The following is a 57,113-nucleotide window of genomic DNA, read 5'->3' on the forward strand; positions in this document are numbered from 1 at the left end:
TTCCAGCGAGCACCATTACGCGGTGTTCATGAAAGGCAGCACCCACCTCACCTCGCACCTGCTCACGCCAGTGCTGATCGACGCCAGCACCCTGGCCGTCACCGCCATCGCCGAACGGCCGTGGTACATGGACGCCATGGGCATGTCCCAGCCGCTGCACTTTGGCGACTATGGCGGCATGCCGATGAAGATTCTGTGGGCGGTGCTGGATGTGCTGACCATCATCGTGCTGGGCAGCGGGGTCTACCTGTGGATCGTGCGGCGCAAGGCGGCCAAGCCATGAAGCCGCGGCAGTCGAGTTTCTGGAAGGTGTTTGGCATTCCCCTCGGGATTGGTGTGCTCAGTGCGGCGGGGTTGTTTGCGGCGTTGCTGGGGGATGGGCTGTGGGATTCGCTCAGCTGGGTGGGGTTGGGGATTCCCACTGGCATTGGCGTATGGGGGTTAGTTAAGCGGCGCGGCTGAGGGCGCTTTCGCGAGCAAGCCCGCTCCCACATTCGAGCGCATTTCATCTGAAAATACGCGGTCGAATGTGGGAGCGGGCTTGCTCGCGAAGAGGCCTTCAAAAACACCCGCAATATCTCTAGGCTAGCCACTGCCCAACGTGAGGTGTACCCATGTCCGCTCCCAGCATGACCTTGTTCCACAACCCCGCTTCACCCTTTGTCCGCAAAGTGCGCGTGCTGTTGATCGAAACCGGCCAGCAGGACCGTGTGGCCCTGCAGGCCTGCATGCCGACACCAGTCGCCCCGGACGCCCAGGTGGTGCAAGGCAACCCCGTGGGCAAGATCCCGGCCCTGCGCCTGGCCGACGGGTCGGCACTGCACGACAGCCGGGTGATCCTCGACTACCTGGACCACCAGCACGTCGGCAACCCGCTGATCCCTCGTGACGGCTCCGCCCGCTGGCGCCGCCTGACCCTGGCGTCGATGGCCGACGGCATCATGGATGCCGCCGTGCTGGTGCGTTACGAGACCGCCATGCGCCCGGTGGAAAAACACTGGGACCAATGGCTCGACGAGCAGCGCAACAAGATCCGCCGCACCCTCGCCGAGCTGGAGCAGGACGCGATTGCCGAGCTGAGCAGCCATTTCGACATCGCGGCGATCAGCGTGGCATGCGCCTTGGGTTACCTGGACTTCCGTCACCCCGACCTGCAATGGCGCCAGGACAACCCCAAGCTTGCCGCCTGGTACGCCGAGGTCAGCCAGCGCCCTTCGATGCTGGAAACTCAACCGCCAGCCTAACGCTCACCACTGATCCCTTGTGGGAGCGGGCTTGCTCGCGAATGCGGTTTTTCAGTAACGGATGCGTTGACTGGCACACCGCTTTCGCGAGCAAGCCCGCTCCCACATTGGGCAGTAGCGTGGTTGAGGTAGTCGACCATCCGCGCCTTCATCTGCTGATCCTCACGCAACCCGATCATTGCACCGCCTCCAGGTCAAACTGCAACGGCTCAACCGCCTTGCGCTTGCCCACGCCATACCAATCCAGCTTGCGCGTCAGCACCATCACCGTACCCAACAGGCCGAACAGCAGCAGCGAGCCCATCAGCAGTGCGTAATCCTCGGCACTCAGCAACCCGTACAACAAGCCATACAACGTCGCCAACCCCACCGAAAAGCCCAGGCCGTGGCTGACGCTGCGCAGCACATGGCACACGTAGAAACCAATCAACAACACACAGGCACTGGCCGAGATGAAGTAGGCCATGGCAAAGCCGATGTGCTCAGACAACGACAACAACAGCAGGTAGAAAAACGCCAGCGCAAACCCCACCAACGCGTATTGCACCGGGTGCACGGCCAGGCTCTTGAGTACCTCGAACAGGAAGAAGCCGGCAAAGGTCAGGGCGATGAACAGCAGCGCGTATTTGATCGCACGGTCGCTCTTGAGGTACTGGTCCACCGGGTCGATGAAATTGACGCCAAAGCCACGGTTGCTGAAGTCTTTGCAGCCCTGCCCGTCGAGACAGCTTTGCAGCGCCTGCTCAAGGTTGGTGGAGAAGAACGAGGTTTGCCAGGTGGCGCTGAAGCCCTGGTCACTGACCTCACGCTGGGCCGGCAGGAAGTTGCCGATAAAGCTGGGGTGCGGCCAGTTGGACGCCAGGGTCACCTGGCTGGTCTTGCCCACCGGCACCACTTGCAGCTGTTCGGTGCCTTGCAGGCGCAGGTCGAAAGCGAACTCCACCACGTAGGGCTTCTTGCTGTCTTGCTGCGGCAGCGCCACGTGCACGCCTTCACCCAGCCAATCCACCTGGGAGCCCGGTTCGAACGCCAGGCGCTGGTTGCCCAGTTCCAGCTTCAGCGCGTTTTCGATGCCGCGAATATCGCTGATGCCCACCGCCAGAAACGCCGGTTCGAAGCGGTAATCCGTGAAATCTTCCGTGATGCCCAATTGCGCAGGGACTTCAAAACGTCCGCCGATGCGGGTGTCGGCATGGAACAGCCGCGCCTGGTAGATGCCCCGTGCGCGCAGTTCGGTCTGCACTTTGCCGTCGAGCTCAAATCGATCCGGCAGGAAATACAGACGACCGCGCTCTTCACGGGTTTCTTCGTAGCGTTTGTTGAGCTTTTCATTGAGTTTCCACTCACGCACGGTCTTGCGATAAGGCACCACCATCACCGGGCCGGTGAGGCGCTGGCTGTAGCTGGAGCTGCGGGCGATGTCCATCAATACGCCGTCGCGCAGCTGCTGGCGGTCGCTGATGATGCCGTTGATCATCAGCAACGGAATCAGCAACAGCAGGATCAGCAGCGCAATGGCGCCAAGTTTGAAAAGCAGACTGCGGTTCATGGGTCTCTCCCTGTTTTGATGGGGAGAGTCTGGGCAGACTGTGTGGGCGATTTATGTGGGCAATGTGGAGACTGTGTGGAGATGCAGCACCACTTGCACACCGCCGTCGACATTACCGATCTGCAACGCGCCGCCGTGCAGCTTCATCACTTCCTCGACAAAGTTGAGGCCAAGCCCCGTGCTTTTGCGCCCGCTGGCCGGGCGTGGCAGCGAGTAAAAGCGCTCGCTCAGGCGTGGCAAGGCGTAGTCGGGGATCGGCACAGCCTCATTGAATAGCGTGACATGCACTTCATGCGCGTGGGTTTGAGCGCTGAACTTCAACACCCCTCCAGATGGCGTAAAGTCCAGCGCGTTGTCCAGCAGATTGCCGAATGCCTGGCGAAGCAGGAAGGGTTCGCCATACACCTTCACATCCGCGCTGATCGCCTGCTCGACCTGCAAGCCGGCGCCTTCGATCCGCGCACATTGGGCCTTGAGCACGTCGTCGACCATGGCGGCCAGCGGGATACTCGCCTGCTCCTCAAGACCCTGGCGCTGCTCCACCTGCGCCAGGTTCAACAGCCGCTCGATCAACTGCTGCAGGCGCGCACTTTCGCTGTCGATATTGCCGACAAACCGCTGCTGCTGCTCGCGATTCATATCGCCCTGCAACAGCTCCGCCGCCCCCCGAATGGCCGCCAGCGGGCTTTTCAATTCATGGGTCAGGGTGTGCACGTAATGCTCGACGTAGGCCTTGCCCTCCAGCTGCGTGCGCATGTGCTCAACGGCGGTGGACAGTTGCTTCAACTCGCCGCCCCGGTAATGCGGCAACTCGGCGCGCCGGCCTTCGCTGACGGCCTCTGCGTAAGCCGTGAGCCGGCGCAGCGCCACGCTCAGCCACCACGACAGCACTGCACCCAGCAACAGACCGAGGACCACCAACCCGGCGCCGTACCACAACAGGCGACGTTCAGTGCGATCAACATAGGGCTGCAACGAGCTGTTGGGCTTGGCCACGGTGACCACGCCGATGATCTGCCCGTTGTCGCGGATCGGCGCGCCCACGTGCATCACCGACGACGCCGGGTCATCCAGTTCGCTGCGGGTGGAGCGGGCGCCGTACTCGCCGCGCAGGGTCAGGTACACGTCGTTCCACTTGGAATAGTCCTGGCCCACCGCCTCGCCCGTGGAGTCGAGCAACACGGTGCCCTGGGCGTCGGTCACGTAGATGCGATGGTTGACCTGGTTCTTCGGCAAGCCCCAGATGGTCGCGCCCGGCTGGCGGTTGCCGTAGGCCTTGAGCAGTTCGGGCCAGTGACTCTGGCCGAGGGTGCCGTTCTTCACGTCATCGCGCAGGATCTCGGCCAGCAGGTTGGCGGTGTCCACCAGGGTTTCTTCGGTGGACTGGCGCACGCCCGGGCGGATTTCCTTCATCACCGTGCTGAGCACAAAGTAACCGGTGAGGCCGATAAACAGCGCGTACACCAGGAAGATCCGCAGCCCCAGGCGCATCAGCTGTTGCTCGGGCTGTAGCTGTAACCGAGGCCGCGGTGGGTCTGGATCGGCTCGGCATCGGCCGCCACGGTCCGCAGTTTGCTGCGCAGGCTCTTGATATGGCTGTCGATATTGCGCTCATAACCCGCATCCGCCGCCACGCCCACCGCATCGAGCAATTGCTCGCGGCTGAACACCCGCTCGGGTTGCTCCAGCAGGCTCTGCAACAGACGGAACTCATGGCGCGTCAGGCTCAACGGCTGGCCGCGATAGGCGATCTGCATGCGCTCCAGATCCACCTGGAACACCGTGGGCGCAGTGCCCGGGCCGATGCGCTTGAGGATCGCCCTGACCCGCGCCGTCACCTCCCGTGGGCTGAACGGCTTGACCACATAGTCGTCGGCGCCGATCTCCAGCCCCACCACCCGGTCGATCTCACCATCCCGCGCGCTGAGGAACATCACCGGCACTTCACTGAACCGGCGCAGTTGCTTGCAGGTTTCAAAGCCCGTGATGTCCGGCAGCCCGATGTCGAGGATGATCAGGTCGGCCGGCGTCTGGCGCTGATGGGCCAGCGCTTCCTGGCCGAGGCTCAGCCAGGTAGTGGTGAAGCCCTCGCCTTGCAGGGCGAATATCAGCGTGTCGGCGATGGCCGCTTCGTCTTCGACAATCAGGATATGCGCCATGGTGGTCCGTCAGCAGTCCGGTTTGTCAGCAGTGTAACGACGTGCCGGGTTTACCGCTGCGCCGAATTCACGCAGGGCCTTGGCACCGATCAGCAGCGGGTAGTTGAAGCTGCTGCGGTCGGTGAGGTTGACCTCGACGGTGCGCTTGACGTTGCCCAGGCACATTTCCAGGTCGATCACCGGGCGCTTGGCCACAGTGGCCTCGTCCTTGTCGTCGTCTTCATCGGCGCGGCTCTTGATCTTGCTGATGCGCGACACCTTGTGTTCGTAGACCTTGTCACTCGCATCCTTGCCGCCGAGGCGGAAGCGCACCCAGTCGTCACCGTCACGCTGGAAGGTTTCGATGTTGCGCGCAGAGAGCGAGGCGGTCAGGGCGCCGGTGTCCATCTTGGCCTTGAAGGTCTGGCCGATCTCCGGCAATTGGATGTATTCGTAGCGACCGTAGAGGGTCGGTTCGGCGGCCATGACGGGCAAGGCAACCAGGGCAAAGGCGGCAAGGAGCAGTTTCACGAAGTGATTTCCTCGGAAAGAAGTAGGCGGATTCTAGACCGCAAAAGCGCCGGTTAGTTAGCTCGCTGGCAGCATACCCGGCACATTGTGAAACATTCGCCGGGCGATTTGCGATTTGGCCTCTAGACTCACCTCTCTTATGATGGCCCGCCCACCGGACTCCAAGAGTTGCTTATGCGCCGCCTGCTCACCGGCTGTTTCGTCACCCTGCTGCTATTGCTCAACACCCTGGTCTTGTTCGGCCCGTTGATGGTGTTTGCCCTGCTCAAGCTGGTTGCCCCCGGCCGCTTGCGCGACTACATGTCCTGGGCGGTGATGTGGATCGCCGAGACCTGGGCCGAAATCGACAAGCTGATCTTCTCGCTGTGCATCCCCACCCAATGGGACATTCGCGGCGGCGACGACCTGCGCGGTGACACCTCCTACCTGGTGATCAGCAACCACCAATCCTGGGTGGACATCCCGGCGCTGATCCAGACGCTCAACCGACGCACGCCTTTCTTCAAATTCTTCCTGAAAAAAGAGCTGATCTGGGTGCCCTTCCTGGGCCTGGCATGGTGGGCTCTGGACTACCCCTTCATGAAGCGATACACCAAAGCCTTCCTGGCCAAGCACCCGGAACTGGCGGGGCAGGACCTGAAAATCACCAAAGAAGCCTGCGAGTTGTTCAAGCGCCAGCCGGTGACGGTGGTCAATTACCTGGAAGGCACGCGGTTCAGTGAAGCCAAGCGCAAACAGCAGGACTCACCGTTTGCCCGGTTGCTCAAGCCCAAGGCGGGCGGCGTGGCGTTCGTACTGGCGGCGATGGGTGAGCAGTTGGACGCGATCCTTGACGTCACCGTGGTGTATCCACAGGAGAAGATCCCGGGTTTCTGGGACTTGATCAGTGGCGCGGTGCCGAAGGTGATCATCGACATCCGCACCCGCGAGCTGGACCCGGCGTTGTGGCAGGGGGATTACGAGAATGATCCGGCATTTCGCCAGACCGTCCAGAACTGGGTGAACCAGCTCTGGATGGAAAAGGACGCGCGCATCGAACAACTGCGCGCGCAAGGGCGTTAACCGCCAGTGCCCCAAGCCTGCGCCAGCTTGCCCAGCACCGACTCGCTGGCACCCTGGCCGCCCAGGTATTGCAGGATCACCGGGGCAAACTGACCGATCATCCCACTGTCCATGCCCAGCGCGCTGAACGCGGTGTTCAGGTCGCTGGTGTTTTTCACGTTGCCCAGCAGGCCATCCAGGCCGCTGGTCTTGCTGCCGCCGCTCTGGCCGAGCATTCCGCTCAAGGCACCGAGGCTGCCCAGGGAATTGCTCCCCGAGAGTTGATCCAGGCCCGGCACGCTTTTGCCCAGTTGTGAATAATCGGTGCTGCTCAGTTGGTTCTTGGCCAGGCCCAGCATGGCGCCGGTGCCGCCTACCGCCTGTTCCGGGGTGACGTTCAGTTGCGAGGTCAGGGCACTCAGCAGGCCGGCGGTCTGTGAGCTGGGCGCCGCTGCCGCCGCCTTGTTGTTGCCCTGGGCGCCGGAGACGGCGTTGGCCACGTCACCGAGGCTGAAACCTGCGGCAAACACCGGGCCAGCGGCCACGCTCAGCAGGCAGGACAGGGCAAAACCGCGTGAAATCTTCATCAAGACAACCTCTGAAAGTAAGAGCTAAAAAGCAGGCGTTTGACTGACAGTTCCAAAGGAATGTTCCCACTCCGAGATGAGTTCAGAAAAAGCTGCATCCGGATTACGTACTCGCGCGTATATCAGGCATGCACCGCCCGGAGTCGGATGGAATGAATGCAAGCGCTGAACTACCCTCTGCCTACCGTGCGCAGTCCCGTCGCTCTCGTTCGAGTGCTTGGAGAAGCCCTATTTCCATCAACGATGCTGATCCGCTGCGGCCCTTGCTGGCCCAATGTGCCCTGGGCAACCGCCAGGCGTTCGAAACCCTTTACCGCAGTGTCTCACCGCGCCTGCACGGCGTGGCCTTGCGTTTCATGGGGCGCCCTGACCTGGCCGAAGAAGTGCTGCAGGAAGCCTTTGTGCGCATCTGGTACAACGCCTCGCGCTACGAAGCCCACCTGGCCGCGCCGATGACCTGGATGGTCAACATCACCCGCAACCTGGCTATCGACCAGTTGCGCAAACGCCGTGAACAACCCCTGGCCGACGGCCAACAGGACGCCCTGCTCGACGACAGCCCCAGCGCCCACGACCACCTCCACAGCGAGCGCGAGGCACGCGCCCTCAACCGCTGCCTCGACACCCTGGACGGCATGCAACGCCAGTCGATCACCGTGGCCTACTTCCAGGGCTTGTCATGCTCGGAGTTGGCCGAACACCTGGCCGCGCCCCTGGGTTCGGTCAAATCCTGGATCCGTCGCGGCATGGAGCGCCTGCGCAGGTGCCTTGAATCATGAACTACCAGACCACCGCCCTGCGCCGCGCCCTCGCCGCCGACTACGCCATCGGGTTGATGCCCGCCACGGCACGCCGGCGTTTTGATGCCCTGCTGCTGGAGGATGCCGCGCTACGCGTCGAGCTTGGCCATTGGCAGGACGCGCTTGCCAGCCTGACCGGCGCGTTGCCCGAACGGCCGGTGCCGGAACATGTGTGGGCAGGCATCAAGGCGCGCATCGAACCGCAGGTGCTGCATATGCCGGCGAAGAAGCCGTTCTGGATGAGTGTTCGCGTACTGGTCGCCGCCTGTGCGGTGGGGATGACGCTGTTGGTGGGCGTGCTGTACCAACGCGACATCGGCCCCGAGTACAGCGCCACACTGGCCAGTGCCAACCAGCAACCGGCGCTGCAGATCCAGGCGTTTGGCGATCATTTACAAGTGGAGGCGCTGTCACTGGCCGCCGTGGAACCGACGCGCGTCTTGGAACTGTGGGCTATCCCGGCTGGCGGTAAGCCGGTGTCCCTGGGCCTAGTGCCTGTTGCCGGCAAAGGTCGAATTCAGTTGAGCAAGGAGCAGCAGGCATTGCTCGCCGCCCCGCTAACCCTCGCCGTCAGCCTGGAACCAAAAGGTGGCTCGCCAACCGGCCAACCAACCGGCCCCGTGCTGTACCAGGGCGCGCTGGCGACTCGCTGACACCACTAAACCCCTGTGGGAGCGGGCTTGCTCGCGAATGCGGTGGATCAGTCATGTAAGTGTCGACTGACACAGCACCTTCGCGAGCAAGCCCGCTCCCACATTGGATCTTCTCCGGCTGGGCGACTTGCTCCCGGCGTAGAATGGCGCTTGCAGGCGTAAACAGCAGAAACAAACAGGGCGACGGCGTGTCGCTCTTTCCCCTCCCGGAAGTAGCCAATTCCCCGGAACCCTAGCGCCGTTACAGCCCACCCAGGGCCGCCTATATCTGGCAACCCTACTCAGGAGCTGTAACCCACATGATCGGATTGATCCCCAACTTTTTTGCTGTATTCAGTGCCATCAGCAGCCAGCAACCGCGCAATCAGGTCATCGACTTGGGCCAATGCCCTGCCATCCGCGACATTCAATCAAAACCTTACACGGACCCCGACCTGCCCCCTCCATATGGCGAGGGTTATCAATACTCCGCCACGGCCAACGGCAAGACGTGGACCGGGCAAACCGCCGCAACAGAGGACGACTACCTGAGCCCGGAGTACCAACTTAAGGCCGAAGAAATCAATGAGCGCAACGGCAAAGTTCATTGTGACTATGGCGGCAAGCGCTTGATTAAAAACGGTGAGGTGGCTAATCCCTATCTGCGACTCTCAACCCTCAAGTAACCCATAAAAAATGGCGACCTCCAGGGTCGCCATTTTTTCAGCCTTGCACGTTACGCCGCACTGAACAGTTTGTGCGGATCGATCACAAACTTCTTCGGCACACCCGCATCGAACTCGCCATAACCGCGCGGCGCGTCATCCAGGCTGATCACCTGCACGCCCACGATCTCGGCGATGTTGATACGGTCCCACATGATCGCCTGCATCAACTGACGGTTGTACTTCATCACCGGAGTTTGCCCAGTGTGGAAGCTGTGGGACTTGGCCCAACCGAGGCCAAAGCGAATGCTCAGGCTGCCCATTTTCGCGGCGGCATCCACGGCACCCGGGTCTTCGGTCACGTACAGGCCAGGAATACCGATCTTGCCTGCCACGCGCACCACGCCCATCAGCGAGTTCAGCACAGTGGCCGGCGCTTCGGCCTTCACGCCTTCATGGCCATGGCCACGGGCTTCGAAGCCCACGGCGTCGACGGCGCAATCCACTTCCGGCTCGCCCAGCAGGGCGGCGATCTGTTCGTGCAGCGGGGTGTCCTTGGACAGGTCGGCAATTTCAAACCCTTGCGCCTTGGCGTGGGCCAGGCGGATCGGGTTGACGTCACCGATGATCACTACCGCCGCGCCCAGCAGGCGGGCCGAAGCGGCAGCGGCCAGGCCAACCGGGCCGGCACCGGCGATGTACACGGTGCTGCCAGGGCCAACGCCAGCAGTTACAGCGCCGTGGTAGCCGGTCGGCAGGATGTCGGAGAGGCAGGTCAGGTCGCGGATTTTTTCCATGGCCTTGTCGCGGTCCGGCAGTTTGAGCAAGTTGAAGTCAGCGTACGGCACCAGCACGTACTCGGCTTGGCCACCGGTCCAATCGCCCATGTCAACGTAGCCGTAGGCCCCCCCGGCACGGGCAGGGTTAACGGTCAGGCACACGCCGGTGTGCTGTTCCTTGCAGGAGCGGCAGCGGCCGCAGGCCACGTTGAACGGCACGGACACCAGGTCGCCGATTTTCAGGTTCTCGACGTCGCTGCCCTTCTCGATCACTTCGCCGGTGATCTCGTGACCGAGCACCAGGCCGGTCTGGGCGGTGGTACGGCCGCGCACCATGTGTTGGTCGGAGCCGCAGATGTTGGTGGAGACCACGCGCAGGATGACGCCGTGCTCGATCTTCCTGCCACGGGGGTCCTGCATTTTGGGATAGTCGATTTTCTGTACTTCGACCTTGCCGTTGCCGAGATACACGACACCACGATTACCAGACATGCTTTCACCTCGCTGTTGTTTTTATGGAACCGCGTTGCCCAGGCAGGCAGCGCGTTTAAGTGCTCGGGTACAGATGCTGTTTTTGCTTTGTTAGTGAAGGCCTCTTCGCGAGCAAGCCCGCTCCCACATTCGACGGGGTTCCAAACTTGGAATGCGGTCGAATGTGGGAGCGGACTTGCTCGCGAAGGCGCCCATCAGAGCACCACTGTTCTATTGGCGTTGAGAAACACCCGCCGCTCAATGTGATACCCAACCGCCCGAGCCAACGTCAGCCCTTCGATATCGCGCCCCTTGGCGATCAAGTCCTCGGGATAGTGGCTGTGATCCACCACCTCCACGCCCTGGGCGATGATCGGGCCTTCATCCAGGTCGTTGTTGATGTAATGCGCCGTGGCGCCCACCAGTTTCACCCCTTTGTTGTAAGCCTGGTGGTAAGGCTTGGCGCCCTTGAACCCCGGCAGCAACGAGTGGTGAATGTTGATGGCCTTGCCATCGAGCTTGCGGCACAGCTCCGGCGACAGCACTTGCATGTAGCGCGCAAGGATCACCAGCTCGGCGCCGGTGTCTTCCACCACCTGCCACACCTGACGCTCCTGGGACGGCTTGTCGTTGGGGTCGAGGGGGAAATGGTAGTAGGGAATCTGGTGCCAGTCGGCCAACGGCTTCAAATCGGGGTGGTTGGACACCACCGCGACCACGTCCATCGACAGTTGGCCGATGCGTTGGCGGTACAGCAGGTCGTTCAGGCAGTGATCGGCCTTGGAGACCATGATCACCACTTTTGGCCGATAGTTCGGCGCCGTCAGCTCGAAGATCATGCCAAAGGCTTCACCGCGCGTGGCCAGGCCATCGCGGAAGGCCTGCTCGTCAAACCCGTCGGGCTGGCGGAATTCCACGCGGATGAAGAACCGGCCCGAAAGGCGGTCATCGAACGAGTGGTGCTCGGTGACGTAGCAGCCCTGCTCGAACAGGTAGCGGGTGACCGCATCCACCGTGCCGAGCACGCTGGGGCAGTCGGCGGTCAAGATCCATGTGTCGGGTGCGCGGCTCATTGCAGGTAACTCCTCAAGCAACTCCAGGCAACACACGCCCTGTAGGCGCCCGGCTTGCCGGCGATGGCGTCGGTGAGATCGCCATCGCCGGCAAGCCGGGCGTCTACGGGGTGAGCGTCATGTCAGGCTTCAACGCTCAGACCGAACTCGGCCGACGCATCCTGCAGCCACAGCCACCAGTAGTCCGAGAAGCTGCGACGGATCAGCAGCTCCCAGGTGTCTTCGGCCGTGTGGCGGATCACCAATTGCGACTTGGCGAACACCGTGCCCACCGCCTTGCCCACCGGGAAGTTGTTGGGGTGCACGTCGTAGCTGGTGGACTTCATCAACACATCACGTACGTTCGGGCCGCGCAGTTCGAGGATCTGCTGGCCGCCGCTGACGTTGACGACTTGGATATGCAAATCACCCAGGGCGGCACGCAGGTTTTGCTCGGCGGCGAATTCTTCGCCGCTTGGCACAACGAGTAGCCACTCATCCGGGCCAAGCCATTGCAGGCTGGTTTCACCCTTGACGATGACTTGCAAGGCGCCTGGCAATTCGATGCCCAGGGCCTTGTGTACGCCGGCTGCGAAGGCGGCGTCATGGCCGTCGCCACGAATCGTCAGGTGGCCCAGGAGTTTCTTTTCACGCACGGTCACGCCGGCGTTCTTGCGGCCCTTGCCGACCAGGCTGGCGAGGTCGGTATGGTGCAGCGACGACTCGGCCTTGGCACCGGAGGTGGGGCGTTGTTGGTAAACATTGGCTGCTGTCATAGAGCACCTGTTCTGAATGCTGTGGTGTCTGTTCGGCCCTCATCGCGAGCAAGCCCGGCTCCCACAGGGGAATGCATTCCAAATGTGGGAGCTGGCTTGCCTGCGATGCAGGCGACTCGGTCTGTCAGATGTTCTGGCGATCGCCTTTCGGGTCGAAGAACACCGAGGAAACAATCTCCGCCTCGATCACGCTGCCATCTGCCTGCGGTGAGAACACCCGCTCGCCCATGCGCTTCAAGCCGCCCTTCACCACCGCCATCGCGAACGAATAGCCGAGGGAGTTGTGGGCATAGCTTGAGGTGACGTGACCGACCATCTTCATCGGGATCGTCTGCTTCGGATCGAACACCAGTTGGGCGCCTTCCGGCAGCCACACTTTTGGATCGACCGGCTTCAAGCCCACCAGTTGCTTACGCTCTTCGCGCACGCAGTCTTCACGGTTCATGCCGCGCCAGCCGATCCACGAGAACGGTTTGGTACGCCCCACGCACCAGCCCATGTTCAGGTCGTCCGGGGTCATCGAGCCGTCAGTGTCCTGGCCGACGATGATGAAGCCCTTCTCGGCCCGCAGCACGTGCATGGTTTCAGTGCCGTACGGGGTCAGGTTGTACTTCTTGCCCGCCTCGACGATTTTTTCCAACACGCCCATGGCGTAGTCGGCCTGCACGTTGACTTCGTACGACAGCTCACCGGTAAACGAGATCCGGAACACCCGAGCCGGTACGCCGCCGACCAAGCCTTCCTTCCAGGTCATGAACGGGAAGCCGTCCTTGTCCAGGTCGATGTCGGTCACTTCGCTCAACAGCTTGCGGCTGTTAGGCCCGGACAGGGTCATGGTCGCCCAGTGGTCAGTGACCGACGTGAAGTACACCTTCAGGTCTGGCCATTCGGTCTGCTGGTAGATTTCCAGCCACTGCAACACGCGCGCCGCGCCGCCGGTGGTGGTGGTCATCAGGAAGTGGTTGTCGGCGAGACAGGCGGTGACGCCGTCGTCGAAGACCATGCCGTCTTCCTTGCACATCAGACCGTAGCGCGCCTTGCCCACGTCGAGCTTGGTCCAGGCGTTGGAGTAAATGCGGTTGAGGAACTCACGCGCATCCGGGCCCTGGATATCGATTTTGCCGAGGGTGGACGCATCCAGCAGGCCGACGCTGTCGCGCACGGCCAGGCATTCGCGTTTCACCGCCGCATGCAGGTCTTCACCGTTGCGCGGGAAATACCAAGGGCGTTTCCACTGGCCGACGTCTTCAAACTCGGCGCCGTTCTTCACGTGCCAGGCTTGCAGCGCGGTATAGCGTACCGGCTCGAAGATGTGCCCACAGTGACGGCCTGCTACCGCACCGAAAGTCACCGGTGTGTAGTTCGGGCGGAACATGGTGGTGCCCATCTGCGGGATGGTCACGTTCAGGGAGCGGGCGGCAATGGCCAGGCCGTTGACGTTGCCCAGCTTGCCCTGGTCGGTGCCGAAGCCCAGCGCGGTGTAGCGTTTGACGTGCTCGACCGACTCGAAACCCTCGCGGGTCGCCAGTTCGATAGCGGCGGCGGTCACGTCGTTTTGCAGGTCGACAAATTGCTTCGGCGCCCGTGCAGTCGGTTTGTCATGCGGCACCTGGTACACGGCCAGGGTCGGTTCTTCCAGACGGCTCAAAGCCTTTGGCAGGGTGCCTTCCACCGGCGCAAAACCGGCTTCGCTGGCCGCGCGCACGCCGCCTTCAAAACCGTCCGCCAGGGAATCACCGAGGCCGTAGACGCCGTTGATGCCACCCACGCACACGCGCTTCTGCGGGGCTTCGCCCGGTACAAAACCGAGGATGTCTTCACGCCAGGTCGGCTTGCCGCCCAGGTGCGAAGCCAAGTGAACCACCGGGCTGTAACCGCCGGAGCTGGCCACCAGGTCGCACTCCAGCCACTCGCCGGGGCTGGTGACTTTGTGTGCTTTCACATCAATCGCGGCCACACGGGCGGCGGTGACGTGCTTGCTGCCACGGGCCTCGATCACGGCGCTGCCGGTGAGGATACGAATGCCTTTGGCGCGGGCTTCTTCCACCAGGGCGCCGCGTGGGTTGTGGCGCACATCGGCGACAGCCACCACGTGCAGGCCGGCATCCAACCAATCCAACGCAACACGGTAGGCGTGGTCGTTGTTGGTCGACAGCACCAGTTTCTTGCCCGGTGCCACGCCGTAACGGCGCACGTAGGTAGAGACCGCACCGGCCAGCATGTTGCCCGGCACATCGTTGTTGCCGTACACCAGCGGACGCTCGCACGCGCCGGTGGCCAGCACCACACGCTTGGCCCGTACACGGTGGATGCGCTGGCGCACCACACCAATCGGCGCACGGTCACCGAGGTGATCGGTGAGACGTTCGTGAATGGTCAGGAAGTTATGGTCGTGGTAGCCGTTGACAGTGGCGCGGGGCAGCAGCACCACGTCAGGCAGGGCTTTCAATTCAGCAATCACGCTGGCGACCCATTCGGCGGCCGGCTTGCCGTCGAGGCTTTCGCGGGAATCGAGCAGCGAGCCGCCGAACTCTTCCTGCTCATCGGCGAGGATCACGCGGGCACCGCTGCGCGCCGCTGCCAGTGCAGCAGCAAGGCCTGCAGGGCCGGCGCCGACGACCAGCACGTCGCAGTGACGGTTCATGTTGTCGTAGGTGTCCGGGTCGTTCTCGGTCGGCGAACGGCCCAAGCCAGCAGCCTTACGAATGTACTTCTCGTACGTCATCCAGAACGATTGCGGGTACATGAAGGTTTTGTAGTAGAAACCCGGCGGCATCAGCTTGCCGCCGACCTTGCCGAGAATGCCCATCACGTCATTATTGACGTTCGGCCAGCCGTTGGTGCTGGTGGCAACCAGGCCTTGGTACAGCGCCTGTTGCGTGGCGCGCACGTTAGGAATCTGAGTGGCTTCGGTGGCGCCGATCTGCAGCACCGCGTTCGGCTCTTCGGCTCCGGCCGCAAAGATGCCGCGAGGGCGCGAGTACTTGAAGCTGCGGCCGATGATGTCGACGCCGTTGGCCAGCAGGGCGGCGGCCAGGGTGTCGCCTTCAAAGCCTTTATAGGTCTGGCCGTTGAAGCTGAAGGTCAGGACTTTATTACGGTCGATCCGGCCACCGTTGGACAGGCGATTGGTCTGGCTCATACCTTCTCTCCAGAGGCCTTGGCGGTGAATTGTGGCTTCTCACCGATCTTGTAGGTTTCAAGAATTTCGTAGGTCAGGGTGTCACGCGTGGCGTTGAAGTACTGGCGGCAACCGGCAGCGTGAATCCACAGCTCGTGGTGCAGGCCACGGGGGTTATCGCGGAAGAACATGTAGTCGCCCCACTCTTCATCGGTGCAGGCATTCGGGTCCAGCGGGCGCGGGATGTGCGCTTGGCCGGACGCGTGGAATTCCTCCTCGGAGCGCAGTTCGCCACAGTGAGGACAGAAGATATGCAACATAGGAAATTTCTCCTGTTAGTGGGCGACGGCCGCAGCGCCGTGTTCGTCGATCAACGCACCGTTGTGGAAACGGTCGATGGAGAAAGGTGCCGCCAACGGGTGCATTTCACCCTTGGCCAGGCTGGCGGCAAACACGTTGCCTGAGCCTGGGGTGGCCTTGAAGCCACCGGTGCCCCAACCGCAGTTGAAGAACATGTTGGGTACCGGCGTCTTGGAGATGATCGGGCACGCATCCGGCGTGGTGTCGACGATGCCGCCCCACTGACGGTTCATGCGCACACGGGACAGCACCGGGAACATCTCGACGATGGCCTGGATGGTGTGTTCGATCACCGGGTACGAGCCACGCTGGCCGTAGCCGTTGTAGCCGTCGATACCGGCGCCGATCACCAGGTCGCCCTTGTCGGACTGGCTGATGTAGCCGTGCACGGCGTTGGACATGATCACGCTGTCGATAATCGGCTTGATCGGCTCCGACACCAACGCTTGCAGCGGGTGGGATTCGATCGGCAGACGGAAGCCCGCCAGCGAAGCCATGTGCCCGGAGTTACCGGCCGTGACCACACCGACGCGCTTGGCGCCGATGAAGCCCTTGTTGGTTTCCACGCCGATGCACACGCCGTTTTCCTTGCGGAAGCCGATCACTTCGGTCTGCTGGATCAGGTCCACGCCCAGCGCGTCAGCCGCACGGGCAAAGCCCCAGGCCACGGCATCGTGACGGGCCACGCCGCCGCGACGTTGCACGGTGGCGCCGAGTACCGGGTAACGGGTGTTCCTGGAGCAGTCGAGGTACGGGATCTCGTCGGCCACTTGTTTGGCGTTGAGCAGTTCGCCGTCCACGCCGTTGAGGCGGTTGGCACTCACGCGGCGCTCGGAATCGCGGATGTCTTGCAGGGTGTGGCACAGGTTGTACACGCCACGCTGGGAGAACATCACGTTGTAGTTCAGGTCCTGGGACAGGCCTTCCCACAGTTTCATTGCGTGTTCGTACAGGTGCGCCGACTCGTCCCACAGGTAGTTGGAGCGCACAATGGTGGTGTTGCGCGCGGTGTTACCGCCGCCCAGCCAGCCTTTCTCGACCACGGCCACGTTGGTGATGCCGTGTTCTTTGGCCAGGTAGTAAGCGGTCGCCAGACCATGCCCGCCGCCGCCGACGATGACCACGTCGTAGACCTTCTTAGGTGTGGGCGTGCGCCACATCTTCTGCCAGTTTTCGTGGTGGCTGAGTGAGTGCTTGAAGAGGCCGAAGCCCGAGTAGCGTTGCATAGTCATTACTCCAAAACCGCGCTCAGCGATAAACCGGGAAATCAGCGCACAGGGCAGACACGTGCTTGGCCACGTTGGCCTCGACATCGGCGTCGCCGAGGTTGTCGAGGATGTCGCAGATCCAGCCGGCCAGTTCGATGCACTGCGGCACTTTGAAACCACGCGTGGTCACCGCCGGGGTGCCGATGCGCAGGCCCGAGGTCACGAACGGCGACTGCGGGTCATTCGGCACGGCGTTCTTGTTGACGGTGATGTGGGCGCGGCCCAGGGCGGCATCCGCCTCTTTGCCGGTCAGGCCCTGACGGATCAGGCTGACCAGGAACAGGTGGTTGTCGGTGCCGCCGGACACCACGTCATATCCACGTTTGATGAACACATCGGCCATGGCCTGGGCGTTATCGATCACTTGCTGCTGGTAGGCCTTGAAGCCAGGTTCCAGCGCTTCCTTGAAGCACACGGCCTTGCCGGCGATGACGTGCATCAGCGGGCCGCCCTGGGCGCCCGGGAACACGGCAGCGTTGAGTTTCTTTTCAATCTCTTCGTTGGCCTTGGCCAGGATCAAGCCGCCCCGTGGACCGCGCAGGGTCTTGTGGGTGGTGGTAGTGACCACATCGGCATACGGCAGCGGGTTCGGGTACAGGCCAGCGGCAACCAGGCCGGCGACGTGGGCCATGTCGACGAACAGCAGCGCGCCGACCTTGTCGGCGATCTGACGGAAGCGTGGGAAATCCAGGGTCTTGGAGTAGGCAGAGAAACCGGCCACGATCATTTTTGGCTGGTGTTCCACCGCCAGGCGCTCGACTTCGTCGTAGTCGATCAGGCCGGTGTCGGTGTTGATGCCGTATTGCACCGCGTTGTACAGCTTGCCCGAAGACGACACTTTGGCGCCGTGGGTCAAGTGACCGCCGTGAGCCAGGCTCATGCCCAGGATGGTGTCGCCGGCGTTGATCAGGGCCAGGTACACGGCGCTGTTGGCCGAAGAGCCGGAGTGCGGCTGCACGTTGGCGTAATCGGCGCCGAACAGTTGTTTGGCGCGCTCGATGGCCAGGGCTTCGACCTTGTCCACGTGCTCGCAGCCACCGTAGTAGCGCTTGCCCGGGTAGCCTTCGGCGTATTTGTTGGTGAGGCCGCTGCCTTGCGCTTCCATCACACGTTTGCTGGTGTAGTTCTCTGACGCGATCAGCTCGATATGGTCTTCCTGACGCTGTTCTTCGGCATTCATGGCCGCGAGCAGTGCGTCGTCATATCCCTGGATCTGGTCTTTTTTGCTGAACATCGCGTCTCTCCCAGCCTTTCGTATTGTTGAGGCCCTCGCAGGGCCCTTTGATGCGATGGTAGGGCTGGTGCAGACAGGTCAAATGCCTACGCACGCCACGCAAAGGTGCGTTTACGACATTAGATGAGCGACACGAAACAAATGTGGGAGCGGGCTTGCTCGCGAATGCGGCGGGTCAGCCAATACATGGGTTAACTGACCCACCGCATTCGCGAGCAAGCCCGCTCCCACAGGGGGTTAGGCGATGATCTGGCGGACGAGTAACAGCAGCAGGAAATGCAGGGGATAGAGGACATAAGCCCAACGCCGCATGGCCGGTGGCGAGACGTTTTTGGCACGTCGCAACAAGGCCAGGCCGGCCAATGGCGCAATCAGGCACGCGGCCAATCCCAACTTCGCCACCAGCGTGTCGCTATTGAGCAGAATTTGCCATTGATTGGCGGCCATGCAGACCACACCCGGCAACAGGCTGAAATACCACGGGCGACGGAACACCAGCAGCATCGCCAACGGCAACAACACGCCGAAAAAACCGAACATCAGCTGCGTGGAAAAAACCGCCGCAATGGTGACGGCAATCAGCGCCAATCCTCGATCAAAAAGCGCCTTCTGCTGCCATCCTCGGGCAACCAGCAAGCCCAACGCCAAAGTCGGCAACACGTTCAACGTATCGGCATCATCGATAAACAGGCGGTACGGCACTTCGCTGATCACGCTGAACAGCAGCAGCCACCCCAGGTAGCGCCACTGGCCGGTCACGGGTGCATTTCGTGCGCGGTGCAGATTCGCTGCAATGGCCAGGCAAAACCACGGAAACGCCAGGCGCCCGGGTACATACAAGCCATCCAGGCTCAAACCGACATACCGCAGGTGGTCCAGCACCATGCACAGCAGCGCCAGCCACTTGAGCAGATCCAAAGCGCCATCCCGGACGCGTCCGACAGGAATCGTTTCAGTACCGTGCATAATTCCCCAGTGACTTTGCATTTACAGCGCGTGCGCACCCGCGACATTCTTGGTTACAGTGCGCACCAACATCGACCACAGGAATGGGCCATGACCGACAAGAGCCAACAATTTGCCAGCGACAACTATTCCGGCATCTGCCCGGAAGCCTGGGCCGCCATGGAACAAGCCAACCAGGGCCATCAGCGCGCCTATGGCGACGATGAATGGACCCACCGCGCAGCCGACGGTTTCCGCAACCTGTTTGAAACCGACTGCGAAGTGTTCTTCGCCTTCAACGGCACCGCCGCCAACTCCCTGGCGTTGTCGTCCTTGTGCCAGAGCTACCATAGCGTGATTTGCTCGGAAACCGCCCACGTCGAAACCGACGAATGCGGCGCGCCGGAGTTTTTCTCCAACGGCTCCAAGCTGCTCACCGCCCGTACCGAAAACGGCAAGCTGACGCCGGAGTCGATCCGCGAGATCGCCCTCAAGCGCCAGGACATCCACTACCCGAAACCCCGCGTGGTCACCCTGACCCAGGCCACCGAAGTGGGCAGCGTGTACACCCCGGATGAAATCCGCGCCATCAGCGTCACCTGCAAAGAGCTGGGCCTGAACCTGCACATGGACGGCGCGCGCTTCTCCAACGCCTGCGCATTCCTCGGCTGCTCGCCAGCGGACCTGACCTGGAAAGCCGGGGTAGACGTGCTGTGCTTTGGCGGCACCAAGAACGGCATGGCCGTGGGCGAAGCGATCCTGTTCTTCAACCACAAGCTGGCTGAAGACTTCGATTACCGTTGCAAACAGGCGGGCCAGCTGGCCTCGAAAATGCGCTTCCTCTCAGCCCCATGGGTGGGCTTGCTGGAAAACGACGCCTGGCTCAAACACGCGCGCCACGCCAACCATTGCGCGCAGCTGCTGAGCAGCCTGGTGGCGGACATCCCCGGCGTGGAATTGATGCTCCCGGTGCAGGCCAACGGCGTGTTCCTGCAGCTGTCGGAACCGGCCATCGCCGCACTGACGGCCAAGGGCTGGCGCTTCTACACCTTCATCGGCAAAGGTGGCGCACGGTTCATGTGTGCGTGGGATACCGAGGAAGAGCGTGTAAGAGAACTGGCGGCGGATATTCGGGAAGTGATGGGCGCCTGATACTGGCGCAGTGCCGAGTCTGTTATTTGATATTTCTGACAGCCTCACGCTGCATTTTCATTGTCTAGCCTCTTGGAACCCGGAAGGAAAACGCCGCTGCAGCGGCTCTCCTTTCGGGTACGACAACCTGCCGAATGACCGGCCGGAAATGGACATCCAACAGAGAGCTAAACCATGGAATATCAGAGCATCGGCAACACCCTCGAAAGCGACGGCAGCGTCAGCACCACCGTCATTGACTGGGATGAGTTCCGCAAGTACGCAAAAGTGGGCGACACCATCCGCGAGCCATCAAGGACATTGCGGATCTACGATAAAGCCTATGAATTGACAGCATCAGGCCAGCACTTCGTCGTCCACATCTACGCCCAATAACCCCTAATGTAGGAGCGGGTTTGCTCGCGAATATGGAGTGTCAGTCACCAGATAAGCGACTGACACACTGCTTTCGCGAGCAAGCCCGCTCCCACACAAGCCGGCTCCTACAGGGGGCGGTGCTAGCCTTCAGAATTCGATACGCACGTCGCCTTTCGGCACGCTGCAGCACGACAGGATGTAACCCTCGGCTTCGTCTTCCTCGGTGATCCCGCCGTTGTGGTCCATCTCGACTTCGCCACCCAGTTTCATCACCTTGCAGGTGCCGCAGATGCCCATGCCGCAGGCTTTTGGAATCAACAGGCCAAGCTTGGCCGCGGCCGCATGCACGGTTTCGCCCGGGGCCACGCGAATGCTCTTGCCCGAGGCAATGAATTCCACCTGGTGCAGGTCCGCCAGGTCGATTTCCGGCGCGTCGGCGGCTTGTTCGGCCTGTTCGACCGCATCGGCACGGGCTTCCGGTGGTGTGGCACCGAAGGATTCCTCGTGATAACGCGTCATGTCGAACCCGGCCACTTCCAGCAGGCGCTTCACCGCATTCATGTAGGGCGTAGGCCCGCAGCAGAATACTTCGCGCTCCAGGAAGTCCGGCACCATCAGTTCGAGCATCTTGTGGTTCAGGTAACCACGATAACCGGCCCACGGCTCACCCAACCCGTGTTTCTCACAGATCAGGTGCAGGCTGAAGTTGTCGATCCGCGACGCCATGTGCTCCAGCTCGCGGTGATAGATGATGTCTTTGGGCGAGCGGGCGCTGTGGATAAACGTCATGTCGACATTCGCGTTGGTGTCGTAGAACCAACGTGCCATGGACATCACCGGGGTGATGCCCACGCCGCCGCTGAGGTACAGCACTTTCGGGCTTGGGAAATCGATGGCATTGAACAGGCCCACCGGCCCGTGCACTGCCAGCTCCTGACCTTCATGAAGCGTGTCATGCAGCCAGTTGGACACCTTGCCACCCGGTACGCGCTTGATGGTCACCGAGAAGCTGTAAGGCACCGACGGTGAACTGGAAATGGTGTAGGAGCGCATGATCGGCTGGCCTTCGATTTCCAGCTCCAGGGTGACGAACTGCCCCGGCTTGAAAAAGAACAGGATCGGCTGGTCGGCCATGAAGCAGAAGGTGCGCACGTCCCAGGTTTCCTGGATGACTTTGACGCAACGGACAATGTGCCGACCATTGGCCCAGGTCTGGGTGGTTACCGGATTCAGGAAATTATTGGACATGTTGTTCTCCACCGCCGACATCGGCCTTATGGTGGCGATTCTGCGTAACGCCAGAACCACCCATTTACCTATCTGCGACATTCACATACTTATCGCGACCAGCCCCCAACGACCTAGGGTTGCGCGTCGGGAACAGATTGGGCCATGTCGCCCATGGATAAGGTTCAGCCCATCGGCGGCCCCACACTCGCTCCCAACAACGACGCTTTCTTTACGCCTTGCTGCAAACCTGATTAGCCACTTATCTCGGCCACACAGAATGGCCATGAGGACCTACACGATGGACGTCACCGCAACCTTAAGCTTGGGCGATCCGCTGGAACCCGCACGCAAGGCCACCGCGCAAATGCTGCAAGAACGCGAGCGCACCTTTTCGCTGCCACAGCCGTTCTACTCTGATGAGCGGTTGTTTGATATCGACATGCAGGAGATCTTCCAGAAAGAGTGGTTGATCGCCGGCATGACCTGCGAGATCCCCACCAAGGGCAACTACCTGACCCTGCAAGTGGGCAAGAACCCGATCATCGTGATCCGTGGCGCCGAAGGCGTGGTGCATGCATTCCACAACGTCTGCCGCCACCGTGGTTCGCGCTTGTGCACCAGCGACAAGGGCAAGGTCGCCAAACTCGTGTGCCACTACCACCAGTGGACCTACGAGCTGGACGGTCGCCTGCTGTTCGCCGGCACCGAGATGGGCGCCGACTTCGACATGAAGCAATACGGCCTGAAGCCGGTGAACGTGAAGACCGCAGGCGGCTACATCTTCATCAGCCTGTCGGAGAACCCGCCGGCCATCGATGACTTCCTGTCGACGCTCACCCACTACATGGAACCGTACGACATGGAAAACACCAAGGTGGCGGTGCAAACCACCTTGATGGAAAAAGCCAACTGGAAGCTGGTGCTGGAAAACAACCGCGAGTGCTACCACTGCAACGCGTCGCACCCCGAACTGCTCAAAACCCTGCTGGAATGGGACGACGTCACCGACCCGCGTGCCGACCAGGCCTTCAAGGACCACGTAGCCGCCTCCGCCGCTGCCTGGGATGCCGAGAAGATCCCTTACGCCCACGCCAGCTTCGGCCTGCGCAACCGTATCGTGCGCATGCCGCTGCTCAAGGGCACCGTGTCGATGACCATGGACGGCAAGCAAGGCTGCGCCAAGCTGATGGGGCGCATCAAGAACCCGGACCTGGGCTCGATGCGCATCCTGCACCTGCCGCACTCCTGGAACCACTGCATGGGCGACCACATCATCGTGTTCACCGTGTGGCCGATCAGCGCCCAGGAAACCATGGTCACCACCAAGTGGATCGTGCACAAGGACGCGGTGGAAGGTGTGGACTACGACCCGGCGCGCATGCGCGAAGTGTGGGACGCCACCAACGACCAGGACCGCCGCCTGGCCGAAGAGAACCAGCGTGGCATCAACTCCACCGCCTACCAGCCTGGCCCGTACTCCAAGACCTATGAGTTCGGCGTGGTGAACTTCGTGGACTGGTACAGCGAGCGCATGCTGAGCAACCTGGGGGCGGCGCCAGCGCCTTACCTCAAGGGTGTGGCAGTACACGAGTAACAGAGCCCACAAAGACCAAACTGTGGGAGCTGGCTTGCCAGCGATAGCGGCGGTGAATTCACTGCAGTCATCGCAGCGGTGCGACGATTCGACAAGCCAGCTCCCACATTTGCATCTGCACAGTGTTCAACATTTGATCAACCCTCTTGAAACCCTTTAGCGACCTGCCCTCCAGCCGTTACCCAACAACTTATCCACAAAGCCACCCACAGCAATTGTGGGCAACTGTGCTATTCACCTGAATTTAATTGAAGAAAATCCGTGACTTATTCAAGTCATGGGGTTTCAGCATGCATTGCTCACTTATTGATCAAACACCTACAAGCCACGTAGATAGAGGCCTGTAGCGGTACGCAAACACCTTATCCACAGACCCACCAACAGAGATTGGGTGTAACTTCAAAAACGTTGTGGAAAACCCCATCAAACCGTCATGAACCGGGGGTTTTCACGGTTTCACAGTCAAATTGGTCGTTTTTTGCCCAAGCCTGTGTAAGCCACGTTTTATAAGGCTCTCAGCCGAAAACGAACATCTTATCCACAGAAGCGCCAACAGACTTTGGGGGCAAGTCTGTGTGTAAACGCCGTTGCGCACAGGGAAAAAACCCAGGAAAAACCGCCAGTTAGCCTGGTTGTTTTTCGTACAGAGGACTGCAGGGCTTGATTTGCAAGGGGTGTGGACAGCCGCGAACAGGTTATCCACAGACGGGTCAACAGGGATTGTGGGTAAGCCCACAGTAGGAGCCGGCAAGCCGGCTCCTACTGTGGTTTTGGGGGGGGTGGTTAGCGTACGACGCCTTCTTCAACGAGCAGCTTGAGGATGGCTTCGGCGCCCGCTTCCGGGCTAAGGCCCTTGAGCACCTGCCCGCCGCCGCCACTGGCCTTGGCGGTCGCGGCTTTCATCCGATCGGCACCGCTCTTGGCCTTGATCACCTTAAGACGCTTTGGCCGAGGTTTAGCCGGTTGCAGCACGGCGCCTGTGAATAACTCGTCCTCTTCCACCTCGACCTCGTGGGCTGCCAGCTCACCCCGTTGCGCAGGGCCGTAGGCACTTTGCCGAGGCTTGGGCGCGGCGTTATCCACCGTGGCCAGGAACGGCAAGCGCACCTTCAGACGGCGCCGCTGGCCGCGTGGCAAGGCTTGCAGCACATGGGCCACGCCGCCGTCGATGGACTCCACTTGCGCCAGCCCGACGATCAACGGCCAGCCCAATTGTTCGGCGAGCAGGAATGGCAGCATGCCCGAGCCTTCGCCGGTTTCCGCCTGGCTGCCGGCGAGTACCACCTGGGCACCTGCCTCGCGCAGGTAGTCGCTGAGCACCGGCAAGGCATCGCTGCCTGCGGGTTGTTCCAGCACCTGCAGTTGGGGCAACCCCATGCCCAGGTAGCTGCGCAGGGTCGGTTCATTGATGTTGCCGGCATGCAGCACCTGCAACTTATCCCCAGCCATTTGCAGGCCCAGTTCGACGGCGCGCGCGTCCTGCTCGGCACGGCGCGGGCGCCCTGAAGTCGGGTGGGCGCCGATGGACACCAGGCTGATTACATTCGTGGTCATGGCCAACTCCTTAAGCTGCATCGCGCTTGGCGCCGTTGCGGTAAGCCTCGACCGCCGCGATCAAGGCGTGCAGGATCGCGGCGCTTTCGCCGATCACCGACAGGTCGGCACGCTTGATCATGTCGCAGCCAGGGTCCAGGTTGATCGCCACCACCTTGTCGCAGGCACCGATGCCCTGCAGGTGCTGGATCGCCCCGGAAATCCCCACCGCCACATACACCCGTGCCGTAACCCAGGTACCACTGGCGCCGACCTGGCGATCACGCGCCATGAAGCCGTCGTCCACCGCCACCCGCGAAGCGCCTTCGGTAGCGCCCAGTGCAGCGGCGGTCTGGTGGAACAACGCCCAGTCCTTCACGCCGTTGCCGCCAGAGAAAATGAATTCCGCCTCGGCCATGGGAATCGCCGCCGGGTCCACCGCCACTGCGCCGAGGTCTTCAATACGCGGCAGGCTGCGGGCCAGGGGTGTGGATAACTCCACGGGCAAGGCTTCGTGCCGGGTTTCGCTGACAGGATCGGCGCACTCGGCGGCCGCCAGGATCAGGCGCGGCAGAGGGCGGGCCAAGTCTTCCTGGCCGGCACCGGCACGGCCGATGCACTCGTTACCCTTGATCTGCCAGACACGCGTGGCCGGGCGTTCCTGGAGGCTGGCGGCAAAGCGCCGTCCCAACTCACCGCCACCGCTGCGGCTGTCGGGCAGCAGCCAATGACGCGGGTTGAATTGGTTATCCACAGCCCGCAGGCCCTGGACACGTTGCTCCGGTGAATAACCGTCGAATGCGTGACCTTCCAACACCAGCAGGCGGTCGACGCCGGCTGTGGTAAACGCGCTTTCCTTGTGCTCGCCAAACACCACCGCCAGCACCGCGCCGTCGCTGCCGGCCAACTGCCGAGCCAGGCCGAGCAAGTCGCGGTCGTGGCTGCTCAGGCGGCCGCCGACCATGTCCGGCACCACGTTGATGTAGAACGCAGGCGCTGGCACCTGGTGCAACGGCAACTGCACTTCCACCGCCGCCGTGCGCTTGGCCGCGCCGCCCTGCTGGGCGCCGCTGCGGTCGATGCGCTTGATGCCGTTGGGGCCGATAAAACCGACGCCATGTACATGCTTGCGGATGACGCCGTTGGGCCCCATCCAGCTGTGTTGCACCGGCTGCATCGCCGCATGCAGCGGGTGCAAGCGGTTGCGGGCAATCCATTCGGCCCGGGGGTCGCGGCGGATAATGTCGCTCATCAGTGCACCTCCGCAGGTTCACGCTTTAAAGGAGCTTTTGCCGGTGCGGCGTCTTCGAGCAATGCATCAGCAACAAGCTCGGCAATATCTTTGATCAGTGGGCGCGGTTCGACCACACCCTCAAGCATCGCCGTGCACTGTGGACAACCCACGGCCACCAGCTCGGCGCCGGTCTCGCGGATGTCTTCCATGCGCATGTCCGGGATACGTTGCTTGCCGGGAATATCAGTGATCGGCGCCCCGCCACCGCCGCCGCAGCAGCGTGAACGGAAGCCCGAGCGCTGCATCTCCTTGACCTCGATACCCAGCGCCCGCAGCACTTGGCGCGGTGCCTCGTATTCGCCGTTGTAGCGGCCCAGGTAGCACGGGTCGTGATAGGTCACGCTACTGCCCTTGTGCTGGCCCAGGTTCAACGCGCCCTCGCCGATCAGCTCGGCCATGAAGGTGCTGTGGTGCTGCACGAGGTAGTTGCCGTTGAAGGCGCCGTACTCGTTTTTCAGCACGTGGAAACTGTGGGGATCGCAGGTGACGATGCGCTTGAAGCAGTACTTTTCCAGCGTCTGGATATTGCGCGTGGCCAGCAACTGGAACGTTGCTTCATCGCCCAGCCGGCGAGCCACGTCACCGCTGTCGCGCTCTTCCAGGCCGAGTACGGCAAAGTCGACATTGGCCGCTTTCAGCACTTTGACGAACGCACGCAAGGTGCGCTGGTTACGCATGTCGAAAGCGCCGTCGCCGACCCAGAACAGCACGTCGGTGGTGCCTTTTTCGCTGAGCAAAGGCAGGTTCAAATCCGCCGCCCAGTTCAGCCGCCCGCCCGGTGCAAAACCGCCGGGGTTGTCGGTGGCGATCAGGTTTTCCAGGACTTCGGCGCCCTTGTTCGGGGTCGCGCCCTTTTCCAGGGTGAGGTGGCGGCGCATGTCGACGATGGCGTCCACGTGCTCAATCATCATCGGGCACTCTTCCACGCAAGCGCGGCAGGTGGTGCAGGACCACAGGGTCTCGGCATCCACCAGGCCGTTGACGATCGGCTGGTGCGGGTTGCCAGCATGTTCGCCAATGGCTTTGCCCGGGTAAGGGCTGCCGGCAAACTTGGCATCGGTACCACCGGCCAGGCCGACCACCATGTCCTGGATAAGTTTTTTCGGGTTCAGCGGTTGGCCGGCAGCGAACGCTGGGCACGCGGCTTCGCATTTACCGCACTGCACGCAGGCGTCAAAACCGAGCAGTTGGTTCCAGGTGAAATCCTTGGGTTTTTCCACGCCCAGGGGCGCGGTTTTATCGCTGAGATCCAGCGGTTTCAAACCGGTGGAACGGCCACCGCCGAAGCGCTCGGCACGGCGGTGCCAGGCCAGGTGAAGGGCGCCGGCGAAGGCGTGTTTCATCGGGCCACCCCAGGTCATGCCGAAGAACATTTCGGACACGCCCCACAGCACACCCACGCTCAGCAAGGCGGCGAGCAACCAGCCGCCGAAGTCCGCCGGCAGAATCCCGGCCACCGGCAAGGTGACCAGAAAGAAGCTTACCGAGAACGCCATGAGGCTCTTCGGCAAGCGCATCCACGGGCCTTTGGACAGGCGTGACGGCGGGTTGCGACGACGCAGGTACACGAAGGTAGCGCCGACAAACATCAGCACCGAGGCCAACAGCAAGGCATAACCGAGGATGCGGTTATGCAGGCCGAAGCCATGCACCAGAATGGCGAGCAGCGCCGACAGCACAAAACCCAACGCCGTGGCGACGTGGGTGTTGGCGATGTATTTGTCGCGGGCGACCACGTGGTGCAGGTCGACCATGTAGCGCTTGGGCATGGCCAATAGACCGCCCAGCAAGTCGACCTTGGACGCGCGGCCACGGCGCCACATGTTTACCCGGCGCAGGGCGCCGAGGACGGCAAGGCCCAGGGCGGCGAACAGCAGGATGGGAAGAAGGGTGTTCAGCATGGTGAAGCTCCCACAGACCACACAGGTCTACTGTGAAACTGGCCCTGAATGTGGGAGCGGGCTTGCTCGCGAAAGCGGTGGTTCAGCCACCGGATGTATCGACTGACACACCGCCTTCGCGAGCAAGCCCGCTCCCACATTTGACCGAGTTCACCTCGTCAGAAATCCTTGCACAAGCGCAGGGCGTCATAGATCGCAGCGTGGGTATTGCGCTGCGCCACACAGTCACCGATGCGGAACAGCAAGTACCCGTCACCCGCCTCGCTCAAGCACGGCTGCGGCTTGATCGCGAACAGCGCTTCGACGTCGATCTGGCCCTTGTTGCGCGAGCCTTCCTTGAGTGCGTAGTAGATGGCTTCGTCCGGGCGCACGCCGTTCTCGACGACCACCTGGTCCACCACCCGCTCCTCTTTGGCGCCGGTGTATTCGTTCTCCAGCACCGCCACCAGCTTGTCGCCTTCGCGGTAGACCTTTTCCAGCATCATGTCGCCGGTCATGATCACTTCTTTGGGGTACATGCTGCGGTAGTAGGTGGGGAACGACGTACCGCCAATGGCCACGCCCGGCTTGATGTCGTCGGTGACGATCTCGACCTGGCTGCCTTTGTCGGCCAGGAAGTCGGCCACCGACATGCCGGTGAATTCGCAGATGGTGTCGTACACCAGCACGTTCTTGCCCGGCGCGACTTTGCCGTCGAGCACGTCCCAACTGCTGACGACCAAGCCTTCAGCCGCGCCCCAGTGTTCGTTCTGCTCGACGTTCGGGTTGCCACCGACCGCCAGCACCACCACGTCCGGACGCAAGTCCAGGATGGTATCGGCATCGGCCGCCACGCCCAGGCGCAGGTCGACTTTCAAGCGAGCCAGTTCCAGCTGGAACCAGCGCGTGATACCGGCGATCTGGTCACGCTGCGGCGCCTTGGACGCCGTGGTGATCTGCCCTCCGATAAATTCTTTTTTCTCGAACAGGGTCACATCGTGGCCACGCTCGGCGGCGACGCGCGCAGCTTCCATTCCGGCAGGGCCGGCCCCCACCACCACGACTTTGCGTTTTGGCCCGGTGGATTTTTCGATGATGTGCGGCACGCCCATGTATTCGCGGGAGGTCGCGGCGTTCTGGATGCACAGCACATCCAGTCCTTGGTACTGGCGGTCGATGCAGTAGTTGGCGCCGACGCACTGTTTGATCTGGTCGATCTGGCCCATCTTGATCTTGGCGATCAGGTGCGGGTCGGCGATGTGTGCACGGGTCATACCGACCATGTCCACATAACCGCCTTCCAGAATCCGCGTGGCCTGGTTCGGGTCCTTGATGTTCTGCGCGTGCAGCACCGGCACCTTGACCACTTCCTTGATACCGGCCGCCAAGTGCAGGAATGGCTCCGGTGGATAACTCATGTTCGGGATCACGTTGGCCAGGGTGTTGTGCGTGTCACACCCCGAACCCACCACGCCGATGAAATCGAGCATGCCGGTGTCGTCGTAGTACTTGGCGATCTGCTTCATGTCCTCGTGGGACAAGCCGTCCGGGTGGAATTCGTCACCGCACAGGCGCATGCCCACGCAGAAGTCATCGCCCACTTCGGCGCGCACGGCCTTGAGCACTTCCAGGCCGAACTTCATGCGGCCTTCAAAGGTGCCACCCCATTCATCGGTACGCTTGTTGACCCGCGGGCTCCAGAACTGGTCGATCATGTGCTGGTGCACGGCGGACAGTTCCACGCCATCCAGGCCACCGGCCTTGGCACGGCGTGCAGCCTGGGCGTAGTTGCCGATCACGCGCCAGATTTCTTCTGGCTCGATGGTCTTGCACGTGGCACGGTGCACCGGCTCACGCACGCCAGACGGTGACATCAGCGTCGGCCAGTTGAAGCCGTCCCAACGCGAGCGACGGCCCATGTGGGTAATCTGGATCATGATCTTGGCGCCATGCTTGTGCATGGCGTCGGCGAGGTTCTGGAAGTGCGGGATGATGCGATCGGTGGACAAGTTCACCGAACTCCACCATTCCTGCGGGCTGTCGATGGCCACCACCGAGGAGCCGCCACAGATCGCCAGGCCGATGCCGCCCTTGGCTTTCTCTTCGTAGTACTTCACATAGCGGTCAGTGGTCATCCCGCCGTCGGTGGCATACACCTCGGCGTGGGCAGTGCTGAGTACGCGGTTGCGAATAGTCAGTTTGCCGATCTGGATCGGCTGGAACATTGCTTCGAAAGCCATGGCACGGTCCTCGGCTTACAACGGCTTGACGGTGAACAGGCCGTCATCGTGGCCCTCTTCGGAGCCTCCGTAGACTTGCTCTGCGACAGTGCGGATCTGGCTACCGCGCGCTTGAAGAATCTGGTCCATGGCGCCGGCAAACCAGCCGGTGAACATGTAGTCGACTTTGCGCCCGACCTTGCCGTACACGTAGACGAACGCCGAGTGTTCCAGCTTGACGCTGGCGGTGCCTTTGTCCAGGTCGATGTCCTGGATCTTGAACAGGCCCCAGCCGCGTTGCGACAGGCGCTTCATGTAGTGCTCGAACACCGCAACGCCTTCCAGGCCGTGGCATTCAGCTTCTTTCTCGCACCAGTGCCAGGCGGACTTGTAGCCGGCCTTGTAGAGGATTTCGGCATAAGCCTCGGCGCCCAGCACTTCTTCGATACCGATGTGGTTGTTGACGAAGAAATGGCGCGGCACGTACAGCATCGGCAGGGCGTCGGAGGTCCAGACACCGGTTTCGCTGTCGACTTCGATAGGCAATTGCGGGGCGATCTTGGCCATGGAAACTTAACTCCAGAAAATTCGTTTGGATGCCCGCTGCGCGAAAGGCAGCGGGTTAAGGATTAGGAGAGCGGTGGCTTATTCGCCCCAGACGTCTTTCAAGACGTTGACCCAGTTCTCGCCCATGATCTTGCGCACCACACGCTCGCTGTGACCGCGCTTGAGCAGGGTCTCGGTGAGGTTGGGGAACTCGCCCACGGTGCGGATGCCCAGCGGGTTGATGATCTTGCCGAAGCTGGTCAGGCGGCGGGCGTAGCCCTTGTCATGGGTCAGCATTTCGAAGAAATCCTGGCCATGGCCCTGGGTGAAGTCGGTGCCGATGCCGATGGCGTCTTCGCCGACGATGTTCATGGTGTATTCGATGGCTTCGGCGTAGTCGTCGATGGTCGAATCGATGCCCTTGGCCAGGAACGGCGCAAACATGGTCACGCCGACAAAACCGCCGTGGTCGGCGATGAACTTGAGTTCTTCATCGGACTTGTTGCGCGGGTGCTCTTTAAGCCCGGACGGCAGGCAGTGGGAGTAGCACACCGGTTTCTTGGATTCGAGGATGACTTCTTCGGACGTTTTGGAGCCCACGTGGGACAAGTCGCACATGATGCCGACACGGTTCATCTCGCCGACGACCTCACGGCCAAAGCCCGACAGGCCGCCGTCACGCTCGTAGCAGCCGGTGCCGACCAGGTTCTGGGTGTTGTAGCACATCTGCACCACCCCCACGCCGAGCTGCTTGAAGATCTCGACATAGCCCAGTTGGTCTTCGAAGGCATGGGCGTTCTGGAAGCCGAAGATGATGCCGGTCTTGCCCAGTTCCTTGGCGCGACGGATGTCGGCGGTGGTTTTCACCGGGATCACCAGGTCGCTGTTTTCACGGATCAGGGTCTGGCTGGCCACGATGTTATTGATGGTGGCCTGGAACCCTTCCCACACCGACACAGTGCAGTTGGCGGCGGTAAGGCCGCCTTTGCGCATGTCCTCGAACAGGTCGCGGTTCCACTTGGCAATAATCAGCCCGTCGATAACGATGCTGTCGGCGTGCAATTCGGCTGGGCTCATCAGGCGTCCCCTTATTGGCGATTCATGCGCCGAATCGTCTGCCGGCGCTTTGGGGCCAGCATATGCCCAGGGGCCGACAGAGCCGGGTGCAAAAACGACAGGGGAATTGCCGAAAGCGTCAATCCACGACAAAGGCTGCTATGACACGTCTGACTGGCAGCTGTTATTTGTCTTACGCTTGGGCCAGAATTCCGCATCACCTGATATGAGACGGCGCAATGAAATCGATTTTCCTGGCTTTGGCACTCATCGCAACCACCGCACACGCGGCTGAAGACACCGACAACACGCCGTGCGATGGCATCGAAAACGACAAGCAAACCCTGGAATGCGCCACCTACAACAAAACCACCGCCGAGCAATTGCTCAAGGACAACTACCAGGGCCTGCTCGAACGCATGGGTTCGACCTACGGCAGCAACAAGTCGCAGCTCGCCGACATTACCGCTCGTCTGAAGGATGCCCAGCAGAAGTGGGAAAAACTGCGTGACGCCGATTGCGCCGTGGACACCTTCCCGGCGGTGAACGGCACCAAGGCATACGCGATCCAGCAGAACGACTGCCTGGCGCGGATGAGTGATGAGCGGTCGGAATTTTTGGAGTCGATCGGGCAGGAATAAGCGACAATCCCCGCCACTTTCTCTCTGAAACAAGGCAACTCATGAAGACTTGCGGCATCGAAATCAAAGGCAGCGAAGCCATCATCGCTGTCGCTTCCCTGGAAAACGGGGCGCTGGCCCACGTCGCCCTGGCCAGCAAGAAAATCTTCCTGGAAGACGACGATGAAGCGGCCAACGTCAAAGCCTTCGCCGCTCAAGTGAAGGCGTTTGTGCAGGACAACGCCATCGAGCGTATCGCCATCAAGAAGCGCAGCAAGAAAGGCGAATTTGCCGGGGGCCCGACCACGTTCAAGATTGAAGGGGTGTTTCAGCTGCTCGACGGTGTGGAGGTGACGCTGCTGTCGCCGCAGACCATTAATGCGCAGAATAAGAAGCACAACTTCGAGTTGCCGGCGACGCTGAACAAGTACCAGCACGAAGCCTACAAAGCGGCATGCTCGGCCCTGCTGAAAAAATAAGCCACACCACCTATCCACTGTGGGAGCTGGCTTGCCTGCTCCCACATTTGATTTGAGTTGCCCCTTAGTCAGGTGTACGGCGCTTGTGCTTCAGCCAATCTCCAAACGTCTTGTCCTCCAGGGCATACCCGCCCCGGCTCGATTTCCACACCAGTTCTTTGTCACGCAGGGCATCGATGCAGGCCTGAATCGTCTGGGTGCCCGGCACTACGTCGCTGCCCATCTCTTCCAACGCCTTGCTGACTGCCGCCAGGGTGCTGTCGGTAAACGGCGCGAACGGTTCGTTGTTTTGCGAACGCTCCACCATCACGTCCAGCACGGCACGTTGGGGAATAGTGAGATTGTTCCAGGCGCTTTCAAATTCGGTCCACACGCCCGCGCGCAGTAACTCGGCGCGGCTGTGCAGCAGTTGGCCCAGGTTGCTGGCCTCGCCCAGCTCCAGCGCCACTTCACCGATGATGGTGCGCAACATCTCTGGACGCCGGCCCACCAACTCAAAGGCCTCATCGATATCGGCCGCGTTGAATTGGTTGGTCTTGGCCAGATTTGCGTTGAGGTGCGCGGTGTAAGCCTGGGTGAACGCTTTGCCCAACAGTGGAAACGGCGTGATGCTGGAGCCGAAGAACGGCTGACTTTTACCCAATACCAAGTGGGCCAGCTTGTCGCGGTTGGAACCGGTGAACACCAGGTGCAAACCACTGCCGTCCTCGTCTCTACCTTGGTTTAGCTGGTCCCGGGCGGCCTTCAGCGCGAACATCGCATTGATGCCTGAATCGCTGGTCAGCGCATGCTGCGCCTCATCAATCACCAGCACGACGGGTTTTTCCGCAGCGTGGTGCAGCAGCTCCAGCGCCTGGGTCAATGTTGCGCCAACAGGCAATTGCGGTTTGCTGAAGTCCCAGGACAGTGTCCGCAGAAAGCTCAGTTTTTCGATGCCAATGTTCTTGGCCAGCTTGCGGATGCCCTTTTCATAGGGCACCAGCGCGGCGGCAATTGCGCTGGCAATCAACTCTGCCGGATCTTTCTCTTTGTCCGCCCACAGGTCGACATACACGGCCAGCCAGCCTCGAAGCTGGCACTCCGGGATCAGGTCTTCACGTAGAAAGGTACTTTTGCCTGTTCGGCGCGGTGCGGCGAGAAACAGGCCAGAGGTGAAATCCTGAATGCCAGCCCCCACCAGGCCGTCGGCAATGCTGCTAGCCAGGGCGGGGCGGCGGAATACAAAGCCGCTGTGCTTGGACATGGTTTTATACTCAATTATTCAAAGAACTATAAATTATAGTCATGAGTATAATTGACTATAATTGCCCGTCAAACCACCTCCCGTCGCCGATCCTCCCTCGGGCACTTGGCAAACCGCGCCCGGTAGCTGCGGGTGAAATACGACGGCGACTCAAACCCGCAGGCAATACTCACTTCCAGCACGCTCATGTCGCTCTGGCGCAAGAGCTGCCGGGCTTTTTCCAGGCGCAGGCCGAGGTAGAAGTTGCTGGGGGTATCGTTCAAATGCAGACGAAACAGGCGCTCCAGCTGGCGGCGGGTCACTTTGATCGCTTCCGCCAGGGCCAGGGTGCTCAAGGGCGGCTCAGTGTGCTGCTCCATCTCACCAATCACCTGCACCAGCTTTTTGTTGTTGATGCCATAGCGTGTGGCGATCTGCATGCGCTGGTGGTCTTTGCGCGGGCGGATGCGGCCGAGCACGAACTGTTCGGACACCTGGATCGCCAGTTCCGGGCCATGGGCCTGGGCGATCAGGTCGAGCATCAGGTCGATGGAGGCCGTCCCGCCGGCGCAGGTGATGCGGCGGCGGTCGATCTCGAACAGTTCCTGGGTCACGGTGAGCTGTGGATAAGATTCCTTGAAGGCGTCGATGGCTTCCCAATGCAGGGTCAGGCGGTGGCCGTCCAGCAAGCCTGCTTCGGCGAGCACGCAGGCGCCGGTGTCGATGGCGCCCAGGGTCACGCCGTCGTGATCGAGGCGGCGCAGCCAGTGTTCCAGGGCGGGTGTGGCGAACTGCAACGGTTCGAAGCCTGCCACGACTAACAACGTCGCGCCCTTTTTCAGCGGCTCCAGCGCAGCGTCGGCGTTGACCGACATGCCATTGCTCGCCAGCACCGCGCCACCGTCGGCACTCAGCACATGCCAGCGGTACAGCTCGCCACGAAAGCGGTTGGCCACCCGCAGCGGTTCCAGCGCAGAGATAAAGCCAATGGCCGAGAAACCCGGCATCAGCAAAAAGTAGAAATCCTGGGACATGGTGGCGCTCTCGTAGGACGGGCAGCGTGGCACTGTGATACTCCCGTTCTCGGGTGGATTCAAGGGGGCAGGTCGCTGCAGTGCAAGAGCTGGTCGCCGCCGTGCGTTTTGTCGCCCCCAAAGCTACGTAACTTGGCCTCACGGCGCACAAAGACGCCGGACCCCACAATAACGACCTGCCGAGGGATCCACCATGAACCGACTGATCAGCCGCTGCGTGCTCGCACTCAGCGCCAGCGCCATCTTGAGCACCAACGTACTGGCCGCCGACGCGGCGTCCTGCCAGAACGTGCGCATGGGCGTGGTGAACTGGACCGACGTAATCGCCACCAGCGCCATGACCCAAGTGTTGCTCGACGGCCTCGGCTACAAGACCAAACAGACCAGCGCCTCCCAGCAAATCATCTTCGCCGGCATCCGCGACCAACGCCTGGACCTGTTCCTGGGCTACTGGAACCCGCTGATGACCCAGACCATCACGCCGTTCGTCGACGCCAAGCAGGTCAAGGTCCTCGACAAGCCGAGCCTGGAAGACGCGCGCGCCACCCTGGCCGTGCCGACTTACCTGGCCGACAAGGGTTTGAAGACCTTCGCCGACATCGCCAAGTTCGAAAAAGAACTGGGCGGCAAGATCTACGGCATCGAACCAGGCTCGGGCGCCAACACCCAGATCAAGGCGATGATCGCCAAGAACCAGTTCGGCCTGGGCAAGTTCCAGCTGGTTGAGTCGAGCGAAGCCGGCATGCTCGCCGCCGTCGACCGCGCCGTGCGCCGCAAGGAAGCCGTGGTGTTCTTCGGCTGGGCGCCGCACCCGATGAACGTCAACGTCGCCATGACCTACCTCACCGGCAGCGACGACGCCCTGGGCCCGAACGAAGGCATGGCCACGGTATGGAGCGTGACGTCGCCGACCTACGCCGAACAGTGCCCCAACGTGCACAAACTGCTGACCAACCTCACCTTCACCGCCGCCGACGAGAGCCGGATGATGCAGCCGTTGCTGGACCACAAGGACGCCATCGAGTCCGCCAAGCAGTGGCTCAAGGATCATCCGCAAGACCAGGCCCGCTGGCTGGAAGGCGTGACCACTTTCGACGGCAAGCCGGCCGCCGCCAACCTGCAATTGACCAGCAAATAACCTGATTCGAATCACCGTTTCGCAGCCGCTCCTGGCTGCGAACGGCACCACTACGCCCGCCTGTAAGGAACCGCCTCATGAACCACGACGTCATCATCACCTGCGCACTCACCGGTGCTGGCGACACGACCAGCAAAAGCCCACACGTGCCGGTCACTCCCAAACAAATCGCCGCCGCGGCGGTAGAAGCCGCCAAGGCCGGCGCCACGGTTGTGCACTGCCATGTGCGTGACCCGCAAACCGGCAAGTTCAGCCGCGACGTGGCCCTGTACCGCGAAGTGATGGAGCGCATCCGCGAGGCCGACATCGACATCATCGTCAACCTCACCGCCGGCATGGGCGGCGACCTGGAGATCGGCGGCGGCGAGAACCCGATGGAGTTCGGCCCCAACACCGACCTGGTCGGCCCATTGACCCGCCTGGCCCATGTGGAAGAGCTGCTGCCAGAGATCTGCACCCTGGACTGCGGCACCCTGAACTTCGGTGATGGCGACACCATTTACGTCTCCACCCCTGCGCAACTGCGGGCCGGCGCCAAACGCATCCAAGAGCTGGGTGTGAAGGCCGAGCTGGAAATCTTCGACACCGGGCACCTGTGGTTCGCCAAGCAAATGATCAAAGAAGGCCTGCTGGACGACCCGCTGTTCCAACTGTGCCTGGGCATCCCATGGGGCGCACCGGCCGACACCACCACCATGAAGGCCATGGTCGACAACTTGCCGGCCAACGCCGTGTGGGCAGGCTTCGGCATCGGCCGCATGCAAATGCCGATGGCCGCGCAAGCGGTGCTGCTGGGCGGCAACGTGCGGGTCGGCCTGGAAGACAACCTGTGGCTGGACAAGGGTGTGCTCGCCACCAACGGCCAGCTGGTGGAACGCGCCAGTGAAATCCTCAGCCGCCTGGGCGCACGGATCATGACCCCGGCCGAAGGGCGCGTGAAGATGGGCCTGACCAAACGCGGCTAACCCACACATCACAAAACCCTGTGGGAGCGGGCTTTGTGGCGAGGGAGCTTGCTCCCGCTGGAGTGCGAAGCGCTCCCAAGATCTTGGGGCCGCTGCGCAGCCCAGCGGGAGCAAGCTCCCTCGCCACAGCAAGCCAGCTCCCACATTGAATCACCGAACTTTTCAGGACTGTCGCCCATGAGCTTTATCACCGAAATCAAAACCTTCGCCGCCCTCGGCAGCGGTGTCATCGGCAGCGGCTGGGTGTCCCGCGCCCTGGCCCATGGCCTGGATGTCGTAGCCTGGGACCCGGCGCCCGGCGCCGAAGCCGCATTGCGCAAACGCGTCGCCAATGCCTGGGGCGCCCTTGAGAAACAAGGCCTGGCACCGGGTGCCTCCCAGGACCGCCTGCGCTTTGTCGCCACCATCGAGGAGTGCGTGAAAGACGCCGACTTCATCCAGGAAAGCGCTCCGGAACGCCTGGAGCTGAAACTGGAGTTGCACAGCAAGATCAGCGCGGCGGCCAAGCCCAACGCATTGATCGGCTCCAGCACATCCGGCCTGTTGCCGAGCGAATTCTATGAAGGCTCGACCCACCCGGAACGCTGCGTGGTCGGCCACCCGTTCAACCCGGTTTACCTGCTGCCGCTGGTGGAAGTGGTGGGCGGCAAGAACACCGCACCCGAGGCCATCCAGGCGGCGATCAAGGTGTATGAATCCCTCGGCATGCGCCCGCTGCACGTGCGCAAGGAAGTCCCCGGCTTCATCGCCGACCGCCTGCTCGAAGCGTTGTGGCGCGAGGCGCTGCACCTGGTCAATGACGGCGTAGCCACCACCGGCGAAATCGACGACGCGATCCGTTTCGGCGCCGGCCTGCGCTGGTCGTTCATGGGCACTTTCCTGACCTACACCCTGGCCGGTGGCGACGCTGGCATGCGGCACTTCATGGCGCAATTCGGCCCGGCGTTGCAACTGCCGTGGACCTACCTGCCGGCGCCGGAGCTGACCGACAAGCTGATCGATGACGTGGTGGACGGCACCAGCGATCAGTTGGGCAAGCACAGCATTTCGGCGCTGGAACGCTATCGTGATGATTGCCTGCTGGCGGTGCTGGAGGCGGTGAAGACCACCAAGGAAAAGCACGGCATGAGCTTCGCTGAGTAACTAATGTGGGAGCGGGCTTGCTCGCGAATGCGGTGGATCAGTAACGAATGCATCAACTGACACACCGTATTCGCGAGCAAGCCCGCTCCCACATTTTTGATCGAGTACATTCTTGGGATTCACACCATGCCTGCACTGACGACCTACACCACCCCCATCCAGCCCGACTGGGTGGACTACAACGGCCATCTGCGCGATGCGTTCTACCTGCTGATCTTCAGCTACGCCACCGACGCGCTGATGGACACCCTGGGCCTGGACAGCGAAAACCGCGATGCCAGCGGCCATTCGCTGTTTACCCTGGAACTGCACCTGAACTACCTGCACGAAGTGAAATTGGGCGCTGAGGTCGAGGTGCACACCCAACTCATCGCCCATGACGCCAAGCGCCTGCACCTCTATCACAGCCTGCACCTCGTGGGCGACGAGAAGGAACTGGCGGGCAACGAGCAGATGCTGCTGCACGTCGACCTCGCCGGCCCGCACTCCGCGCCGTTCACCGAGGCCACGCTGAAAAAACTCACGACCATCAGCGCAGAACAGGCCGACCTGCCGCGCCCTGCCCTGCTTGGCCGAGTGATTGGACTGCCACCCAAAAAATAAAAAACAAGGAGCCACCATGCAAACCGCCGCCGCTGTTGCCGATTTCCGTACCTACCCGAAGATCTGTGACCTCGACGAGGTCCAGGTGCTCGACGATCAGATTCGCGTGCGCTGGGCCGATGGGCGGGTCAGCCCTTTCCATCATCAGTGGCTGCGGGACAACTGCCCGTGCTCGCACTGCGTGTACAGCGTGACCCGCGAGCAAGTGCTGGAGATCGTCGATGTGGACGAACAGCTCACCGCGATCAGCGCGCACATCGTGCAAGGTGACCTGAGCGTGGAATGGAGCGGCGGCCACCACAGCCGGTACGACCCTGGCTGGTTGCGGGCTCACGCCTACGACGATGAATCCCGTGCCGAACGGCGGGCGGCGAAACCCAAATCCCAGCTGTGGGACAGTCGTTTCGAGCTGCCCGTTTTCGACTATGCAGCCGTCATGCAAGACCCCGGCGCGTTGCTGCAGTGGTTACTGGCCCTGCGCGACACCGGCCTGACGCAAATCCGTGGCGTGCCCACCGAGCCCGGCTCCCTGGCGTTCATCGCCAAGCGCATTTCGTTCATCCGCGAGAGCAACTTCGGCGTGCTGTTCAACGTGCAATCCAAGGCCGATGCCGACAGCAATGCCTACACCGCTTTCAACCTGCCGCTGCACAGTGATTTGCCGACGCGGGAGCTGCAACCGGGCCTGCAATTCCTGCATTGCCTGGTGAACGACGCCGACGGTGGCGAAAGCATTTTTGTCGACGGGTTTGCCATCGCCCAGGCCCTGCGCAACGAAGACCCCGAGGCGTTTCGCGCGCTGTGTGAGATCCCCGTGGAGTTTCGCAACAAGGACCGCCACAGCGACTACCGCCGGCTCGCACCGATCATCGCCCTGGATGCCTTGGGCGAAGTGGCGGAGATCCGCATGGCCAACTTCCTGCGCGGGCCGTTCGAGGCCAGCGTGGAGCAGATGCCTCTGTTGTACCGCGCGTATCGGCGGTTTATTGCGATGACGCGGGAGGCTCGTTTCCGCGTGGTACAGCGCCTGAATCCGGGTGAGTTGTGGTGCTTTGATAACCGCCGCACGTTGCATGCGCGCCATGCATTCGACCCAGCGTCCGGGGCGCGGCATTTTCAGGGGTGCTATATCGATCGGGATGAGTTGTTGTCCCGGATATTGGTATTGCAAAGGTAGACCGAGGCGCGGCCTTCGCGAGCAAGCCCGCGCCCACATTTGACCGAGTTCCAACTTTGGAATGCATCCCCCTGTAGGAGCCGGCTTGCCGGCGATGGCGTCAGCACAAACTCCCCAAAATCCAGGCAAAAAAAGCCCCGACCCAGCCGTGACTGGATCGGGGCAGAGCGCTTGGTGTGAGCGTGACATCCCGAGGGTGACCAAACCTTCAAGGTGCTTGCTTGGCATTCAGTGTGCCTATTACTTCTGTCGGTAAATGGCCCGAAAACGACATGCTCATAGCCATCTGAGGCATTCGCTGATTCTGCCCTTGCCGACCGGTCGGAGGCCTACCAGAATCGAGGTCAGACCCCGCTCCCTACACCAGGAAAAACGCCATGATGCACGCGGATTTGATTGACCAGGATGACCTGCTGGGCCACCTGCGCTCGCTGGGTTTTGAAGTGTCCAGCGGTGCCACCGCTGAGCAGGCTTGCGAGTGCGCGGTACGCGGTTTGAGTGCGGCTCGGGCCAAGGCACTCAAGGGCATGGTGGAACAGATGTACACCGGCAGCGCGACGATTTTGCCGGCGGTGCGCCAGGCGATCGACAAGCAGTTGTTGCCGGCGTTGGTGCAGTTCAAGCAGAACTCTGGCGCCTGATAGACCGCTATCGCAGCGGTGCGACGACTCGACAAGCCAGCTCCCACATTCGACTGCATTCCAAAATTGGAACTCGGTCAAGTGTGGGAGCTGGCTTGCCTGCGATGAAGGCGACTCGATCTAAAGCCGTACACTCGCAAACGTCGACTCATTGCGCGCCTGGCTCAACGCCGACATCGGCCCCGACAACGGTGACAACACCAGTGCCTGCGGAATCGGCATCATCGCCACTTGCTGCGCGGTGTTGGAGCCTACGCGTTCATCCCGTGGCGGAATGCCGAAGTATTCGCGGTAGCACTTGGAGAAGTGCGGCGTGGAGACAAACCCGCACACCGACGCCACTTCGATGATCGACATCGGCGTTTGCTTGAGCAGCTGCCGTGCACGAATCAGGCGCAGCTTGAGGTAGTAGCGCGACGGCGAGCAGTGCAGGTATTTCTGGAACAGGCGCTCCAGCTGACGACGGGACACGGCGACATACACCGCCAGTTCGTCCAGGTCGATCGGCTCTTCCAGGTTGGCTTCCATCAGCGCGACGATTTCCTGCAGCTTCGGCTGGTTGGTGCCGAGCATGTGCTTGAGCGGCACACGCTGGTGATCCTGTTCGTTGCGGATGCGTTCGTACACGAACATCTCGGAGATGGCGGCCGACAGTTCACGGCCGTGGTCGCGACTGATCAGGTGCAGCATCATGTCCAGCGGCGCGGTGCCGCCCGAACTGGTGAAGCGGTTACGGTCGAGGGTGAACAGGCGTGTGCTCATGGCCACGCGGGGGAAGGCTTCCTGCATCGACGCCAGGCATTCCCAGTGCACGCTGCAATCGAACCCGTCCAGCAAACCGGCACAGGCCAGGGCCCAACTGCCGGTACACACCGCGCCAAGGCGGCGGGACTGACGCGCCTGGCTTTGCAACCACGACACGTGCTCACGGGTCACGGTACGCTGGATACCCACGCCGCCGCACACAATCACGGTGTCCAGGGCTGGGGCTTTGTGCATGGAGGCATCGGGGGTGATCTGCAGACCGTCGCTGGCCCACACCTGGTTTCCGTCAACACTCAAGGTGGTCCAGCGATACAGCTCGCGGCCGGAGAGTTGGTTGGCCATGCGCAGCGGTTCGACTGCGGAAGCCAGGGAAATCAGCGTGAAATTGTCCAGCAGCAAAAAGCCGATGGATTGAGGCGCACGGTTCTGGGGTTGGGCCCCGGAGTTGAACGACGTCATCGCGGTATCTCCTCACACAAAGCGGGTGATGGCCTCAGGCGAGGCTCTTGTTATTGCGCTCGTCTGCGACACAGAACGAGGCTTTGAATTGATAGAGCAAATGCCATGCCTAAAATTGAATGGCCGTCCAATAACTCCTAAAAACGACCTCATGACGCGTCTATATAAGCCCGCGCGGTATGTGCGGGATATGGTCCGAAATGGGCGTAGGAGCAGGCCTACCTGAGGGGTGTGAGCAGATCGGTAGCACTTGTGGGAAGGCGCTTTGCGGGTGTGGGAGAAGTCTGTCACCGCAAGCGCGGAGGACGAGGGGTCAGGCGGGAAATCGTTTGGGAGCTACTTATCTGTTTGCGACGCGCTAAAAGGTGGCGCTTTTGAATCCGGGTGTTCACTTTATGCGCAATGTTGCCCTTGTGGCGAGCGAGCTTGCTCGCGCTGGAGTGCGAAGCGCTCCCAAGATTTTAGGGCCGCTACGCAGCCCAACGGGAGCAAGCTCCCTCGCCACAAAAACATCTCAGCACTCAACCGCACTCACCGCCAACCCACCCCGCGATGTCTCTTTGTACTTGTCATGCATGTCCGCCCCGGTATCACGCATGGTGCGGATCACCCGGTCCAGGGAGATGAAATGCTGGCCATCCCCACGCAAGGCCATCTGCGCCGCGTTGATCGCCTTGACCGCCGCAATCGCATTGCGCTCGATGCACGGCACTTGCACCAGCCCGCCCACTGGGTCGCAGGTAAGGCCGAGGTTATGTTCCAAACCGATTTCAGCGGCGTTACACAATTGTTCCGGCGTGGCACCAAGGATTTCCGCCAAACCGGCCGCCGCCATGGCGCACGCCGAGCCCACTTCGCCCTGGCAGCCCACTTCGGCGCCGGAGATCGAGGCGTTTTTCTTGCACAAGATGCCCACCGCCGCCGCGCCGAGCAGGTAGTCGACCACGTTGGCTTCGGTGACGTCCTCGCTGAACTTCATAAAGTAGTGCAGCACTGCCGGGATGATCCCCGCCGCGCCGTTGGTCGGTGCGGTGACCATGCGCCCACCGGCGGCGTTTTCTTCGTTGACCGCCAGGGCGAACAGGTTCACCCATTCCATGGCACTCAAGGTCGAACCGATCACGTTGGGTTTGTTCAATTCCTGCAGGCTGCGATGCAACTTGGCGGCACGCCGGCGCACGTTCAGGCCACCGGGCAGGATGCCTTCGTGCTTGAGGCCTTGTTCCACGCAATCTTGCATGGCGCGCCAGAGCTTCATCAGGCCGCTGCGGATCTCTTCTTCAGAACGCCACACCTTTTCATTGGCCATCATCAACTCGGCCACGCGCAGGTTGTGGGTCTTGCACAGCTGCAGCAACTCCACCGCGCTGGAAAAATCGTAAGGCAGCTCGGTACGGTCCATGTCGGCCACGCCGCTTTGCGCCTGGGCTTCATCCACCACGAAACCACCGCCGACTGAATAGTAGGTGTCGCGGTGCAGCTCGCCGTCATCGCCGTACACCACCAGGGTCATGGCATTGGGATGGAACGGCAGGTTTTCGTCGAGCAGGCGCATGTCCCGTGCCCACACGAACGGCACCGGCAAACGCCCGTCCAGCAGCAGCGTGTCGGTTTCGCGCAGGGTGTGAATGCGCAGGCCGATCTGCGAGGGGTCGATTGCATCCGGCCATTCACCCATCAAGCCCATGATGGTGGCGGTGTCACTGCCATGGCCGATGCCCGTGGCAGACAGCGAGCCATAAAGCTGAACTTCGACGCGCCGCACTTGTTCCAACCATTCACGTTCACGCAGTGCTTGGACGAACAACGCCGCGGCGCGCATGGGGCCGACGGTGTGAGAACTCGAAGGCCCGATGCCGATCTTGAACAGGTCGAAAACACTGATAGCCATTGCCGTAGAACTCCTCGGGTGAACAGGCCAGGCACCTACGAGCTGCTACGCTCGTAGCTCGCGTGGCCCTTTATTGGGCCCAAGTTCGGATGCCAGGCGTCCATAACCAAGGCGCTGCGACGAGTCATAGTTCCACTATGGCGAGGAGCAGCAACGCAGGGTATGGACACCTGGCGCCGAAATTGGGATCAAGAAAGGGCCACGCGAGCTACACGGCCCAGATGGCGGCATCATCAAGCTTTTGTTCGCCGTCACGGCGTCTCACACCGACGTGACCATGCTCAGTAACGTCGCTCGTGTTCGATCACTTGTTTTGGCCGTTTTTAGCGGTGCAGATCGGTAAAAACCGCAGTTTTGCCGTGGAAAAAATCTGTAAGCGACGTCACCGACACTGGATACGACCATCCCTGTACTGGATACGACGCCCCCTGTAGGCGTCAGATTTTCACTGGTACATGATCAGTCTCGACTCGTTTGCAAGGCACCGTGCCAGAGCTGTTGTCGCACGCACCAACCGCAACACATATAAAGCGCGGCGAACGCCGCCAGAAAAAACACAGGAGTCTAGCCCCATGAAAGGTTCACCCTCGTTGTTGTTGGCCGCCATGTTGAGTCTGCCAGTCCTGGCGCACGCTGCAGAACCGGCACAATGTCAGACCGTCAACTTCTCCGATGTCGGCTGGACCGACATCACCGTCACTACCGCGACCACCAGCGAAGTCCTCAAGGGCCTGGGCTACAAGCCCCGCACCACGATGATTTCGGTGCCAGTGACCTACAAGTCCCTGGCTGACGGCAAGAACATGGATATCTTCCTCGGCAACTGGATGCCGACCATGGAAAACGACATCAAGCAGTACCGTGATGCCGGCACCGTGGAAACCGTCCGCGCCAACCTCGAAAACGCCAAGTACACCCTGGCGGTGCCCGAGGCGCTGTACAACAAAGGCCTTAAAGACTTCGCCGATATCGCCAAATTCAAGGATGAGCTGGGCGGCAAGATCTATGGCATCGAGCCGGGTAACGACGGCAATCGCACCATCCAGACCCTCATCGACAAAGACGCCTTCGGCCTGAAAACCGCTGGCTTCAAAGTGGTCGAGTCCAGCGAAGCCGGGATGCTCTCGCAAGTGGAACGCGCCACCAAGCGCGACCAGGCCATCGTGTTCCTCGGCTGGGAACCGCACCCGATGAACACCCGTTTCAAGATGAAGTACCTGACCGGGGGTGACGATTCGTTCGGCCCCAACTACGGCCAGGCCACCATCTACACCAACACCCGCAAGGGCTACACCCAGGAATGCAGCAACGTGGGCCAGCTGCTGAAAAACCTGGTGTTCACCCTGAACATGGAAAGCACCCTGATGGGTAAAGTCCTGGACGACAAACAGAAACCCGACGTCGCCGCCAAGGCCTGGCTCAAGGCCAACCCGCAAGTGCTCGACACCTGGCTCGCCGGTGTCACCACCGTTGATGGCAAACCAGGTCTGGAGGCCGTTAAAGCTTATCTCGCCAAGTAATCGCTGACCCCGGGGCGGTGCGCTGCCCCGGGATGTTTTCCCTTTCGCATGTGGACATTCACTACCATGCTGACTGAACAGAAAATCCCACTAGGCCAGTACATCGCTGCCTTCGTCGAATGGCTGACCCAACACGGCGCCAACTACTTCGACGCAATCGCATCGACGCTGGAAACGATGATCCACGGCGTGACGTTTGCGCTGACCTGGTTCAATCCGCTGGCATTGATCGGTCTGATTGCGCTGCTGGCTCACTTCATTCAACGCAAATGGGGCCTGACGGTCTTTGTCATCGCCTCCTTCCTGCTGATCCTGAACCTGGGGTACTGGCAGGAAACCATGGAAACCCTCGCCCAGGTGTTGTTCGCCACCCTGGTCTGCGTGGTCATCGGTGTGCCGCTGGGCATTGTTGCCGCGCACAAACCGCTGTTCTACACCATGATGCGGCCGGTGCTCGATCTGATGCAGACCGTACCGACCTTCGTCTACCTCATCCCTACCCTGACCCTCTTCGGGCTGGGTGTGGTGCCCGGCCTGATCTCCACGGTGGTGTTCGCGATTGCCGCGCCTATCCGCCTGACCTACCTGGGTATCCGTGATGTACCGCAAGAGTTGATGGACGCCGGCAAGGCCTTTGGCTGCTCGCGCCGTCAGTTGCTCTCGCGCATTGAACTGCCCCACGCCATGCCGAGCATCGCTGCCGGCATTACCCAATGCATCATGCTGTCGTTGTCGATGGTGGTGATCGCGGCCCTGGTTGGCGCCGACGGCCTCGGCAAGCCGGTGGTCAACGCACTGAACACCGCCGACATCGCCCTGGGCTTTGAAGCCGGCCTGGCAATCGTGCTGCTGGCCATCATGCTCGACCGCATCTGCAAACAACCCGACGCCAAAGTAGGGGGTGATGCATGAGCATTATCCGATTCGACAAGGTCGACGTGATCTTCTCCAAAGACCCACGCGAAGCGCTCAAGCTGCTGGACCAGGGCATGAGCCGTAACGAGATCCTGAAAAAGACCGGGCAGATTGTCGGCGTAGAAAAAGCCAGCCTGGACATCGAGAAAGGCGAAATCTGCGTGCTGATGGGCCTGTCGGGTTCTGGCAAGTCGAGCTTGCTGCGCTGCATCAACGGCCTCAACACCGTAAGCCGTGGCCAGTTGTTCGTGGAGCACGAAGGCCGCCAGATCGACATCGCTTCATGCTCCGACGCCGAGCTGAAAATGATGCGCACCAAACGCATCGCCATGGTGTTCCAGAAGTTCGCCCTGATGCCGTGGCTGACGGTGCGCGAGAACATCAGCTTTGGCCTTGAGATGCAGGGCCGTCCGGAGAAAGACCGGCGCAAGCTGGTGGATGAAAAACTCGAGCTGGTGGGCCTGACTCAGTGGCGCAACAAGAAGCCGGATGAACTCTCCGGCGGCATGCAGCAGCGCGTGGGCCTGGCCCGTGCGTTGGCGATGGACGCCGACATCCTGCTGATGGACGAACCCTTCTCCGCCCTCGACCCGCTGATCCGCCAGGGCCTGCAGGACGAACTGCTGGAACTGCAACGCAAGCTGAGCAAGACCATCGTGTTCGTGAGCCACGACCTCGACGAAGCCCTCAAGCTCGGCAGCCGTATCGCGATCATGAAAGACGGCAAGATCATCCAGTACAGCGTGCCGGAAGAGATCGTGCTGAACCCGGCCGATGACTATGTGCGCACCTTCGTCGCCCATACCAACCCGCTGAACGTACTGTGCGGACGCAGCCTGATGCGCACCCTGGACAACTGCAAGCGCGTCAACGGTTCGGTGTGCCTGGACCCAGGCGGCGACTCGTGGCTGGACCTGGCCGAAGGCAACACCATCAAAGGTGCACGCCAGAATGGCGCGGTGATGAACCTGCAGAACTGGGCGCCGGGGCAAGCGGTGGAAGGTTTGGGCCGGATACCGACGCTGGTGGACTCGAACATCGGCATGCGCGATGCGCTGCAGATTCGGTATCACACGGGGAACAAGCTGGTGTTGCATGACAACAACCAGGTGGTGGGGATTCTGGGGGACAGCGAGCTGTACCACGCCTTGCTGGGCAAGAACCTGGGCTAAATCCAACTAAAGAAATGCGGTCGATGTGGGAGCTGGCTTGCCTGCGATAGCGGTGGTGAATTCACTACAGCTATCGCAGGCAAGCCAGCTCCCACAGTTGACCTCATTCCAATCATGAAACAGCGGCACCAGTGACGGCGCCGCTCAGCTCAATCATCAGCTATAGACACGGCCAAGGAGCTGCCGATGGCTTTCAAACTGATCGAGCACGTCCCGGGTGATCTGTTCCTGGGTAAAGCCCATCAGGTCGTATTCCTGAGGTCCGTTGTGCAGGTAGACCTCGGCCCGGTAGTAACGGGTGCGCTCTTCCTCGGGCAGGTCGGTCGGTGCCGACGAGTAAGCATCCAGGCTCACTTCGTAGACAAACGGGTTGCCCTCTTCCATCTCGATCCGCACACCAATGCAACGCTTGGATTTGCCGAGCAAGGTCTGCACTTCGAGGCCCTGCTCACGCAGCGCGCTCGCCGCTTCTTCCAGTGCAGGCGTAACGTGCTTGTCCATGAAACGCTGCACGGTGCCTTGGCTCGGTTGCAGGTCCAGCGCAGTCAAGCGCTCGCTGAAACCACGACGGCCACGCTCTGCCAGTTGCGCCTGCTCTTGTTCGATGGCCACGTCCTGGCGCATTGCCTTGTGCAAGCCGAACATGAAGAAAATCAGCACCACCGAGAACGGCAGCCCTGCCAGCACCACCATGGTTTGCATGGCTTCAAAGTTGCCGGCGAACAGCAGACCGATGGTCACCAGGGTGATCACCACCGACCAGAAGATCCGCAGCCAGTGCGGCGCATCTTCATCCACGTTGCCGCCTTTGCACGACAGGTTGGCCATCATCACCGCGCCGGAATCCGCCGGGGTCAGGAACAGCACGAAACCTACGAAGATCGACACACCGATGACGACTTTCGACGCTGGGTAATGCTCCAGCAGTTGGTAGATGGCCATGGACGGTTGTTCCAGCGCCGTCTTGCCCAACTCCACTGCACCGTGGTTCAGCACCAGGTCCAGGGCCGAGTTACCGAAGATCGACAGCCACGCCAGGGTGAAGCCCAGCGGAATCAACAGCACGCCCGCCACCAGTTCACGCACCGTGCGACCACGGGAAATACGCGCGATGAACATGCCCACGAATGGGGCCCAGGAAATCCACCACGCCCAGTAGAACAGGGTCCACAGGCCCATCCAGCGCTCGGTCTTGTCGGCGTCGCCTTCATACACATAGAGGTCGAAGGTTTTCAGCACCAGGCCGTTCATGTAGTCGCCGATGTTCTGCACAAAGCCGTTGAGCAAGTGCAGGGTCGGGCCGAACAGCAGCACAAAGATCAGCAAACCGCTGAACAGCACGATGTTGAGGTTGGACAGGCGGCGAATGCCGTTCTCCACACCCGACACGGCGGCGATGGTCGCCACGGTGCTCATCACGATGATCACGATCAGCAGGTTGGTGTTGCTGTGCTGCATGCCGAACAGGTTTTCAAGCCCCGACGACACTTGCATCGAGCCAATGCCCAGGTTGGTCACCAGGCCCAGCAGCGTCACGAACATGCCGAAGCCGTCCACCGCATGGCCGGCTGCACCTTTCACCCAACGCTCGCCCACCAGTGGGTAGAGTGCCGAGCGCAAGGCCAGCGGCTGGTTGTGGCGGTACGCGAAGTACGCCACGGCCAGGCCGACCAGGGCGTAGATCGCCCAGCCGTGCAGGCCCCAGTGCAGGAAGGTCAGTTGCAGCGCCTGGCGCGCGGCGCCATTGCTGGCGGCGGCGCCTTCAGGCGGGTTGAAGTAGTGGTCCAAAGGCTCGGACGCACCGAAGTACAGCAGCGAGATGCCGATACCGGACGAGAACAGCATGCCGGCCCAGGCGCCGTAGCTGAAGTCCGGGGTGTCGTCCTTGCTGCCCAGTTTCAACTTGCCGTAGGACGAAAACGCCAGGCCCACCACGAACACGAGGTAGGCGGCGATGACCACCATGTAGTACCAGCCGAAGCTTTTGGAAAGCCAGGCCTGTGCAACGCCGAGCATGCGCCCGGCCTCCTGCGGGGCGATGATCAGAATGGCGGTCAACAACAGAATCAGCGCGGTGGAGGTGTAGAACACCCAACCGTTGACCCGGACCTTTTCCGGCGGGGTCTTTATAAGAGAGGCAGAACTCATGGCGCAGATGCTCCGGGCAGTGCGAGAGAGAAACACAAGGCAACGGTTATCCCGGGACATCGATTTTTCGGCAGTCGACGGACGGGTGTTATAAAGACACCCCGAAAATCCTTGAGCCCCCACCGAACCGGTAGGCAGGGCGTTCCAAGGGTTTTTGCAGGTGTCATTTGTCGCGGCTCACAGGCAGGAAACATCTGTAGGCAGCGACCATTTGTCGCAGATCTTATTCTTTGTTGATTGAACGTTCAATCAAAACAAAATAGACTGGCCATCAAGCCGACGGACGTTTATCGCCCATCGGCAGGCCTAAGGAGAGGTGCTACATGCCCAAGGTCGGTATGCAACCCATACGCCGCCAGCAATTGATCGAGGCCACGTTGACGGCCATCGATCAGGTCGGGATGGGAGATGCCAGCATTGCGCTGATCGCCCGCTTGGCCGGCGTGTCGAACGGCATCATCAGTCACTACTTTCAGGACAAGAACGGCCTGATCGCAGCGACCATGCGTTACCTGATGAACGCGCTGATCGAGAACGTCCACGAACGCAGGCTAGCGCTGACAGACGACAGCCCCCGTGCCCACCTGCAGGTGATCATCGAGGGCAACTTCGACGCCAGCCAGGTCAACGGACCGGCAATGAAAACCTGGCTGGCCTTCTGGGCCACCAGCATGCACCACCCGTCTTTGCACAGGTTGCAGCGGATCAACGATCAACGTCTGTATTCCAACCTGTGCTGCCAGTTCCGCCGAGTGCTGCCGCTGCCGCACGCACGTAAAGCAGCCCGAGGCCTGGCGGCCCTGATCGACGGTTTGTGGTTGCGCGGCGCCCTGTCGGGAGACGCTTTCGACACGGCGCAGGCGCAACGGATCGCTTACGAATACATGGATTTCCAATTGGCCAAGCAGGTGAGTTAGAGCACACATAACCGCTCAACCCCTGAACTGCTGTCGCTCAGTGTTGCCACACCCTTATGGCCCATTGATCGGCGGTTAACGCCAACCACTTATGCACTTGCGAGGACTTTATGGCCCGTTTCGAACTGCAAAAACTCTACATTGACGGCGGCTACAGCGACGCTGGCAGCGATGCCACCTTCGACGCCATCAACCCGGCTAACGGTGAAGTTCTCGCCCAAGTGCAACGCGCGACGAAAGAAGACGTTGAACGTGCCGTGGTCAGCGCCGAAAAGGGCCAGAAAATCTGGGCCGCCATGACCGCCATGGAGCGCTCCCGCATCCTGCGCCGTGCCGTCGACATCCTGCGCGAGCGCAACGATGAACTGGCCGCCCTGGAAACCCTGGACACCGGCAAAGCCTTTTCCGAAACCAAGTACGTAGACATCGTCACCGGCGCTGACGTGCTGGAGTACTACGCAGGCCTGGTACCCGCCATCGAAGGCGAGCAGATCCCGCTGCGTGACACCGCCTTCGTCTACACCCGCCGCGAGCCGCTGGGCGTGGTCGCCGGTATCGGCGCGTGGAACTACCCGATCCAGATCGCCCTGTGGAAATCCGCACCGGCCCTGGCCGCCGGCAACGCGATGATCTTCAAGCCAAGCGAAGTCACCTCGCTGACCACCCTGAAACTGGCCGAGATCTACACCGAAGCCGGCGTTCCGGCAGGCGTGTTCAACGTACTGACCGGCAGCGGCCGTGAAGTCGGCACCTGGCTGACCGAACACCCGCGTATCGAGAAAGTCTCCTTCACCGGCGGCACCGACACCGGCAAGAAAGTCATGGCCAGCGCGTCGAGCTCCTCGCTCAAAGACGTGACCATGGAACTGGGCGGCAAGTCCCCGCTGATCATCTTCGACGACGCCGACCTCGACCGCGCCGCCGACACCGCGATGATGGCCAACTTCTACAGCTCCGGCCAGGTCTGCACCAACGGCACCCGCGTGTTCGTGCCCAAGCACCTGCAAGCGGCGTTCGAAGCCAAGATCGCTGAACGTGTTGCGCGCATCCGCATCGGTAACCCGGAAGACGAAAACACCAACTTCGGTCCGCTGGTCAGCTTCCAGCACATGGAAAGCGTGCTGGGCTACATCGCCAAGGGCAAAGAGCAAGGCGCACGCCTGCTGTGCGGCGGCGATCGCCTGACCGACGGCGATTTCGCCAAAGGCGCCTTCGTGGCCCCGACCGTATTCACCGACTGCACCGACGACATGACCATCGTCCGTGAAGAAATCTTCGGCCCAGTGATGGCGATCCTGACCTACGAGACCGAAGAAGAAGTGATCCGTCGCGCCAACGACACCGACTTCGGCCTGGCCGCTGGCCTGGTAACCAGGGACCTGAACCGCGCCCACCGCGTGATTCATCAGCTGGAAGCGGGTATCTGCTGGATCAACGCCTGGGGCGAGTCCGACGCGAAGATGCCGGTCGGTGGCTACAAGCAATCCGGTGTGGGCCGTGAGAACGGCATCAGCTCGCTGAACAACTTCACCCGCATCAAATCGGTACAGGTTGAGCTGGGCGATTACGCCTCGGTGTTCTGACACCCCGAGTTTTGTATTGCCTGTGAGGCCCCTATCGCAGGCAAGCCAGCTCCCACATTGGGAACGCATTCCCCTGTGGGAGCCGGGCTTGCCCGCGATGAGGCCCGACCTGACTATCTCAAAAGAGGGTGCATCCAATGTCCCAAGAATACGATTACATCATTGTGGGTGCCGGCTCCGCCGGTAATACCCTGGCGACCCGTCTGACCGAAGACGAAGGCGTCACTGTTCTGCTGCTGGAAGCCGGTGGCCCCGACTACCGTTTCGACTTCCGCACGCAAATGCCCGCCGCCCTGGCGTTCCCGCTGCAAGGCCGCCGCTACAACTGGGCCTACGAGACCGATCCAGAGCCACATATGGACGGCCGCCGTATGGAGTGCGGTCGCGGCAAGGGCCTGGGCGGCTCGTCGCTGATCAACGGCATGTGCTACATCCGTGGCAACGCGATGGACTACGACGGCTGGGCAAAACTGCCAGGCCTGGAAAACTGGACCTACCTGGACTGCCTGCCGTACTTCCGTAAAGCCGAAACCCGCGACATCGGCCCGAACGATTGGCACGGCGGCGATGGCCCGGTCAGCGTGACCACGCCAAAAGCCGGCAACAACCCCCTGTTCCACGCCATGGTTGAAGCCGGCGTGCAGGCGGGCTACCCGCGTACCGAAGACTTGAACGGCTACCAGCAAGAAGGCTTCGGCCCGATGGACCGTACCGTCACGCCGAAGGGCCGTCGCGCCAGCACCGCGCGCGGTTACCTGGACACCGCCAAGAAGCGCTCCACGCTGACCATCGTCACCCACGCCCTCAGCGACAAAGTGCTGTTCGAAGGCAAGCGTGCCGTTGGCGTGCGTTACCTGATCGGCGCTGCCGAAGAGCGCGTTGAAGCCCGTGCACGCAAAGAAGTCATCGTGTGCAGCGGCGCAATCGGTTCGCCGCAACTGCTGCAACGCTCCGGTGTTGGCCCGTCCAAGTTGCTGGAAAGCCTCGACATCCCGGTGGTCCACGACCTGCCAGGCGTCGGCGAAAACCTGCAGGACCACCTTGAGCTGTACCTGCAATACGCCTGCACCCAACCGGTGTCGCTGTACCCGTCGCTGCTCTGGTACAACCAACCGGCGATTGGTGCCGAGTGGCTGTTCAACGGCACCGGCATCGGCGCCAGCAACCAGTTCGAAGCGGGCGGCTTCATCCGTACCCGTGAAGAATTCGAATGGCCGAACATCCAGTACCACTTCCTGCCGGTGGCGATTAACTACAACGGCAGCAACGGCGTGCAAGAGCACGGCTTCCAGGCGCACATGGGTTCCATGCGTTCGCCGAGCCGTGGCCGCATCCAGCTGAAGTCGAAGAACCCACGGGACTACCCGAGCATCCTCTTCAACTACATGGCCACCGAGCAGGATTGGCAGGAATTCCGCGACGGCATCCGCCTGACCCGTGAAATCATGCAACAGCCGGCGCTGGACCAATACCGTGGCCGTGAAATCAGCCCGGGCATTGACGTGCAAACCGATGAGCAACTGGACAAGTTCATCCGCGAGCACGCCGAAACCGCGTTCCACCCGTCCTGCTCGTGCAAGATGGGCACCGACGACATGGCGGTGGTGGATGGCGAAGGCCGCGTGCATGGCATGCAGGGCCTGCGTGTGGTGGATGCGTCGATCATGCCGATCATCACCACCGGCAACCTGAACGCGCCGACGATCATGATCGCCGAGAAAATCGCCGACAAGATCCGTGGCCGCCAGCCGCTGCCGCGCAGCACCGCTGACTACTACGTGGCCGGCGATGCGCCGGTGCGTGGCAAGCCGCTGCGTGAAATCGCACAGTAACTGATACACCGCAATCTCTTGTAGTGAGCGGGCTTGCCCCGCGCTGGGCTGCGCAGCGGCCCCAAAATCTTGGGAGCGCTACGCACTCCAGCGCGGGGTAAGCCCGCTCACTACAATGATCGCCTTTCCTTGATCAGCTCCCAGCCCAGGCCTACTCTGTTTGCCTGCCCGCGCCGAGCCGCCCACAAGGAAGGCCCCATGTTCGACTACCACGCCACACTCAAGCAGCACTTCAGTGCCCTGCGCACCCGCGCCGAATTCTTCTCGCTGCGTTACGTCCGCGAATCCGGCCAATACCTGTCGGTCCGCAAGAACGTCGCCGAGCCGCCCCACCTGAGCCACGACGAAGGCGCGATGCTCACCGTGCGCCTCAACGGCGTCGAAGCCTACGCCGCCACTAACGATATTTCCCTCGCGGGCCTGCAAGCCGCCCTCGAACGCGCCGAACAGCAAGCGCGGCAGATCAAGCCCCACGCCCTGCTCGACCTGCGCGATCAACACGTCTCCAGCGACGTCGCCGACTACCTGTCGCCCGAGCTTCAACAGCCCTTCCCTTCCTTGAGCGACTGCTACGCATTGCTCGGCAGCGAGTCGGCCGCCGTGCCGAAGGATGAGCGCCTGGTGAACTGGGAAGTCAGCCTCGGCCTGACCCACGTCGAACAGATCTACCTCAACAACGCCGGCGCCGAACTGCGCCAGGCCCAGCGTTTTGTGTTCCCTGGCGTCAACGTCACCGCCTACGACGGCAACGACAGCCAGACCCGCACCCTGGGCGGCAGCAACTTCGGTCAGCAAGGCGGCTTTGATGTGATCAGCCGTTTCGGCCTGGTGGGCGCCGCGCCGCGCATCGCCGACGAAGCGCTGCAACTGCTGCTCGCGCCCAACACGCCCAACGGCCCGCGCGACCTGTTGCTGATGCCCGACCAGATGATCCTGCAGATCCACGAGTCCATCGGCCATCCGCTGGAACTGGACCGCATTCTCGGTGATGAACGCAACTACGCCGGCACCAGCTTTGTGAAGGCCAGCGATTTCGGCCACCTGCAATACGGCTCCAAACTACTCAACGTGACCTTCGACCCGGACATCCCGGAGCAACTCGCCAGCTACGGCCATGACGACGACGGCACCGCCGCCAGCAAGCAGTTCCTGATCCGCGAAGGGCTGCTGCTCAAGCCGCTGGGCGGCGCATTGTCGCAATTTCGTTCGGGCATGAGCGGCGTGGCCAACAGCCGTGCCAGCAGTTGGAACCGCGCGCCCATCGACCGCATGGCCAACCTGAATATCGAAGCCGGCGATCAGAGCCTTGCGCAACTGATTGGCGGTGTGGAAAACGGCATCCTGATGTCGACCAACCGTTCGTGGTCCATCGACGATGCGCGCAACAAGTTCCAGTTCGGCTGCGAGTGGGGCCAGTTGATCGAGAACGGCGAGCTCAAAGGCGTGGTGAAGAACCCCAACTACCGCGCCATTTCCGCGCACTTCTGGCGCAACCTCAGCGCGGTCGGCGACGCCACCACCTTCAAGGTACTGGGCACGCCCAACTGCGGCAAAGGCGAACCCAACCAGGTGATCCGCGTCGGCCATGCCTCGCCCGCCTGCGTATTCAGTGATGTCGATGTATTTGGGGGAGACGCCTGATGAACAACTTCAAGGCATTGGTGGAATGGCTCAAGCACGCCATCACCGACAACGAGCAATTCCACCTGGGTTATGCCGATGAAGCGTCCGAGTTCGTGCGCTTCAACCACGCCAAGGTGCGCCAGGCGGGCCAGGTGCAACAGGCCAGCCTCAACCTGAAACTGATCAATGACGGCCGCCACGCCGACCTGGGCATTACCCTGTCCGGCGAGCCGGAGCTGGACCGTCAGCGCCTCGCCGATGGCCTGCAACAGCTGCGCGAAACGCTGCCGCTGCTGCCAGAGGACCCGTACCTGCTGCTCAATCACAACGCCTGGCAAAGTAACAACGAACAAACGCGACCGCTGCCTGACCTGGCCCGGGTGTTGGAGGAAATCAGCCAGGCTGCTGAAGGTGTTGACCTGGTCGGGTTCTACGCCGCTGGCCCCATCAGCCGTGGCTTCGCCAGCTCCGACGGTGCGTTCGGCTGGCATCGCGCCAATAGCTTCAACTTTGATTTCAGCCTGTTCCACGCCAATGGCGAAGCGGTAAAAGCCAGCTACGCCGGGCACACCTGGGACAGCGCCGAGTTCGCCGAACGCTTCCAGCAGGCCCGCGAGAGACTTGAGTTCCTTGGCCGACCGCTGCACACCCTCGCACCCGGGCAATACCGCGCCTACCTGGCCCCGGCGGCGATTGAAGAAATCATCAGCATCATCACCTGGGGTGGTTTTTCTGCCCAGGCCATCGCCAGCAAAGGCAGTTCGTTGCAGAAGCTGTACGCCGGCGAGCAATCCCTGAGCCCGCTGGTGACGGTGGATGAACAGATCAGTGGTTCCCTGAGCCAGGCGTTTTCCACCGAAGGCTACCCGCGTGGCGATGTCACGCTGATCAATGCAGGCAAGGCGCGAGGTCAGTTGATCAACTCGCGCAGTGCTGCCGAATATGGCTTGAGCACTAACGGCGCCAGCAGCGATGAATCCCCCAGCGCCTTGCAGATGGCGGCAGGCGACTTGGCCCAGGCCGATATCCTCAAGCAGTTGGGCACCGGGTTGTACATCAGCAACCTGTGGTACCTGAACTACTCCGACCTGCCCGCCGCCCGCCTGACCGGCATGACGCGTTTCGCCACGTTCTGGGTGGAAGACGGCGAGATAAAGGCGCCGGTCAGCACCATGCGTTTTGATGACAGCGTGTACAGCCTGCTCGGCTCGC

The 57,113-nt window shown here is 61.6% G+C and carries 51 protein-coding genes (2 of these 51 cut by a window edge); 26 read left to right on the plus strand and 25 right to left on the minus strand.

What is annotated here, in order from left to right; translation table 11 throughout:
* From ACVWVP_RS00510 to ACVWVP_RS00520, 3 genes are all read left to right on the plus strand, one after another.
* Positions 1–283, plus strand: partial view of a PepSY-associated TM helix domain-containing protein gene (locus tag ACVWVP_RS00510; RefSeq protein ID WP_176996652.1) — the final stretch only. It extends 821 nt beyond the left edge of the window; 283 of the gene's 1,104 nt are visible here — the last part of the coding sequence; its start codon lies off the left edge, out of view; the stop codon is at positions 281–283.
* A complete protein-coding gene (locus ACVWVP_RS00515; RefSeq protein ID WP_178920202.1) occupies positions 280–462 on the plus strand; it encodes a hypothetical protein in 183 nt (60 codons plus the stop codon). The genes ACVWVP_RS00510 and ACVWVP_RS00515 overlap by 4 nt, the downstream gene beginning before the upstream one ends.
* Positions 463–614: 152 nt before the next feature.
* Entirely contained in the window at positions 615–1,244 is a 630-nt protein-coding gene (locus tag ACVWVP_RS00520; protein WP_178920201.1) for a glutathione S-transferase, read from the plus strand.
* 175 nt (positions 1,245–1,419) lie between these two features.
* Here the strand turns inward: ACVWVP_RS00520 and creD are convergent, their stop codons facing one another.
* Genes creD through rloA2 form a run of 4 tightly spaced genes read right to left on the minus strand, consistent with a single transcriptional unit; the run spans position 1,420 to position 5,462 of the window.
* On the minus strand, positions 1,420–2,793 hold the full coding sequence (gene creD / locus ACVWVP_RS00525; RefSeq protein ID WP_457404156.1) for a cell envelope integrity protein CreD: 1,374 nt from the start codon (positions 2,791–2,793) through the stop codon (positions 1,420–1,422).
* A gap of 51 nt (positions 2,794–2,844) precedes the next feature.
* Positions 2,845–4,284 carry a two-component system sensor histidine kinase CreC gene (creC, locus tag ACVWVP_RS00530; RefSeq protein WP_457404158.1) on the minus strand — a complete coding sequence of 480 codons (1,440 nt, stop codon included), beginning with the start codon at positions 4,282–4,284 and terminating at the stop codon, positions 2,845–2,847.
* Complete coding sequence (creB, locus tag ACVWVP_RS00535; protein ID WP_178920198.1) at positions 4,284–4,952, minus strand: two-component system response regulator CreB; 669 nt, start codon at positions 4,950–4,952, stop codon at positions 4,284–4,286. The genes creC and creB overlap by 1 nt, the downstream gene beginning before the upstream one ends.
* Positions 4,953–4,961: 9 nt before the next feature.
* A complete protein-coding gene (rloA2, locus tag ACVWVP_RS00540) occupies positions 4,962–5,462 on the minus strand; it encodes a retropepsin-like aspartic peptidase RloA2 (protein ID WP_176996664.1) in 501 nt (166 codons plus the stop codon).
* A 174-nt stretch (positions 5,463–5,636) separates the two neighbouring features.
* On the opposite strand from rloA2, the gene ACVWVP_RS00545 reads away from it, so the two are divergent.
* Complete coding sequence (locus ACVWVP_RS00545; protein ID WP_178920197.1) at positions 5,637–6,524, plus strand: acyltransferase; 888 nt, start codon at positions 5,637–5,639, stop codon at positions 6,522–6,524.
* Here ACVWVP_RS00545 and ACVWVP_RS00550 read toward each other — a convergent pair.
* Entirely contained in the window at positions 6,521–7,090 is a 570-nt protein-coding gene (locus ACVWVP_RS00550; RefSeq protein WP_178920196.1) for a DUF2780 domain-containing protein, read from the minus strand. The genes ACVWVP_RS00545 and ACVWVP_RS00550 overlap by 4 nt on opposite strands.
* 152 nt (positions 7,091–7,242) lie before the next feature.
* Here ACVWVP_RS00550 and ACVWVP_RS00555 point away from each other — a divergent pair, with 152 nt between their 5' ends.
* From ACVWVP_RS00555 to ACVWVP_RS00565, 3 genes are all read left to right on the plus strand, one after another.
* Complete coding sequence (locus ACVWVP_RS00555; protein WP_457404161.1) at positions 7,243–7,869, plus strand: sigma-70 family RNA polymerase sigma factor; 627 nt, start codon at positions 7,243–7,245, stop codon at positions 7,867–7,869.
* On the plus strand, positions 7,866–8,543 hold the full coding sequence (locus tag ACVWVP_RS00560) for an anti-sigma factor (RefSeq protein WP_457404163.1): 678 nt from the start codon (positions 7,866–7,868) through the stop codon (positions 8,541–8,543). Before ACVWVP_RS00555 ends, ACVWVP_RS00560 begins: the two co-directional genes overlap by 4 nt.
* Positions 8,544–8,842: 299 nt before the next feature.
* Positions 8,843–9,208, plus strand: a complete 366-nt coding sequence (locus tag ACVWVP_RS00565) for a hypothetical protein (protein WP_178920193.1) — start codon at positions 8,843–8,845, stop codon at positions 9,206–9,208.
* Positions 9,209–9,258: 50 nt separating this feature from the next.
* Here ACVWVP_RS00565 and fdhA read toward each other — a convergent pair whose 3' ends face one another.
* The 8 genes from fdhA to ACVWVP_RS00605 form a co-directional block, all read right to left on the minus strand.
* Entirely contained in the window at positions 9,259–10,458 is a 1,200-nt protein-coding gene (fdhA, locus tag ACVWVP_RS00570; protein ID WP_178920192.1) for a formaldehyde dehydrogenase, glutathione-independent, read from the minus strand.
* Between the two features lie 194 nt (positions 10,459–10,652).
* Complete coding sequence (gene purU, locus ACVWVP_RS00575; protein ID WP_005792124.1) at positions 10,653–11,510, minus strand: formyltetrahydrofolate deformylase; 858 nt, start codon at positions 11,508–11,510, stop codon at positions 10,653–10,655.
* 122 nt (positions 11,511–11,632) lie between these two features.
* Complete coding sequence (locus ACVWVP_RS00580) at positions 11,633–12,265, minus strand: sarcosine oxidase subunit gamma (protein ID WP_457404165.1); 633 nt, start codon at positions 12,263–12,265, stop codon at positions 11,633–11,635.
* A 124-nt stretch (positions 12,266–12,389) separates the two neighbouring features.
* Positions 12,390–15,407 carry a sarcosine oxidase subunit alpha gene (locus ACVWVP_RS00585; protein WP_178920191.1) on the minus strand — a complete coding sequence of 1,006 codons (3,018 nt, stop codon included), beginning with the start codon at positions 15,405–15,407 and terminating at the stop codon, positions 12,390–12,392.
* The gene (locus ACVWVP_RS00590) at positions 15,404–15,706 is read right to left on the minus strand and encodes a sarcosine oxidase subunit delta (protein ID WP_010207083.1); all 303 of its coding nucleotides are present in this window, start codon (positions 15,704–15,706) and stop codon (positions 15,404–15,406) included. The genes ACVWVP_RS00585 and ACVWVP_RS00590 overlap by 4 nt, the downstream gene beginning before the upstream one ends.
* A 15-nt stretch (positions 15,707–15,721) precedes the next feature.
* Positions 15,722–16,972 carry a sarcosine oxidase subunit beta gene (locus tag ACVWVP_RS00595; protein ID WP_219021887.1) on the minus strand — a complete coding sequence of 417 codons (1,251 nt, stop codon included), beginning with the start codon at positions 16,970–16,972 and terminating at the stop codon, positions 15,722–15,724.
* Between the two features lie 22 nt (positions 16,973–16,994).
* Positions 16,995–18,248 carry a serine hydroxymethyltransferase gene (glyA, locus tag ACVWVP_RS00600; protein WP_457404167.1) on the minus strand — a complete coding sequence of 418 codons (1,254 nt, stop codon included), beginning with the start codon at positions 18,246–18,248 and terminating at the stop codon, positions 16,995–16,997.
* Positions 18,249–18,485: 237 nt separating this feature from the next.
* A complete protein-coding gene (locus tag ACVWVP_RS00605; protein WP_457404169.1) occupies positions 18,486–19,214 on the minus strand; it encodes a TraX family protein in 729 nt (242 codons plus the stop codon).
* 90 nt (positions 19,215–19,304) lie between these two features.
* Between ACVWVP_RS00605 and ACVWVP_RS00610 the strand changes: the two genes are divergently transcribed.
* Positions 19,305–20,345 carry a threonine aldolase family protein gene (locus ACVWVP_RS00610; protein WP_457404171.1) on the plus strand — a complete coding sequence of 347 codons (1,041 nt, stop codon included), beginning with the start codon at positions 19,305–19,307 and terminating at the stop codon, positions 20,343–20,345.
* A 174-nt stretch (positions 20,346–20,519) separates the two neighbouring features.
* On the plus strand, positions 20,520–20,720 hold the full coding sequence (locus ACVWVP_RS00615) for a hypothetical protein (RefSeq protein ID WP_178920186.1): 201 nt from the start codon (positions 20,520–20,522) through the stop codon (positions 20,718–20,720).
* A gap of 129 nt (positions 20,721–20,849) precedes the next feature.
* Here the strand turns inward: ACVWVP_RS00615 and gbcB are convergent, their stop codons facing one another.
* A complete protein-coding gene (gbcB, locus tag ACVWVP_RS00620; RefSeq protein ID WP_028618224.1) occupies positions 20,850–21,950 on the minus strand; it encodes a glycine-betaine demethylase subunit GbcB in 1,101 nt (366 codons plus the stop codon).
* 280 nt (positions 21,951–22,230) lie between these two features.
* On the opposite strand from gbcB, the gene gbcA reads away from it, so the two are divergent.
* A complete protein-coding gene (gene gbcA, locus ACVWVP_RS00625; RefSeq protein ID WP_016972861.1) occupies positions 22,231–23,526 on the plus strand; it encodes a glycine-betaine demethylase subunit GbcA in 1,296 nt (431 codons plus the stop codon).
* A 783-nt stretch (positions 23,527–24,309) separates the two neighbouring features.
* On the opposite strand, the gene etfB is transcribed toward gbcA, so the two are convergent.
* From etfB to ACVWVP_RS00655, 6 genes are all read right to left on the minus strand, one after another.
* Positions 24,310–25,080, minus strand: a complete 771-nt coding sequence (gene etfB, locus ACVWVP_RS00630) for an electron transfer flavoprotein subunit beta (RefSeq protein WP_176996675.1) — start codon at positions 25,078–25,080, stop codon at positions 24,310–24,312.
* 10 nt (positions 25,081–25,090) lie between these two features.
* Positions 25,091–26,311, minus strand: coding sequence for an electron transfer flavoprotein subunit alpha (gene etfA / locus ACVWVP_RS00635; protein WP_457404174.1), 1,221 nt, complete (start codon positions 26,309–26,311; stop codon positions 25,091–25,093).
* A complete protein-coding gene (gene dgcB, locus ACVWVP_RS00640; RefSeq protein WP_457404175.1) occupies positions 26,311–28,254 on the minus strand; it encodes a dimethylglycine demethylation protein DgcB in 1,944 nt (647 codons plus the stop codon). The genes etfA and dgcB overlap by 1 nt, the downstream gene beginning before the upstream one ends.
* 158 nt (positions 28,255–28,412) lie before the next feature.
* On the minus strand, positions 28,413–30,473 hold the full coding sequence (gene dgcA / locus ACVWVP_RS00645; protein WP_259172108.1) for a dimethylglycine demethylation protein DgcA: 2,061 nt from the start codon (positions 30,471–30,473) through the stop codon (positions 28,413–28,415).
* 15 nt (positions 30,474–30,488) lie between these two features.
* On the minus strand, positions 30,489–31,019 hold the full coding sequence (locus ACVWVP_RS00650) for a DUF5943 domain-containing protein (protein ID WP_178920183.1): 531 nt from the start codon (positions 31,017–31,019) through the stop codon (positions 30,489–30,491).
* A 78-nt stretch (positions 31,020–31,097) separates the two neighbouring features.
* The gene (locus tag ACVWVP_RS00655; protein WP_176996679.1) at positions 31,098–32,075 is read right to left on the minus strand and encodes a dipeptidase; all 978 of its coding nucleotides are present in this window, start codon (positions 32,073–32,075) and stop codon (positions 31,098–31,100) included.
* 218 nt (positions 32,076–32,293) lie between these two features.
* Here ACVWVP_RS00655 and ACVWVP_RS00660 point away from each other — a divergent pair, with 218 nt between their 5' ends.
* Both ACVWVP_RS00660 and ACVWVP_RS00665 read left to right on the plus strand, forming a co-directional pair.
* Entirely contained in the window at positions 32,294–32,695 is a 402-nt protein-coding gene (locus ACVWVP_RS00660; protein ID WP_178920181.1) for a lysozyme inhibitor LprI family protein, read from the plus strand.
* A 41-nt stretch (positions 32,696–32,736) separates the two neighbouring features.
* Positions 32,737–33,153, plus strand: a complete 417-nt coding sequence (locus tag ACVWVP_RS00665) for a DUF3010 family protein (RefSeq protein ID WP_457404177.1) — start codon at positions 32,737–32,739, stop codon at positions 33,151–33,153.
* Between the two features lie 64 nt (positions 33,154–33,217).
* Here the strand turns inward: ACVWVP_RS00665 and ACVWVP_RS00670 are convergent, their stop codons facing one another.
* Entirely contained in the window at positions 33,218–34,396 is a 1,179-nt protein-coding gene (locus ACVWVP_RS00670; protein WP_259172113.1) for an AAA family ATPase, read from the minus strand.
* Between the two features lie 68 nt (positions 34,397–34,464).
* Entirely contained in the window at positions 34,465–35,409 is a 945-nt protein-coding gene (locus tag ACVWVP_RS00675; RefSeq protein ID WP_016977789.1) for a GlxA family transcriptional regulator, read from the minus strand.
* Between the two features lie 193 nt (positions 35,410–35,602).
* Here ACVWVP_RS00675 and ACVWVP_RS00680 point away from each other — a divergent pair, with 193 nt between their 5' ends.
* From ACVWVP_RS00680 to ACVWVP_RS00705, 6 genes are all read left to right on the plus strand, one after another.
* Positions 35,603–36,547, plus strand: coding sequence for a choline ABC transporter substrate-binding protein (locus ACVWVP_RS00680; protein ID WP_178920178.1), 945 nt, complete (start codon positions 35,603–35,605; stop codon positions 36,545–36,547).
* Between the two features lie 77 nt (positions 36,548–36,624).
* Positions 36,625–37,512 (plus strand): 3-keto-5-aminohexanoate cleavage protein, encoded by an 888-nt coding sequence (locus tag ACVWVP_RS00685; protein WP_457404179.1) that lies wholly within the window; start codon positions 36,625–36,627, stop codon positions 37,510–37,512.
* Positions 37,513–37,689: 177 nt separating this feature from the next.
* Positions 37,690–38,655, plus strand: coding sequence for an L-carnitine dehydrogenase (locus ACVWVP_RS00690; RefSeq protein ID WP_259172114.1), 966 nt, complete (start codon positions 37,690–37,692; stop codon positions 38,653–38,655).
* A gap of 126 nt (positions 38,656–38,781) precedes the next feature.
* Positions 38,782–39,258 carry a thioesterase family protein gene (locus ACVWVP_RS00695; protein ID WP_178924136.1) on the plus strand — a complete coding sequence of 159 codons (477 nt, stop codon included), beginning with the start codon at positions 38,782–38,784 and terminating at the stop codon, positions 39,256–39,258.
* Positions 39,259–39,274: 16 nt separating this feature from the next.
* Positions 39,275–40,435, plus strand: coding sequence for a gamma-butyrobetaine dioxygenase (locus ACVWVP_RS00700; protein WP_457404181.1), 1,161 nt, complete (start codon positions 39,275–39,277; stop codon positions 40,433–40,435).
* Positions 40,436–40,812: 377 nt separating this feature from the next.
* Positions 40,813–41,076 (plus strand): hypothetical protein, encoded by a 264-nt coding sequence (locus tag ACVWVP_RS00705; protein ID WP_176996689.1) that lies wholly within the window; start codon positions 40,813–40,815, stop codon positions 41,074–41,076.
* Between the two features lie 120 nt (positions 41,077–41,196).
* Here the strand turns inward: ACVWVP_RS00705 and gbdR are convergent, their stop codons facing one another.
* Complete coding sequence (gbdR, locus tag ACVWVP_RS00710) at positions 41,197–42,300, minus strand: choline metabolism transcriptional regulator GbdR (RefSeq protein WP_049711185.1); 1,104 nt, start codon at positions 42,298–42,300, stop codon at positions 41,197–41,199.
* Between the two features lie 514 nt (positions 42,301–42,814).
* Complete coding sequence (locus ACVWVP_RS00715; protein ID WP_176996690.1) at positions 42,815–44,191, minus strand: L-serine ammonia-lyase; 1,377 nt, start codon at positions 44,189–44,191, stop codon at positions 42,815–42,817.
* A 572-nt stretch (positions 44,192–44,763) separates the two neighbouring features.
* Between ACVWVP_RS00715 and ACVWVP_RS00720 the strand changes: the two genes are divergently transcribed.
* The 3 genes from ACVWVP_RS00720 to choV all read left to right on the plus strand — a co-directional run bounded on the left by ACVWVP_RS00720 (position 44,764) and on the right by choV (position 47,798).
* Positions 44,764–45,711 (plus strand): choline ABC transporter substrate-binding protein, encoded by a 948-nt coding sequence (locus ACVWVP_RS00720; RefSeq protein ID WP_176996691.1) that lies wholly within the window; start codon positions 44,764–44,766, stop codon positions 45,709–45,711.
* A gap of 66 nt (positions 45,712–45,777) precedes the next feature.
* Entirely contained in the window at positions 45,778–46,623 is an 846-nt protein-coding gene (gene choW / locus ACVWVP_RS00725; protein ID WP_016972877.1) for a choline ABC transporter permease subunit, read from the plus strand.
* Positions 46,620–47,798, plus strand: a complete 1,179-nt coding sequence (gene choV, locus ACVWVP_RS00730; RefSeq protein WP_178924142.1) for a choline ABC transporter ATP-binding protein — start codon at positions 46,620–46,622, stop codon at positions 47,796–47,798. The genes choW and choV overlap by 4 nt, the downstream gene beginning before the upstream one ends.
* Positions 47,799–47,954: 156 nt before the next feature.
* On the opposite strand, the gene betT is transcribed toward choV, so the two are convergent.
* A complete protein-coding gene (betT, locus tag ACVWVP_RS00735; RefSeq protein WP_178924144.1) occupies positions 47,955–49,946 on the minus strand; it encodes a choline BCCT transporter BetT in 1,992 nt (663 codons plus the stop codon).
* 323 nt (positions 49,947–50,269) lie between these two features.
* On the opposite strand from betT, the gene betI reads away from it, so the two are divergent.
* The 5 genes from betI to ACVWVP_RS00760 form a co-directional block, all read left to right on the plus strand.
* Positions 50,270–50,863, plus strand: a complete 594-nt coding sequence (betI, locus tag ACVWVP_RS00740) for a transcriptional regulator BetI (RefSeq protein ID WP_178924146.1) — start codon at positions 50,270–50,272, stop codon at positions 50,861–50,863.
* A gap of 110 nt (positions 50,864–50,973) precedes the next feature.
* Entirely contained in the window at positions 50,974–52,446 is a 1,473-nt protein-coding gene (gene betB, locus ACVWVP_RS00745; RefSeq protein ID WP_457404185.1) for a betaine-aldehyde dehydrogenase, read from the plus strand.
* A 137-nt stretch (positions 52,447–52,583) separates the two neighbouring features.
* Positions 52,584–54,278: a choline dehydrogenase gene (gene betA, locus ACVWVP_RS00750; RefSeq protein ID WP_176996696.1), complete on the plus strand. Its 1,695-nt coding sequence runs from the start codon at positions 52,584–52,586 to the stop codon at positions 54,276–54,278.
* 198 nt (positions 54,279–54,476) lie between these two features.
* Positions 54,477–55,919 (plus strand): TldD/PmbA family protein, encoded by a 1,443-nt coding sequence (locus tag ACVWVP_RS00755; RefSeq protein ID WP_178919856.1) that lies wholly within the window; start codon positions 54,477–54,479, stop codon positions 55,917–55,919.
* On the plus strand, positions 55,919–57,113 hold the 5' portion of the coding sequence (locus ACVWVP_RS00760; RefSeq protein WP_457404188.1) for a TldD/PmbA family protein. The gene runs 122 nt beyond the window's last position; the window shows 1,195 of its 1,317 coding nt (coding positions 1–1,195); its start codon is at positions 55,919–55,921; the stop codon falls past the right edge of the window. Before ACVWVP_RS00755 ends, ACVWVP_RS00760 begins: the two co-directional genes overlap by 1 nt.

This window comes from Pseudomonas sp. TE24901 (assembly GCF_054058375.1).

Coding starts and splice junctions, on each gene's coding strand:
- betT (WP_178924144.1), bottom strand. CDS start 49,946: ATGAGTTCTGCCTCTCTTATAAAGACCCCGCCGGAAAAGGTCCGGGTC.
- ACVWVP_RS00700 (WP_457404181.1), top strand. CDS start 39,275: ATGCAAACCGCCGCCGCTGTTGCCGATTTCCGTACCTACCCGAAGATC.
- purU (WP_005792124.1), bottom strand. CDS start 11,510: ATGAGCCGCGCACCCGACACATGGATCTTGACCGCCGACTGCCCCAGC.
- ACVWVP_RS00565 (WP_178920193.1), top strand. CDS start 8,843: ATGATCGGATTGATCCCCAACTTTTTTGCTGTATTCAGTGCCATCAGC.
- ACVWVP_RS00610 (WP_457404171.1), top strand. CDS start 19,305: ATGACCGACAAGAGCCAACAATTTGCCAGCGACAACTATTCCGGCATC.
- dgcA (WP_259172108.1), bottom strand. CDS start 30,473: ATGGCTTTCGAAGCAATGTTCCAGCCGATCCAGATCGGCAAACTGACT.
- choV (WP_178924142.1), top strand. CDS start 46,620: ATGAGCATTATCCGATTCGACAAGGTCGACGTGATCTTCTCCAAAGAC.
- ACVWVP_RS00515 (WP_178920202.1), top strand. CDS start 280: ATGAAGCCGCGGCAGTCGAGTTTCTGGAAGGTGTTTGGCATTCCCCTC.
- ACVWVP_RS00605 (WP_457404169.1), bottom strand. CDS start 19,214: ATGCACGGTACTGAAACGATTCCTGTCGGACGCGTCCGGGATGGCGCT.
- betI (WP_178924146.1), top strand. CDS start 50,270: ATGCCCAAGGTCGGTATGCAACCCATACGCCGCCAGCAATTGATCGAG.
- ACVWVP_RS00580 (WP_457404165.1), bottom strand. CDS start 12,265: ATGACAGCAGCCAATGTTTACCAACAACGCCCCACCTCCGGTGCCAAG.
- glyA (WP_457404167.1), bottom strand. CDS start 18,248: ATGTTCAGCAAAAAAGACCAGATCCAGGGATATGACGACGCACTGCTC.
- ACVWVP_RS00705 (WP_176996689.1), top strand. CDS start 40,813: ATGATGCACGCGGATTTGATTGACCAGGATGACCTGCTGGGCCACCTG.
- ACVWVP_RS00520 (WP_178920201.1), top strand. CDS start 615: ATGTCCGCTCCCAGCATGACCTTGTTCCACAACCCCGCTTCACCCTTT.
- betB (WP_457404185.1), top strand. CDS start 50,974: ATGGCCCGTTTCGAACTGCAAAAACTCTACATTGACGGCGGCTACAGC.
- creC (WP_457404158.1), bottom strand. CDS start 4,284: ATGCGCCTGGGGCTGCGGATCTTCCTGGTGTACGCGCTGTTTATCGGC.
- ACVWVP_RS00660 (WP_178920181.1), top strand. CDS start 32,294: ATGAAATCGATTTTCCTGGCTTTGGCACTCATCGCAACCACCGCACAC.
- ACVWVP_RS00685 (WP_457404179.1), top strand. CDS start 36,625: ATGAACCACGACGTCATCATCACCTGCGCACTCACCGGTGCTGGCGAC.
- ACVWVP_RS00670 (WP_259172113.1), bottom strand. CDS start 34,396: ATGTCCAAGCACAGCGGCTTTGTATTCCGCCGCCCCGCCCTGGCTAGC.
- ACVWVP_RS00680 (WP_178920178.1), top strand. CDS start 35,603: ATGAACCGACTGATCAGCCGCTGCGTGCTCGCACTCAGCGCCAGCGCC.
- gbcB (WP_028618224.1), bottom strand. CDS start 21,950: ATGTCCAATAATTTCCTGAATCCGGTAACCACCCAGACCTGGGCCAAT.
- ACVWVP_RS00615 (WP_178920186.1), top strand. CDS start 20,520: ATGGAATATCAGAGCATCGGCAACACCCTCGAAAGCGACGGCAGCGTC.
- fdhA (WP_178920192.1), bottom strand. CDS start 10,458: ATGTCTGGTAATCGTGGTGTCGTGTATCTCGGCAACGGCAAGGTCGAA.
- betA (WP_176996696.1), top strand. CDS start 52,584: ATGTCCCAAGAATACGATTACATCATTGTGGGTGCCGGCTCCGCCGGT.
- ACVWVP_RS00695 (WP_178924136.1), top strand. CDS start 38,782: ATGCCTGCACTGACGACCTACACCACCCCCATCCAGCCCGACTGGGTG.
- ACVWVP_RS00555 (WP_457404161.1), top strand. CDS start 7,243: ATGAATGCAAGCGCTGAACTACCCTCTGCCTACCGTGCGCAGTCCCGT.
- gbdR (WP_049711185.1), bottom strand. CDS start 42,300: ATGACGTCGTTCAACTCCGGGGCCCAACCCCAGAACCGTGCGCCTCAA.
- creD (WP_457404156.1), bottom strand. CDS start 2,793: ATGAACCGCAGTCTGCTTTTCAAACTTGGCGCCATTGCGCTGCTGATC.
- ACVWVP_RS00755 (WP_178919856.1), top strand. CDS start 54,477: ATGTTCGACTACCACGCCACACTCAAGCAGCACTTCAGTGCCCTGCGC.
- ACVWVP_RS00590 (WP_010207083.1), bottom strand. CDS start 15,706: ATGTTGCATATCTTCTGTCCTCACTGTGGCGAACTGCGCTCCGAGGAG.
- gbcA (WP_016972861.1), top strand. CDS start 22,231: ATGGACGTCACCGCAACCTTAAGCTTGGGCGATCCGCTGGAACCCGCA.
- ACVWVP_RS00675 (WP_016977789.1), bottom strand. CDS start 35,409: ATGTCCCAGGATTTCTACTTTTTGCTGATGCCGGGTTTCTCGGCCATT.
- ACVWVP_RS00655 (WP_176996679.1), bottom strand. CDS start 32,075: ATGAGCCCAGCCGAATTGCACGCCGACAGCATCGTTATCGACGGGCTG.
- ACVWVP_RS00650 (WP_178920183.1), bottom strand. CDS start 31,019: ATGGCCAAGATCGCCCCGCAATTGCCTATCGAAGTCGACAGCGAAACC.
- ACVWVP_RS00665 (WP_457404177.1), top strand. CDS start 32,737: ATGAAGACTTGCGGCATCGAAATCAAAGGCAGCGAAGCCATCATCGCT.
- ACVWVP_RS00585 (WP_178920191.1), bottom strand. CDS start 15,407: ATGAGCCAGACCAATCGCCTGTCCAACGGTGGCCGGATCGACCGTAAT.
- ACVWVP_RS00595 (WP_219021887.1), bottom strand. CDS start 16,972: ATGCAACGCTACTCGGGCTTCGGCCTCTTCAAGCACTCACTCAGCCAC.
- ACVWVP_RS00560 (WP_457404163.1), top strand. CDS start 7,866: ATGAACTACCAGACCACCGCCCTGCGCCGCGCCCTCGCCGCCGACTAC.
- ACVWVP_RS00550 (WP_178920196.1), bottom strand. CDS start 7,090: ATGAAGATTTCACGCGGTTTTGCCCTGTCCTGCCTGCTGAGCGTGGCC.
- ACVWVP_RS00690 (WP_259172114.1), top strand. CDS start 37,690: ATGAGCTTTATCACCGAAATCAAAACCTTCGCCGCCCTCGGCAGCGGT.
- etfA (WP_457404174.1), bottom strand. CDS start 26,311: ATGAGCGACATTATCCGCCGCGACCCCCGGGCCGAATGGATTGCCCGC.
- ACVWVP_RS00715 (WP_176996690.1), bottom strand. CDS start 44,191: ATGGCTATCAGTGTTTTCGACCTGTTCAAGATCGGCATCGGGCCTTCG.
- creB (WP_178920198.1), bottom strand. CDS start 4,952: ATGGCGCATATCCTGATTGTCGAAGACGAAGCGGCCATCGCCGACACG.
- choW (WP_016972877.1), top strand. CDS start 45,778: ATGCTGACTGAACAGAAAATCCCACTAGGCCAGTACATCGCTGCCTTC.
- dgcB (WP_457404175.1), bottom strand. CDS start 28,254: ATGCTGAACACCCTTCTTCCCATCCTGCTGTTCGCCGCCCTGGGCCTT.
- etfB (WP_176996675.1), bottom strand. CDS start 25,080: ATGACCACGAATGTAATCAGCCTGGTGTCCATCGGCGCCCACCCGACT.
- ACVWVP_RS00720 (WP_176996691.1), top strand. CDS start 44,764: ATGAAAGGTTCACCCTCGTTGTTGTTGGCCGCCATGTTGAGTCTGCCA.
- ACVWVP_RS00545 (WP_178920197.1), top strand. CDS start 5,637: ATGCGCCGCCTGCTCACCGGCTGTTTCGTCACCCTGCTGCTATTGCTC.